The organism is Candidatus Roseilinea sp. NK_OTU-006 (assembly GCF_012931985.1).
Lineage (GTDB): Bacteria > Chloroflexota > Anaerolineae > J036 > Brachytrichaceae > JAAFGM01.
This window is the reverse complement of the sequence record NZ_JAAFGM010000007.1, coordinates 57,125-114,795: the sequence shown is the minus strand read 5'-3', so window position 1 is coordinate 114,795 and position 57,671 is coordinate 57,125. Positions and strand designations below refer to the sequence as shown.

Annotated in this window: 44 protein-coding genes and 1 tRNA gene (2 of these 45 running past the window's edge); 15 read left to right on the top strand and 30 right to left on the bottom strand. The window is 64.6% G+C overall.

Going from position 1 to position 57,671, the window contains the following annotated elements:
* From GXH28_RS06225 to GXH28_RS06210, 4 genes are all read left to right on the top strand, one after another.
* Window positions 1–266, top strand: partial view of a PQQ-binding-like beta-propeller repeat protein gene (locus GXH28_RS06225; protein ID WP_169238157.1) — the end only. It extends 880 nt beyond the left edge of the window; only the last 266 of its 1,146 coding nucleotides appear in the window; the start codon falls outside the window, past its left edge; its stop codon occupies window positions 264–266.
* A gap of 23 nt (window positions 267–289) precedes the next feature.
* Window positions 290–817, top strand: coding sequence for an NUDIX hydrolase (locus GXH28_RS06220; protein WP_169238156.1), 528 nt, complete (start codon window positions 290–292; stop codon window positions 815–817).
* A gap of 14 nt (window positions 818–831) precedes the next feature.
* Window positions 832–2,574, top strand: coding sequence for an ABC transporter permease (locus tag GXH28_RS06215; protein WP_169238155.1), 1,743 nt, complete (start codon window positions 832–834; stop codon window positions 2,572–2,574).
* Window positions 2,575–2,652: 78 nt separating this feature from the next.
* Entirely contained in the window at window positions 2,653–4,011 is a 1,359-nt protein-coding gene (locus GXH28_RS06210; protein WP_445082644.1) for an ABC transporter ATP-binding protein, read from the top strand.
* 598 nt (window positions 4,012–4,609) lie between these two features.
* On the opposite strand, the gene GXH28_RS06205 is transcribed toward GXH28_RS06210, so the two are convergent.
* From GXH28_RS06205 to GXH28_RS06140, 14 genes are all read right to left on the bottom strand, one after another.
* Window positions 4,610–4,683, bottom strand: a tRNA-Lys gene (locus GXH28_RS06205).
* Window positions 4,684–4,725: 42 nt separating this feature from the next.
* A complete protein-coding gene (gene hisIE, locus GXH28_RS06200) occupies window positions 4,726–5,388 on the bottom strand; it encodes a bifunctional phosphoribosyl-AMP cyclohydrolase/phosphoribosyl-ATP diphosphatase HisIE (protein WP_169238154.1) in 663 nt (220 codons plus the stop codon).
* Between the two features lie 208 nt (window positions 5,389–5,596).
* Window positions 5,597–5,881, bottom strand: a complete 285-nt coding sequence (locus GXH28_RS16810) for a helix-turn-helix domain-containing protein (protein WP_320447924.1) — start codon at window positions 5,879–5,881, stop codon at window positions 5,597–5,599.
* Window positions 5,882–6,189: 308 nt separating this feature from the next.
* A complete protein-coding gene (hisF, locus tag GXH28_RS06190; protein WP_169238153.1) occupies window positions 6,190–6,942 on the bottom strand; it encodes an imidazole glycerol phosphate synthase subunit HisF in 753 nt (250 codons plus the stop codon).
* A gap of 3 nt (window positions 6,943–6,945) precedes the next feature.
* Window positions 6,946–7,695 carry a 1-(5-phosphoribosyl)-5-[(5-phosphoribosylamino)methylideneamino]imidazole-4-carboxamide isomerase gene (hisA, locus tag GXH28_RS06185; RefSeq protein WP_169238152.1) on the bottom strand — a complete coding sequence of 250 codons (750 nt, stop codon included), beginning with the start codon at window positions 7,693–7,695 and terminating at the stop codon, window positions 6,946–6,948.
* On the bottom strand, window positions 7,670–8,380 hold the full coding sequence (hisH, locus tag GXH28_RS06180) for an imidazole glycerol phosphate synthase subunit HisH (RefSeq protein ID WP_169238151.1): 711 nt from the start codon (window positions 8,378–8,380) through the stop codon (window positions 7,670–7,672). Before hisH ends, hisA begins: the two co-directional genes overlap by 26 nt.
* A gap of 31 nt (window positions 8,381–8,411) precedes the next feature.
* Complete coding sequence (locus tag GXH28_RS06175) at window positions 8,412–9,215, bottom strand: 16S rRNA methyltransferase (protein ID WP_169238150.1); 804 nt, start codon at window positions 9,213–9,215, stop codon at window positions 8,412–8,414.
* A 4-nt stretch (window positions 9,216–9,219) separates the two neighbouring features.
* The gene (locus GXH28_RS06170) at window positions 9,220–10,380 is read right to left on the bottom strand and encodes a tRNA-ribosyltransferase family protein (RefSeq protein WP_169238149.1); all 1,161 of its coding nucleotides are present in this window, start codon (window positions 10,378–10,380) and stop codon (window positions 9,220–9,222) included.
* 11 nt (window positions 10,381–10,391) lie between these two features.
* Window positions 10,392–11,147 carry a 16S rRNA (cytidine(1402)-2'-O)-methyltransferase gene (gene rsmI / locus GXH28_RS06165; protein ID WP_169238148.1) on the bottom strand — a complete coding sequence of 252 codons (756 nt, stop codon included), beginning with the start codon at window positions 11,145–11,147 and terminating at the stop codon, window positions 10,392–10,394.
* A 10-nt stretch (window positions 11,148–11,157) separates the two neighbouring features.
* Window positions 11,158–11,745: an imidazoleglycerol-phosphate dehydratase HisB gene (gene hisB / locus GXH28_RS06160; RefSeq protein ID WP_169238147.1), complete on the bottom strand. Its 588-nt coding sequence runs from the start codon at window positions 11,743–11,745 to the stop codon at window positions 11,158–11,160.
* A gap of 2 nt (window positions 11,746–11,747) precedes the next feature.
* Window positions 11,748–12,974, bottom strand: coding sequence for an aminotransferase class I/II-fold pyridoxal phosphate-dependent enzyme (locus GXH28_RS06155; RefSeq protein WP_169238146.1), 1,227 nt, complete (start codon window positions 12,972–12,974; stop codon window positions 11,748–11,750).
* A gap of 73 nt (window positions 12,975–13,047) precedes the next feature.
* Window positions 13,048–14,064 carry an ATP phosphoribosyltransferase gene (hisG, locus tag GXH28_RS06150; protein ID WP_169238145.1) on the bottom strand — a complete coding sequence of 339 codons (1,017 nt, stop codon included), beginning with the start codon at window positions 14,062–14,064 and terminating at the stop codon, window positions 13,048–13,050.
* Window positions 14,065–14,114: 50 nt separating this feature from the next.
* Window positions 14,115–15,260 (bottom strand): ADP-forming succinate--CoA ligase subunit beta, encoded by a 1,146-nt coding sequence (sucC, locus tag GXH28_RS06145; protein ID WP_169238144.1) that lies wholly within the window; start codon window positions 15,258–15,260, stop codon window positions 14,115–14,117.
* 156 nt (window positions 15,261–15,416) lie between these two features.
* Window positions 15,417–16,265, bottom strand: coding sequence for a competence/damage-inducible protein A (locus GXH28_RS06140; protein ID WP_169238143.1), 849 nt, complete (start codon window positions 16,263–16,265; stop codon window positions 15,417–15,419).
* A gap of 141 nt (window positions 16,266–16,406) precedes the next feature.
* Here GXH28_RS06140 and GXH28_RS06135 point away from each other — a divergent pair, with 141 nt between their 5' ends.
* Window positions 16,407–17,540 carry a 5-(carboxyamino)imidazole ribonucleotide synthase gene (locus GXH28_RS06135; protein WP_169238142.1) on the top strand — a complete coding sequence of 378 codons (1,134 nt, stop codon included), beginning with the start codon at window positions 16,407–16,409 and terminating at the stop codon, window positions 17,538–17,540.
* A 77-nt stretch (window positions 17,541–17,617) separates the two neighbouring features.
* On the opposite strand, the gene GXH28_RS06130 is transcribed toward GXH28_RS06135, so the two are convergent.
* The 4 genes from GXH28_RS06130 to GXH28_RS06115 form a co-directional block, all read right to left on the bottom strand.
* Window positions 17,618–18,565, bottom strand: a complete 948-nt coding sequence (locus tag GXH28_RS06130; protein WP_169238141.1) for an SPFH domain-containing protein — start codon at window positions 18,563–18,565, stop codon at window positions 17,618–17,620.
* Window positions 18,562–19,242, bottom strand: a complete 681-nt coding sequence (locus GXH28_RS06125) for an NfeD family protein (protein WP_169238140.1) — start codon at window positions 19,240–19,242, stop codon at window positions 18,562–18,564. Before GXH28_RS06125 ends, GXH28_RS06130 begins: the two co-directional genes overlap by 4 nt.
* A gap of 110 nt (window positions 19,243–19,352) precedes the next feature.
* Window positions 19,353–20,219 (bottom strand): hypothetical protein, encoded by an 867-nt coding sequence (locus tag GXH28_RS06120; protein WP_169238139.1) that lies wholly within the window; start codon window positions 20,217–20,219, stop codon window positions 19,353–19,355.
* 65 nt (window positions 20,220–20,284) lie between these two features.
* Window positions 20,285–20,965, bottom strand: a complete 681-nt coding sequence (locus GXH28_RS06115; protein ID WP_169238138.1) for a PspA/IM30 family protein — start codon at window positions 20,963–20,965, stop codon at window positions 20,285–20,287.
* Window positions 20,966–21,278: 313 nt separating this feature from the next.
* Between GXH28_RS06115 and GXH28_RS06110 the strand changes: the two genes are divergently transcribed.
* The 3 genes from GXH28_RS06110 to ilvA are packed head-to-tail and all read left to right on the top strand — an operon-like array spanning window position 21,279 to window position 24,730.
* On the top strand, window positions 21,279–22,196 hold the full coding sequence (locus GXH28_RS06110; RefSeq protein WP_169238137.1) for a DUF4349 domain-containing protein: 918 nt from the start codon (window positions 21,279–21,281) through the stop codon (window positions 22,194–22,196).
* A gap of 30 nt (window positions 22,197–22,226) precedes the next feature.
* Complete coding sequence (locus GXH28_RS06105) at window positions 22,227–23,495, top strand: glycerate kinase type-2 family protein (RefSeq protein ID WP_169238136.1); 1,269 nt, start codon at window positions 22,227–22,229, stop codon at window positions 23,493–23,495.
* Window positions 23,492–24,730, top strand: a complete 1,239-nt coding sequence (ilvA, locus tag GXH28_RS06100) for a threonine ammonia-lyase (protein ID WP_169238135.1) — start codon at window positions 23,492–23,494, stop codon at window positions 24,728–24,730. The genes GXH28_RS06105 and ilvA overlap by 4 nt, the downstream gene beginning before the upstream one ends.
* A 378-nt stretch (window positions 24,731–25,108) precedes the next feature.
* Here ilvA and GXH28_RS06095 read toward each other — a convergent pair whose 3' ends face one another.
* Window positions 25,109–26,587, bottom strand: a complete 1,479-nt coding sequence (locus GXH28_RS06095; RefSeq protein WP_169238134.1) for a CoA-acylating methylmalonate-semialdehyde dehydrogenase — start codon at window positions 26,585–26,587, stop codon at window positions 25,109–25,111.
* A gap of 76 nt (window positions 26,588–26,663) precedes the next feature.
* Between GXH28_RS06095 and GXH28_RS06090 the strand changes: the two genes are divergently transcribed.
* Complete coding sequence (locus tag GXH28_RS06090; RefSeq protein ID WP_169238133.1) at window positions 26,664–27,023, top strand: nucleotidyltransferase family protein; 360 nt, start codon at window positions 26,664–26,666, stop codon at window positions 27,021–27,023.
* Window positions 26,995–27,387 (top strand): HEPN domain-containing protein, encoded by a 393-nt coding sequence (locus GXH28_RS06085; protein ID WP_240550221.1) that lies wholly within the window; start codon window positions 26,995–26,997, stop codon window positions 27,385–27,387. Before GXH28_RS06090 ends, GXH28_RS06085 begins: the two co-directional genes overlap by 29 nt.
* Window positions 27,388–27,658: 271 nt before the next feature.
* Here the strand turns inward: GXH28_RS06085 and GXH28_RS06080 are convergent, their stop codons facing one another.
* The 11 genes from GXH28_RS06080 to GXH28_RS06030 form a co-directional block, all read right to left on the bottom strand.
* Window positions 27,659–28,108 (bottom strand): arsenate-mycothiol transferase ArsC, encoded by a 450-nt coding sequence (locus GXH28_RS06080; protein ID WP_169238132.1) that lies wholly within the window; start codon window positions 28,106–28,108, stop codon window positions 27,659–27,661.
* Between the two features lie 3 nt (window positions 28,109–28,111).
* Window positions 28,112–28,849 (bottom strand): ribonuclease activity regulator RraA, encoded by a 738-nt coding sequence (locus GXH28_RS06075; RefSeq protein ID WP_169238131.1) that lies wholly within the window; start codon window positions 28,847–28,849, stop codon window positions 28,112–28,114.
* 47 nt (window positions 28,850–28,896) lie between these two features.
* On the bottom strand, window positions 28,897–29,460 hold the full coding sequence (locus tag GXH28_RS06070) for a Uma2 family endonuclease (protein WP_169238130.1): 564 nt from the start codon (window positions 29,458–29,460) through the stop codon (window positions 28,897–28,899).
* Window positions 29,461–29,511: 51 nt separating this feature from the next.
* Window positions 29,512–30,897 carry a dihydropyrimidinase gene (hydA, locus tag GXH28_RS06065; RefSeq protein WP_169238129.1) on the bottom strand — a complete coding sequence of 462 codons (1,386 nt, stop codon included), beginning with the start codon at window positions 30,895–30,897 and terminating at the stop codon, window positions 29,512–29,514.
* Window positions 30,898–30,948: 51 nt separating this feature from the next.
* Window positions 30,949–32,043, bottom strand: coding sequence for a TIGR03842 family LLM class F420-dependent oxidoreductase (locus GXH28_RS06060; protein ID WP_169238128.1), 1,095 nt, complete (start codon window positions 32,041–32,043; stop codon window positions 30,949–30,951).
* A gap of 97 nt (window positions 32,044–32,140) precedes the next feature.
* Entirely contained in the window at window positions 32,141–33,268 is a 1,128-nt protein-coding gene (locus GXH28_RS06055) for an ABC transporter substrate-binding protein (protein WP_169238127.1), read from the bottom strand.
* A gap of 28 nt (window positions 33,269–33,296) precedes the next feature.
* Window positions 33,297–34,076 carry an ABC transporter permease gene (locus tag GXH28_RS06050; protein ID WP_169238126.1) on the bottom strand — a complete coding sequence of 260 codons (780 nt, stop codon included), beginning with the start codon at window positions 34,074–34,076 and terminating at the stop codon, window positions 33,297–33,299.
* A complete protein-coding gene (locus tag GXH28_RS06045) occupies window positions 34,073–34,858 on the bottom strand; it encodes an ABC transporter ATP-binding protein (RefSeq protein WP_169238125.1) in 786 nt (261 codons plus the stop codon). The genes GXH28_RS06050 and GXH28_RS06045 overlap by 4 nt, the downstream gene beginning before the upstream one ends.
* 45 nt (window positions 34,859–34,903) lie before the next feature.
* The gene (locus GXH28_RS06040) at window positions 34,904–35,722 is read right to left on the bottom strand and encodes an ABC transporter permease (RefSeq protein ID WP_169238124.1); all 819 of its coding nucleotides are present in this window, start codon (window positions 35,720–35,722) and stop codon (window positions 34,904–34,906) included.
* 387 nt (window positions 35,723–36,109) lie between these two features.
* Window positions 36,110–39,112 carry a tetratricopeptide repeat protein gene (locus GXH28_RS06035; protein ID WP_169238123.1) on the bottom strand — a complete coding sequence of 1,001 codons (3,003 nt, stop codon included), beginning with the start codon at window positions 39,110–39,112 and terminating at the stop codon, window positions 36,110–36,112.
* A gap of 12 nt (window positions 39,113–39,124) precedes the next feature.
* A complete protein-coding gene (locus GXH28_RS06030; RefSeq protein WP_169238122.1) occupies window positions 39,125–39,499 on the bottom strand; it encodes a hypothetical protein in 375 nt (124 codons plus the stop codon).
* Between the two features lie 368 nt (window positions 39,500–39,867).
* Here GXH28_RS06030 and GXH28_RS06025 point away from each other — a divergent pair, with 368 nt between their 5' ends.
* The 5 genes from GXH28_RS06025 to GXH28_RS06005 all read left to right on the top strand — a co-directional run.
* Window positions 39,868–40,722, top strand: coding sequence for a hypothetical protein (locus GXH28_RS06025; protein WP_169238121.1), 855 nt, complete (start codon window positions 39,868–39,870; stop codon window positions 40,720–40,722).
* A 202-nt stretch (window positions 40,723–40,924) separates the two neighbouring features.
* A complete protein-coding gene (locus GXH28_RS06020) occupies window positions 40,925–42,367 on the top strand; it encodes a redoxin domain-containing protein (RefSeq protein WP_169238120.1) in 1,443 nt (480 codons plus the stop codon).
* Between the two features lie 776 nt (window positions 42,368–43,143).
* On the top strand, window positions 43,144–54,609 hold the full coding sequence (locus GXH28_RS06015) for a DUF7507 domain-containing protein (RefSeq protein WP_169238119.1): 11,466 nt from the start codon (window positions 43,144–43,146) through the stop codon (window positions 54,607–54,609).
* A 19-nt stretch (window positions 54,610–54,628) separates the two neighbouring features.
* Window positions 54,629–57,298 carry a C25 family cysteine peptidase gene (locus GXH28_RS06010; protein ID WP_240550228.1) on the top strand — a complete coding sequence of 890 codons (2,670 nt, stop codon included), beginning with the start codon at window positions 54,629–54,631 and terminating at the stop codon, window positions 57,296–57,298.
* Between the two features lie 13 nt (window positions 57,299–57,311).
* Window positions 57,312–57,671, top strand: the 5' portion of a protein-coding gene (locus tag GXH28_RS06005; RefSeq protein WP_169238117.1) for a DUF11 domain-containing protein. 339 nt of this gene lie beyond the right edge of the window; only the first 360 of its 699 coding nucleotides appear in the window; it begins with the start codon at window positions 57,312–57,314; the stop codon falls past the right edge of the window.

Here is a 57,671-nt window from a genome sequence, read left to right as displayed (position 1 = left end):
AGCCGGTCATCGTCGGCAACACGCTCTACGTGGTGTCGAGCGACACTTACTTGTATAGTTTTGATCGCCGGCTCAGCACGGACGCCATCCGCTCATCGCCAATGCGCGTACTGGAGAATGGCCTGGTGCGGCGGTTGCTCTCCACGCCGGCCTACGCCAATGGCGCGCTGCTTGTGCCGCTCTTCGACGGGGACATCAAGTTGACGGCAGTTGACCTGGAAAGCCGCCGAAAGAAATTTGATTTCCCCTTGGCGACTAAGCCGTAGCACCACAGCGGCGCCTCCATCTCATGCCCTACACCCCCATTATCGGCACCCTGGGCTATATCCTTTCGCCCGACCGCCAATTTGTGTTGATGATTCATCGCAACGCACGCCCCGACGATCAGGCCTTCGGCAAATACAACGGCCTGGGCGGCAAGGTGGAACGCGATGAAGATGTCGCAGCGTGCATGAAGCGCGAGATCCGCGAGGAGGCCGGCGTCGAGGTGGCCGCCATGCAATTGCGCGGCACTATCAGTTGGCCCGGCTTCGGCCCGAACGGTGAAGACTGGCTCGGCTTTGTCTTCTTGATCTATCAGTTTGTCGGTGAGCCGGTGATGCGCAACGACGAAGGCACACTGGAGTGGACGCCGCTCCAACGCCTGCTGGATGCATGTTCGACCGATCCACGGACGCGCGACCGCGCCGCGCTCCCCATGTGGCCGGGCGACCCCTACTTCTTGCCGCTCGTCTTCGATGACGATCCTCGTCCGTTCCACGGCGTGATGCCCTACGAGAACGGTCAGCCCGTGAGCTGGCGTTATACTCGCCTCTGATTTGGGTTGCTATCATGATCAGGTTGACCTTCCCCACGCGCGAGACGTTGCGCCGCCTGCCGTTCACCGCTGCCGACGTGGCGATCACCATTGGCGCGCTGGCGCTCATCGTCCTGATCGCCTACGTGGGCAGCACGGCACTGGTGCCCTTTCAGCCGCCGGACGTGCTGCCCGAGCCGATCAGCTTAGATATCGTCCATCTGCCGTATTACCTGGCGCGCAGCACGCTGCGCATGTTCATCGCGCTGTTCTTCTCGCTGCTGTTCACGTTCACCTACGGCTACGTGGCCGCGCACAGCCCGCGCGCCGAGCGCGTGCTCATCCCGCTGCTAGATGTTTTACAGAGCGTGCCGGTGTTGGGCTTTCTCTCGGTGACGATCGCGTTCTTCATCGCGCTGTTCCGCGGCAGCTTGCTGGGGCTGGAAGCAGCTTCGATCTTCGCCATCTTCACCAGCCAGGTGTGGAACATGACCTTCTCGTTCTACCACTCGCTGCGGACGATTCCGCGCGAGCAGCAGGAGATGGCGCGCATGTTCCGTCTGTCGCGCTGGCAATACTTCACCAAGGTCGAGGCGCCGAATTCGATGATCGGCCTGACGTGGAACACGATGATGAGCTTCGGCGGCGGCTGGTTCTTCGTCGCAGCCAGCGAAGCCATCAGCGTGCTCAACCAGGACTACCGTTTGCCCGGCATCGGCGCCTACGTGACTGAAGCGGTTGATCAGCAGAACGTCGGCGCGCTGATTGCGGCCATCGTTGCTATGGCGATCATGATCGTGTTGGTGGATCAATTGGTGTGGCGGCCGCTCATCGCCTGGTCGCAGAAGTTCCGCAACGAGCAGAGCGAAGCCGGCGAGACGCCGACGTCCTGGCTGTTGAACTTGTGGCGCGCGGCACGACTGCCGTCGCTCATTGGCGAAGCATTGCGCCCGGCGAGCGAATTCGTCAATCGCGCGCTGAGCGGCACACTGGCGCCCAAGCCAGCGCAGATGGCGAAACCACGCGCAGCAGCGCCGGCGTGGATGGATTGGATTTACAACGGCCTGTTGATCGCCCTGCTGGTCGCCGGCGCCGTTGTGCTGATCCGCTTTATCCTGAGCGAAGTGGGGCTGCCGGAGGTGGTCAACACCTTCGTGCTGGGGTTGATCACCATGGCGCGCGTAGCCGCGCTCACCGCCATCGGGACGCTGATTTGGGCGCCGATCGGCGTGGCCGTCGGCTTCAACCCGCGCTTGGCGCGCCTGATCCAACCCCTGGCGCAGTTCATGTCGGCCTTTCCGGCCAACTTCCTCTTCCCGTTCGTGACGGTCGCGTTGATCGCGACGGGCATCAGCCTCAATGTCGGCAGTATCTTGCTGATGTCACTGGGCGCACAGTGGTACATCCTGTTCAACGTCATTGCCGGCGCGCAGACCATCCCCAGCGACCTGCGTGAGATGGCGGCGAACATGGGGCTGTGCGGCTGGAAGCTGTGGCGCCGGCTGATCATCCCCGGCATCTTCTCGGCTTGGGTCACCGGCGGCATCACCGCCTCGGGCGGCGCGTGGAACGCCAGCATCGTGGCCGAGGTCGTGTCTTGGGGAGATACCACGTTGACGGCAACCGGCCTGGGCGCGTACATCGCAAATGCCACCGCGGTCGGCGATTGGCCGCGCATCGCGCTGGGCGTAGGCATGATGGCGCTGTTCGTTGTCGCACTGAACCGCCTGTTCTGGCGACGGCTCTACGTTCTGGCCGAAAGCAAATACGTCTTGTGAGTAGACATTCATCCTGAGGCGCAGCGTGTGGAAAGGCTGTGCGCTCTCGTGGTCGAGGAGCTAAAAAGGAGCATCGAAATGGCAACTGCACTCATGAACGATACAAAGACGCCCGCGATGGATCGCAACGGTGCGCTGATCCGCACCGTCAACGTATTCAAGAACTTCGAGCTGCCGGATGGCAACGGCATCTTCACCGTGCTCGAGAACATCAACCTCACCGTCAAGCCGGGCGAGATCGTGGCGCTACTCGGCCGCAGCGGCAGCGGCAAGAGCACCTTGCTGCGCATCTTGGCCGGGCTGATTCCGGCATCGAGCGGCGACGTGTTTTCGTCAGGCCGGCGCGTGACCGGCCCCAACCCCGACGTGACGATGGTGTTCCAGTCGTTTGCGTTGCTGCCGTGGTTGACCGTGCAGCAGAATGTCGAACTGGGTCTGGAAGCGCTCGGCGTGCCACTCAAAGAGCGGCAGGCGCGCGCGCTGAAGGCCATTGACATGGTTGGACTCGACGGCTTCGAGAGCGCCTATCCCAAAGAGCTATCGGGCGGTATGCGCCAGCGCGTCGGCTTCGCGCGCGCGTTCGTCAAGCAGCCGAAGGTGTTGTTCATGGACGAGCCGTTCAGCGCGCTGGACGTACTGACTGCCGAAAACCTGCGCGGCGAGATCAGCGACCTCTGGGAGAAGGGTGACTTCCCGGCACAGAGCGTGCTGATCGTCACGCACAACATCGAGGAAGCGGTGTATTTGGCCGACCGCGTCATTATCCTGGGCGCGAACCCGGGTCGGGTGCGCGGCGAAGTGACGATTGACCTGCCGCGCCCACGCGACCGGAGCGCGCGCCGGTTCAAGGAGCTGGTGGATGGCATCTACATCGCCATGACGAACCCGGACCGCGACGTGACCGCAGCCATGGCCGGCGTGCTGCCGCGCCGCGAGACACCCTACCCGCCGTTGCCCCATGCCACCGTCGGCGGGATCAGCGGCTTGCTCGAACTGCTCAACGAGCGGCCTGAACTCCGCGACTTGCCCGAGATCTCCAGCACGCTCCAACTGGCGACGGATGATCTGTTGCCGATCGTTGATGCAGCCGTGATGCTGGGTCTGGCCGAGGTGAGGCAGGGCGATATCACCCTTACCGATAACGGCCGGGCGTTCGCCACAGCCGACATCCAGACCAGCAAGGACATCTTCCGCGCGCAACTGTTGGAGCGCGTGCCGATGGTGAAGATGATCTACAACACGCTCCAGGCCAAGCCGAATGGTTCGATGCGTGCCGGGTTCTTCCTCGACATCTTGGACGAGCACTTCCCGCGCGAGGAAGCGCAGCACCAATTCGAGACGGCTGTGGACTGGGGACGCTATGCCGAGCTGTTCGAATACGATCGTGGCGAAGATCGGCTGTTGCTGCCTGTTGAGGCGAGCGAATTGACGGATTGAGTTCCGATCGCGGGCGCGACGGGCAGCCAGCCCTCTCGGTCATGGCATGGGTCTCACGCTCATGCTGCCAGATGCCAGCCGGCGCATGCAGCGAGCATGAGCGCGGCCATGGCAACGGAACTTGAGCCCTAGCGCGCCGAGTGTGGACGCATCGCCCACTTGGTCAACCCAGTTGTATCCTCCCCACTTGCCATTGCACAACCGGCCATAATCAGGCAGGACAGTGGGATCAGGCGCATAAGCAGTTTCATGTCGGCATCTCGATGATGCATCTGGTGCCGTTGCGCCAGTCCCTGTACGAGCAGCGCATGGATGCGCCGGTATTGGCGTTTTCGTTTGCTCAGGCCGAGCGATTCGCACGCGGATCGGCTGCACGCTCAAGGCCGAGCGCTTCGCACGCGGCGGGCAAACACGCGCTTTATCGCCGACTCGTCCCTGCGCATCTATCGCGCCGATCGTGGATGCACCAGGGCGCGTCGCACTTAGCCACGTCGGCGTGGATCAGGCCGACCGGCTGCCGGTGGAGCGCATCATCGCTGCGCTATCCGGCCACAATCTCTGATGCGCGATGCGCCGACCGGGGAGGGTTAAGGGTTGATGAGCCGTGCAGGATTCGAACCTGCGACACGAGGATTAAAAGTCCCCTGCTCTGCCAGGCTGAGCTAACGGCCCGATGCCTAATCATACCGCTACTTTCCAGGCTCTGGAAGCGCGTCATTGCTCCTGCGTCGCTCGCGTGTGCCGCTCGGCCAGCCGGGCCAATACTTCGCGCAGCGCTACGCCGCGCTCGTTCAACAGCACGATTAGGTGAAAGAGCAGATCGGCGCTCTCTTCGATTAGCCGATTGTCGTCTTGAGCAACGCCGGCCAGCGCCGCTTCCAGCCCTTCCTCGCCCACTTTTTGGGCGATCTTCAGGCGACCTTGCGCAAACAGCCGCGCGGTGTAGCTTTCGTCTGGCGCAGCGACGCGGCGCGACTGCACGATCTCGGCCAATTCGTCGAGGAAACTCGCTGCGGGTGGTTGGAGCGCGTCGCCCTTCACGTCCTGCCAGAAGCAACTCTCGCGGCCGGTGTGGCATGTCGGACCGGCTGGCTCGGCGCGGACGAGCAGGCAATCGGCGTCACAATCGGCGCGCACTTCGCGCACGCGCAGCACGTTGCCGCTGGTGTCGCCCTTGTGCCACAGCGTCTGTCGGCTGCGCGACCAGAACCACACCTCGCCGGTGCGCAGCGTGCGCCCCAGCGCCTCCTCGTTCATCCAGCCGAGCATGAGCACACGGCCGGTGAGGGCGTCCTGAATGATGGCGGGGATCAGGCCGAAGGCGTCGAACTTGAGTTGAAGCACGTTTCGCTGCGCTGCGGTCCAGGCCGACAGCATGGCAACCTCGTATGTGATTATAGCGGCGCGGTCATGCATCCTGTGCGGTATCGCCATCGCACGTGCCATTCTCGTCCTCGCTTTCATCGGCGCCTCCGCCGAACTCAGGCAGGATGAGCTGTGTGGGCTCGTCGTAATCCAACCAGGGCAGGGAACCCAGCGAATGGGGGAATGGGTCGCGCGGCGCGCAGATCCGTGTGGGGGATTCCTAGAGGTCGGCGCCGTAGCCGAAGCCGGCGCGTTCGGCTACGAGGGTGAGATGCTTGGACGTCGCGCGCGTGGGCGCATAGGCGCCGGTCTCCCACTCGCTGACCGTTTGTTGGCGCACGCCCAGCTCGCGCGCGAACTCGGCCAGGCTCATGTTCATGTGCTCGTGCAGCGCCTTGATCAGACCGGCGTTCCAGAGGAACGTGTCGCCGTCGCGTTCGACGCGGTAGCGGCTGGCCAGTTTGGTCGGAAGGGCGAATACGACTCGTCGGCGTTGCAGATCCACCGCTGCCACCTTGAAACCGGCGTCCAGCCAGGCCTTCGCCTGGGAGGCGGCGTGCCGGCGTTTGCTCCACCACCCGCGCTCAATGCGCGCGCCCTTGGGCAGGGTTTGCCCAGGATTTGCTCGATTTGCGCGAAGGTCAGGGTGATCTCATCCCGATCCCGTTCGCGCAGGTAAGTGCGCAGGGGGTAATACTTGCTGCCGGGCTTGCTCATGCCTCACTGATCGTCCGTTCTGCTGTGCTGCTACGTCGCCGAACGCGCTCTGCGTCTGCAGCGTCGAGATTAGATCAACCTGCCTCAAGGTCAAGCTCACAGTCGCACGGGCACGCCCCGACCGGCGAGGTAGCGCTTCACCTCGCCTACGCTGAAGGTTTTATAGTGGAAGACCGAAGCCGCCAGCACGGCGCTGGCGCCGGCCTGGATTGCTTCGTAGAAGTGCTCGAGCTTGCCGGCACCGCCGGAGGCGATGACCGGGAGGTTCACGGCGCTGCAGATCGCGCGCAACAACGGCAAGTCGTAGCCGTCCTGCGTGCCGTCGGTGTCCATGCTGGTGAGCAAGATTTCGCCGGCGCCGCGCCGTTCGGCCTCTTGCGCCCATGCGACGGCGTCCAGGTCGGTCGGTATGCGCCCGCCGTTCAGATATACCTTCCAGCCGTCGCCATCGCGTCGGGCGTCTATGGCCACCACCACACATTGCGACCCGAAGCGCCATGCCGCCTCGTTGATCAAATCGGGGTTGCGCACGGCAGCGCTGTTGATTGAGCATTTGTCGGCGCCGGCCAGCAACAGCGTGCGGAAGTCGTCGGCCGAGCGGATGCCGCCGCCGATGGTGAAGGGGATGAACACCGCGTCGGCCACGCGGCGCGCCATCTCGACGGTGGTGCCGCGGCCTTCGTGCGAGGCCAGGATGTCGAGGAAGACCAATTCGTCGGCGCGCTCGCCGTTGTAGATGCCGGCTTGCTCCACCGGGTCGCCGGCGTCGCGCAAGTTGACGAAGTTCACCCCTTTGACCACCCGTCCGTTGGCGACGTCGAAGCATGGGATGATGCGCTTGGCGAGCATACGTTACCCTTCTTGCGTGACGATCGTTTGCAATACTTCCCGGAGCGACAATGCGCCCTCATAGAGCGCGCGTCCGACGATCACGCCGGACACGCCGCGCGATGCATACTGCATCAACTCGTGGATGTCGTCCAGGTTGCGCACCCCGCCCGAGGCGATGACTTGCAGGCCGGTCAACTGCGCCAGGGCTGCCGTCAGCTCGGCGGCGACGCCGGCCATCATGCCGTCGCGCCCGACTTCCGTGTAGAGGGCGTGAACGACTCCCATCCCTCGCATGAGCGAACCCAGCTCAATCGCCGTCATCGGTGTGGCCTGCTGCCAGCCGCGCGTGACGATGATGCCATGGCGTGAGTCCAGGCCGACGACGACGCGCTCCGGCCCGAACCGGTCGAGCGCGTCGGCTACGAGTTGCGGATTCTCCACCGCGGCGGTTCCCAGCACCACGCGGTCGGCGCCGTCGTCGAACGCGGCCGTCACATCGTGGATGTCCCGCAGGCCGCCGCCGAGCTGGAGCTTCGCGCTCACGCGGCGCCGCACCTCTTGCAACGCGCGGCGATTGGCGCGCCCTGCGGCTGGGTCGCCGAGCGCGCCGTCCAGGTTGACCACGTGCAACCAGGTCGCCCCCTCGCTCACCCAGCGCGCCGCGACGGCCGACGGGTCGTCCGAATACGTGATCTGTTGCGATGGGTCGCCTTGCAACAGGCGCACGACGCGCCCGTTGCGCAGGTCAATGGCCGGATAGATCGTGAACACGCGTGCTCCTCCCATAGACGTTGCTGAGCGGTGCGTCGTTCGCCGGCCAGGTCACGAAATTTCTCAACAGGCGCAAGCCGACGTCCTGGCTCTTTTCCGGATGGAACTGGATGCCCCACAGGTTGCCTCGCGCAACCACCGACGGAAAGAAGTAGCCGTAGTCGGTGACCGCCAGCACGTGCGCTGGATCGGCGACCTGCGGGTGATAGGAGTGGACGAAGTAAGCATAGTCGCCATCGCGTATGCCGGCCAGCAGCGGATGATCAGGCTGTTTCAGCCACAACTGATTCCAGCCGATGTGTGGGATTTTGAGCCGGCGTTCGCTCTCGTCGTTGGCGGTGTTGTGTTGCATTGCGAAGTGGAAGCGGACGACGCGGCCGGGAATCAAGCCGAGTCCTTCCCACTCGCCCATCTCCTCGCCGACATCAAACAACAGTTGCATGCCGACGCAAATGCCGAGCAGCGGCTTGCCGGCCAGCGCCAGCGCGCGCAGCGGCTCAAACAGGCCGCGCGCCTTCAGGCCGTGTTGGCAATCGGCAAATGCGCCCACGCCGGGCAGCACCAACTTTTCGGCGCGCTCCAGTTCGCGCCGGTCGTCGGTCAACGTGAGTTCAGCGCCGACGTGTTCCAGCGCTTTGCACACATTGCGCAGGTTGCCTGCGCCGTAGTCAATCACTGCAATCATGGATGTCCTCGAATGCGCTGCGCCGCGCGCCCTATCGCGTTAGGCGGAAGGCCAGTTCGCCTACAAACTCGATGCGTTCGACGCGCCAGGGCCGGTCGGCGATCATCGCTGCGAAGCGCGCCGCGTAGTTCTCGCGCATGCCGACTTGCCGGCCGCCCACCGTCCGCGTAGGGAACGAGACGACGATGCAGCGCGCATTGATTGTATCCAGGATGGCTGCGCCGGCGGCTTTGTCGAGCTGTTCCAGGCAAGGGAGCGCCTTGAGCAACAGAGCGACGTCGGCTGCATCGGTAGGGCAGTCGGTGATCACATCGCGGGCTTCGGCCTTGCCCGCTACGCCGAGCGCCGCCAGGGCTGCCCGCAGAAAGCCTGCCAGGTCCTCGTAGATGTCCACGGCATGATATGTCGCGCCGGCGGCCAGCGGCATCCACGGTAGGCTCAGTGGGTTCAAGCCGCAGGCGAGGTCGAGCACCGAGCGCACTGGGCCAAGGTCGGCAAGCACGCGCGCGTAGAACGCATCCAGGATGGGGAGTCGCTCCCGCGTCGAGGTGTGATGGTTCATGATGGATCGCAACACGGCGCGCCGCGCGGTGTCGTCGGGCGCTTGGATGATCTGACGCAGCCATGCGTCGTAAGGCGGGTGTGCGTTGGCGAGATATAGGCCGGCGATTTGATGCAGCGTCTTCTTGGTCGCTTTGACGGCGTCTTGGAGCGTCGCGCGCTTGCACAGCTCCGCAGCGCCGATGCGCCGCACGAGCGCTTCGCTGATCGCGCTGTATTTGCGGCTGGCGCGCACTTGTTTGACCAGCTCCTCCAGCCGAGGATCGTCGTGCATCACGTCAGTCGTGGGCGATGATCTGCCGCAGACGCGCCATCAACTGCGTCATGAAACGCAGGTTGTGCAGCGTAGCCAATCGCCCGTATGCTGCATCTTTGACCTTGAAGAGGTGATGCAGGTAGCCGCGCGAGTAGCGCCGGCAGGTCGGGCAGTCGCAATATTCGCAGACCGGCGCGCTCGACTTGATGTGCTTCTCGTCGCCGATGTAGAGGTAGGACCACCATTGACCCTCGAAGCGCGTCTCATCAGGCGGCTGGTTGAAGATCATCAGCCGGCCCCGTCGGGCGTCGCGCGTGGGTAGGGTGCAGTCGAACAGGTCGTAGCCCATGCGCGCGCAGGCGACGACGCTATCGGGATGTCCGATGCCCAAGGCGTGCATGGGCAGCGCGCGCGGGACGAGCGCGCGCGTATAAGCGACGATGTCGCGCAGGAGCGCGCCGTCGCTATCCAACGGCCATCCGCCGTAGCCGAAGCCGTCGAAGCCAATCTCCAGCAACGCCTCGGCGCACGCCTTACGCAGCTCTTTGGACGCGCCGCCCTGAATCACGCCGAACAGCAGCGGTCGCCTGGTTACAGCGTCCGCCGGGGACGAATGAGCCGCTGCCGGTGGCGCGTCCGTGGATTTGTGCGAAGCGGGGGCGCCGCGGGGCACGGCCAGCCACCGCTCGAACTCGGCTTTGCAGCGCCTGGCCCAGGCGATCGTCCGCCGGACGCTCTCGCGCTGCTCGGCCTCGCTGTCATCCGGGTGGGTGCAGTCGTCCAGGCAAATGACGATGTCCGCGCCAAAGCTGAGTTGGAGCTGCGTGCTTTTCTCCGGCGTCAGCAACGCTTTGTCCTTGCCGTCGGGCCGGAAGACCAGCCCCCGGTCGGTGAGCGAGCCGAACCTCGGGTTCTGGCGGATGAGCGAGTAGGCCTGGAAGCCGCCGCTATCGGTTACGATAGGCCGCTGCCAACCGGTCATCGCGTGCAAGCCCCCCAGCGCCTTCACCGTGGTGGTGCCGGGGCGCTGCATCAGGTGGAAGATGCTCATCACGATCCCCTCGACGCCGACGTTCTCGAGATCGGCGCTGTCCACAGCGCGCACGACGCCGCGCGTGGCATCCGGCAGGAAGGTCGGCAGGGCCAGCGCGCCGTGCGGTAGATGGAGGATGTCGGGCGTCATAGGATGGAGCGTTAGGCGTCGCGCAAGTCGCTTCTGGCGGCCGAAGCGCTGCTGGTGACTTGCGACGCCTCATCTTCTTCCTCAGGTGGCCCTCCTTCGGCGCGCGCGGCGCCCTCGATCACCAGCACGTATTCGCCTTTGGGCGTTCGGCTTTGCACCTGCGCGAGCAACGCCGACAGCCGGCCGCGGTCCACGCGCTCGAACATCTTGGTCAGGTCGTTGGCCAGCGCCGCGCGTCGGTCGCCGTACACGGCGATTGCATCGGCGATCAGCGCGGCGACGCGGTGCGGGCTTTCGTAGAAGATCAGCGTATGGGGCGACTGCGCGTCCACCGCGAGGAAGCGCCGACGCATGGTCGGTTTGCGCGGCGGGAAGCCACGGAAGATGAACGCATGTGTCGGCAACCCGCTGAGCACCAATGCCATGACGAAGGCGGCCGGCCCGGGGATCATGGTCAGCGGCAGTCCCTCGTCTATACAGCGCCGCACCAACACAAACCCGGGGTCGCTAATGCCCGGCGTGCCGGCGTCGCTCACCAGCGCCACCGTGCGCCCCTCCCGAAGCAGCGCGATGATCTTTTCGGCGGCCTGCCGTTCGTTGTGTTCGTGAAACGAGATCTGCGGGCGGGAGATGCCAAAGTGCTTGAGCAGCCGGCCGGTGTAGCGCGTGTCCTCGCTGGCCACCACATCGGCATTGCGCAACACCTCCAAGGCGCGCTGGCTGATGTCGCCGAGGTTGCCGATGGGGGTCGCGACCACGTAGAGCATCGCAGCGAACCTACAGCACGCCCTTTGTCGAGGGGATGCCGCTTCGGCGCGGGTCAATGCGCGTGGCGGCGTCCAGCGCGCGGCCCAGCGCCTTGAACAACGCCTCGGCTTTGTGATGGTCATCGCGGCCATAGAGCACGCGCGCGTGAAGGTTCAGCCGGCCGTGGGTCGCGATGGACTCGAAGACATGCGGGATAAGCGTCGCGCTCAGGTTGCCGATCTTCGGCCCGTCGAGCGCGCCGCGAAAGATGGCATACGGCCGGCCGCTCAAATCCACGACGACGTGCGCCAGCGCTTCGTCCATCGTCACCCAGGCGTCGGCCATGCGCACGATGCCGGCGCGGTCGCCCAACGCCTCGTTCAGCGCCTGGCCGAGGGCAATGGCGACATCTTCGACGGTGTGATGCTCATCCACCTGCAGGTCGCCGACGGCGCGCACGGTGAGATCGAATAACCCGTGGTGCGCGACATGGTGCAGCATGTGGTCATAGAAGCCGACGCCGGTCTGAATCTCGGCGCGGCCGGCGCCGTCCAAATCCAGATACACGGAGACGTCGGTCTCGTTCGTCTTGCGTTGAATTCTGCCGATTCTTGCCATGGTTATTCGCCGAGTGCTTTGAGCGCGGCGATCAGTCGGTCGGTCTGGTCGGGCCGACCGACGCTGATGCGCACGCAGTCGCGCAGGCCCTCGCGGTCGAAGTAGCGCACCAGCACGCCCTGCTGCTCCAGAGCCTGCTTCAGGCGGCGCGCGGCCGGCGGGCGGGTCTCGCCGTGGTTCACCGGCGCGTCCTCGGCCACGCGGCACAATACGAAGTTGGCCTCGCTGGGGAAGACATGCAGCCAGTCGAACTGCCCGAGCAGCTCGCTCATGCGCTGACGCTCGGCCACCAGCCGCTGCACGTTCTCGCGCAGATACTCGCGGTCGCTCAGCGCGGCGATGGCGGCCACCGTCCCGGCCACGTTGGGCGTGTAGGGTTGCTTGATCTTCCACAGGTGCTGGATGATCGCGCGCGGGAAGACGCCGTAACCGACCCGCAGGCCGGCCATGCCGGCCAGCTTGCTGAACGTGCGCAGCACGATCAGGTTGTCGTACGCCAGCGCCCAGCTCACCCGGCTGGGGCGCGCGCTGAAATCCACATAGGCTTCGTCCAGCACCACCACGACCGGCAACGCCAGAAGCGCGCGCAGTTGTTCGTCGCAGATCGTTGAGCCATCGGGGTTGTTGGGGTCGGCGATGAAGAGCAGCTTTGGGATGAGGGAGTCGAGCGAAGTTGGGGGTTGGAGATTGGAGACTGGAGACTGGAGATTGGAGACTGGAGATTGGAGATTGGCGACCGGAGCATCTCCAATCTCCGATCTCCAATTCACTAATCTCTCTACTGCATGCACATCCACCGAAAAGTCTGCGCGGCGAGGCGCGGCGACGTAGTTCGCGTTCATCACGTCGGCGACCCAGCGGTACATGCCGAACGTGGGGGGCAGGTCAACGACGGCATCGCCTGGCCGGACGAAGGCGCGGGCGACCAGGTCAATCACCTCGTCTGCGCCGGCGCCGCATAGGATGTGCTCGGGCGGGATGCCGATGTGGTCGGCGATGGCCTTGCGCAAGGCCGTCTGGTCTGGGTCGGGGTAGATGTGCAATCCGTCGGCCCGGGCGAGCGCCTGCAGCGCGCGCGGCGATGGGCCGTAGGGGTTCTCGTTGGCGTCCAGCTTGACGATGTCTTCAGGGCGTCGGCCCAGACGTTGCGAGAGCACCTCGAACGGGACGATGGGCGTATAGGGTTGCATCGCCCGCAGGTGGGGGTTGATCAGCGATTCAACGTCCATACGGTCTGGTCGGTTCCCTGAACTTTACACACAAAGGTGGGCCGGGGAAGGTGAGGATCGGCGCAGCGGTGGCTCACCTCAGCGACTGGCGAAAGGCGCGCAGCGCTGCCACGCGGCTGGGTTGCTCCTCGAAGATGTAGGTCGCCGGGGTGACGACGACGCCGCTGCCGCCAATGGCGCGCAGTTGTTCGATCGCGTCGGTCAGCTCGTGGCGCCCGACGACGAGGTTCACGGCGAACCAGTGCGCGCCGGGATTCGCAGCGGCGCTGTGCGGATTGGGGTAGATCGGCGCGATCGTCGGCCCTTGTAACCCGCCAAGCGTCGTGCGCAGGGTGATGGTGCGCCCCACGTCCTCGAGCGACTGCCCGCGCACATTGGCCCAGATCATGAAGTAGCCTTCGGCGCGCTGGTGCGCCTCGAAATACTCCAGCATCTCGATCGCCACGTCCATCACCTCCGGCCGCTTGAGCGAGTTGCAATTGGCGACCAGGCTGGCCTGCGTATGGAGGATGATGCCGTCCTCGATCACGCGTAGCCGATTCTGTTGAAGCGTCGCGCCGGTCTCGGCGATATCCACGATGATGTCGGCGTAGCCGATCTCCGGCACCACCTCCAGTGATCCTTCGGCGTCAATCAAGGTGAACGGTGCGACGTTGTGCGTGCGCAGAAACTCGCGCGTAAGGTGAGGATATTTGGTCACCACACGCAACGGCTGCGCCATCGCGCGAACCTTGGCGGCCAGCTCAGCCATCGTTCGCACGTCCTCCCAGGATTCCGGCACGGCGATGACCACGCGGCACTTGCCGTAACCGAGCGCATCGTGCAGGACGTGCGCGGCCTCACCGGCGTTTGCGTCTGCAATCACGTCGTAGCCGGTGATGCCGAAGTCCACGCCGCCGCCGGCCACACTGACCACGATGTCGCGCGGGCGCTGGAAGAGCACGGTCACCTGCGGCAGCGCCGGGATATGGCCGATGTAGCTGCGCGTCGCCGATTGCTTCACGTCGAAGCCGCAGCGCGCCAGAAAATCCAACGTGGGCTGTTGCAGCCGGCCTTTCGACGGCAGTGCCAGCCGGATATCGTTACGCATGGAGGGTGAGCATGACGCGGATGTGCCGTGGCGCTTGCGGTCTCGTGACCTCAGTTCAGGCGAGCGAGTTCAACGGCCTTCTGCGCCGCTTCGGCGGCGCTCGTGGCGGTGATCAGGTTGGCGCTGGCCAGGATGCGGTCGCCTTCTTCCTGGTTCGTGCCGGTGATGCGCGCCACCATCGGCACTTTGGGCTTCACTTCTTCCATCGCTTGCACGATGCCGCGCGCCACCTCGTCGCAGCGCGTGATGCCGCCGAAGATGTTGAACATCACCACTTTGACTTTGGGATCGGAGAGCACGATGCGCAAGGCGGCAGCGACTTTATCGGCGCGCGCGCCGCCGGCCACGTCCAGGAAGTTGGCCGGCTTGCCGCCGAAGTGCTGGATGATGTCGAGCGTGGCCATCGCCAGGCCGGCGCCGTTGACCAGGCAGCCGATGTTGCCATCGAGCGAGACGAAGCTGAGGTCGGCGTTGCGCGCTTTGCGCTCGGCCTCGCTTTCCTCATCCGGGTCGCGCATGGCCGCCAGCTCGGGGTGTCGGAAGAGTGCGTTGTCGTCAATCACCATTTTGCCGTCCAGCGCCAGCAGCTTCGCGCCCCCGTCTGCGCTCACGATCGCGAGCGGATTAATCTCGGCCAGCGACGCATCGTTGGCGACGAAGGCCGCGGCAAGTCCCTTGGCGATCTTGACGAAGTCCCCCCAATGCTCGCGCGGCAGGCCGATGGCCACTGCTACGTCGCGCGCCAGATAATCCGGCAAGCCGATGAACGGATCAATCGGCGCGCGGACGATCTTTTCAGGCGTCGTCGCTGCGACTTCCTCGATGTCCACGCCTCCGGCAGCGCTGGCCATCAGCACGGCGCGGCGTCGCGCGCGGTCTATCACTACGCCCAGGTAGATTTCGCTTTGGATGTCGGCAGCGGGGTCAACCAACACCTTGCGCACGGGCAGGCCCTTAATGGTCAAGGCGAGGATGTGCTCGGCCTTCTCTTCAACTTCTTCGAGCGTGTGGGCGACCTTCACGCCGCCGGCTTTGCCGCGCCCGCCGACCAGCACCTGCGCCTTGATGACGACCGGCAGGCCGATCTCGCGGGCGGCGTTGCGCGCCTCGGTGGCATTCTCGGCCAGAATGCCCTGGGGCGTTGGGATGCCGAATCGGCCAAAGATCTGCTTGGATTGGTATTCGTGGAGTTTCATGATCCGTGCGTCCTATCAGGCTCAGAGCCTATCCGCCAACTCATCACACAACGTGCGTATTGAACAAGCGAAGCGTGGTTTGTGCTCGCCCAACGCGCATGTTCGGATGGCTCTCAACCTAAGAATTGTATCAGGCGCCGGCGCGGCGCGGTCGCGCTATGATTCCAACACGCGGACGACGCTGTAGCCCAGGTGCGTCAGCCCTGAAATGGTTTCTTCCTCCGTGCGCCGCACTTCCTCGCGCATGGCCGCCAGGTTGCTGCCGCCGATAGAAAGCACGACGGTGAGGTGTAAGCCGTCCTCAAACATCTGACCGCGTGACTTGACATACACCATCGGGTGATGGTCTTGCACCTCCTTAAGTAGCGCAGCGATGCGCGATTCATCGCCCTTATCCAGCACGATCGTGCGCTCGACATAGCCGCCAGCGCCGATAGTGTTTGCCAGCACCGGCCGCAGCGAGGTGGTGAAGATCGCCTTCATCTCGCCGGGCACGCCAGGCAGCGAGACGATCGTCGTCACGCCGTCGGGATGCTCCGAACGTGCGTCGAGCGCCATGGCCGGCGCTGCGCCGTCGGGGTTGAGGATCGGCGTTGCGCCCTCGGGGAACAGGGCCATCTTACGGCGCGCGTCGTTCAGCTCGGCGCTGAAGTTCGGGCGCAGCGTGGCCAGATAGGCGTAACGTCGGCGCACCATCTCCAGCGCTTCTGGATGTATGCGCATCGGCAGGTGGAGTGCGCGGGCGATGGCGCGCAGGGTCAGGTCGTCCTCGGTTGGGCCGAGGCCGCCGGTGGTCAGAATCAGCCGCGGGCCGCGTCGCAACGCGGCGCGGATCTCGTCGCCGATGTGGTCATAGTCGTCGCGGAGCATGGCGGCCCGCGTCACCCGCGCGCCCAGGCCGGTGACCATGCGGATGAGCCAGTGCGTGTTTGTGTCCAGCACTTGCCCAACGAGCAGCTCGTTGCCGATGGCGAAGATTTCTACAGTGCGCAGGTCGCTGAACATGGCAGGTTGCCGTTGACGAATATCAACAGCCTGAACTATACACCCCGCATTGCAATATTGGGGAGTTCAGCGCAACGGGCGCGCAGGGCACGGCGTGCTTGCGATGACGATTATCATTACCCTAGCCAGAGCACAGATCCCATGACCACCCTCGGCATCCTCGGCGGCGGGCAACTCGCGCGCATGCTGGCACAGGCCGCGCAGCGCATCGGGGTGAACGTCGCCATCCTCGACGAAGACGAGTTGAGTCCGGCGATGCAGGTGACCGCCTTCGGCGTGACCGGCTCGTGGCGCGACCTGGAGACGCTCGGCGCATTTGCCGATGCCGTGGACGCAATCACCGTCGAGAGCGAATTTGTGCCGGCTGAGCTCATCGCATTCATCGAGCAGCGCGGACGGCGCGTGCTGCCCGGCTCGCACACCTTAGCGTTGGTGCAAGACAAGTTCACTCAGAAGCAAACGCTGAATGCGGCCGGCTTGCCTACTACGGCGTATGCGGCTGTCGGCTCGCTCGACGCGGTCAAAGCCTTCGGCGCTCAACACGGCTATCCGCTCGTGCTCAAGACCCGCACGCTCGGCTACGATGGCTACGCGCAGATTGACCGCGAGGCCGATGTGCAGGCGGCTTGGGAGAGGCTGGCCGCAACCGGCCGCGCGTTGATGGTCGAGTCATGGGTCCGCTTCAAACGTGAGCTGGCGATCGTTGTCGCACGAGGGCAAGACGGCCAGATCGTCACTTACCCCGTGACTGAGACGCTGCGGCTCAACCACGTGTGCCACGTTGTGCGCGCGCATCGCAGTGGCTTCGACCATCCGGCCAAGGAGATCGGCCGGGCTGTGGTGGAGGCGGTGAACGGCGTCGGGGCGTTCGGCATCGAGATGTTCGAGCTGCCCGATGGCCAGGTGCTGGTCAACGAGGTTGTGCCGCGCGTGCACAACAGCGGCCACTACACCATCGAGGCTTGCCTGACATCGCAGTTCGAGAACCACGTCCGCGCCGTGTTAGGGCTGCCGCTGGGTTGGCCGGACATGGTGAAGCAAGCTGCGGTGATGGTGAACTGCCTGGGCACGAGCGAGCAGATGCCCAGGCCGCGCGACTTTGCGCGCGCGTTGTCCTATCGCGGCGCGCACCTGCACTGGTATGGCGAGCGCGCGTGCCGCAAGGGCCGCAAGATGGGTCATGTCACCGCCGTGCACGACTCGTTGTCCGAGGCCGAGCGCATCGCGCGCATGGCGGCCGGCGACCTGATGAGCGCGTCGGCGTGGTTTGTGTGAAAAGCGCACAGGCCGGCGTGGGCTGAGCCTGTCCCCCACGCCGGCTTTTTGTCCGGGCTGCGCGCTGCCGGCGGTCGTCATTCGCCGGACGGCTGGATACTGTCGCGCGTCCCCTTGCCGTTCGCCGCCATCATCTCCGCTAACGGCTTGACCAGATTGGTGAATTCCATGGGGAAGATGTATTTCGTCGCCGGGCTGGCGCCGATCGCCTTGAGCGCTTCCAGGTACTGGATCAACATGGTGTTGGCATCCACATGTCGCGCAGCTTCAAAGATTGCGTTCAACGCTGTGGCGAAGCCCTCGGCGCGCAGCGCCTGCGCCATCTTCTGGCCCTCGGCCTCGAGGATGGCTGATTGCTTCGAGCCTTCTGCGCGCAGGATGGCCGCGGTCTTCTCGCCATCGGCCAGGGTGACGGCGGCTTGGCGCTTGCCCTCGGCTTCGGTGACCAGCGCGCGGCGCGTGCGCTCGGCGCTCATCTGGCGGTTCATCGCCTCCTGCACTTCGCGCGGCGGCGTAATCTCGCGGATCTCAACTGCGGTGATCTTCACCCCCCAGCGTTCGGTCACTTCGTCGAGCTTGCTGCGCAGCGTCTGGTTGATGCGTTCGCGCTGGGCCAGCACATCGTCCAGCGTGATGTCGCCGATGACGGCGCGCAGCGTCGTCGTCGCGATGCCTTGCGATGCCGCCGCGAAGTTGCCCACCTGCAGCACGCTGCGCTCCGGATCGGATACCTTCCAGTAGGTGAGAAAGTCCACCGAGATCGGCGCGTTGTCCTTGGTGATTGCCGTCTGCTGCGGCACTTCCATGAACTGCTCGCGCAAATCCACTTTCGTGGCGGTGTCAATTAACGGGATCAGGATGATCAATCCAGGTCCTTTGGCGCCGATGGAGCGGCCCAGGCGGAAGACGACATACCGTTCGTATTCTCTGGCGATCAAGATGAAGGATCGCAGTAAGCCTCCCAGGATGAACAGCGCGATGACGACGATTAAACCGACCGCGATCAATGTGGCTAAACCGCTCATTTCTTATTTTTCTCCTCTGTGATTTGCGCTTCGCGTTCCGCCTGCTCCGGCGGATGTGCGAGCGCGCGCACAAACAATGTTAACCCTTCGACTTGTAAAACGACAATGGGGGCGCCTTCGCCGATCGGCTCGTCCGATTTGACCGTCCAGAGCTCGCCGGCGACTTGCGCGGTGCCGGTGAACTGCGACTCGGGGGTGAGGGGTGACTTGATCACGCCATGCGCGCCCAGGATGTTGTCGGGCGAGATGACCGGTCGCTGCTGCATGGCGTGCAGGGCGCGGTGCAACCCGAAGCCGAAGAAAATCGCCGAGCCGCCCGATGCCAGCATGATCAACCACCACGATACGGCGAAAGCCCGCTCGTCTGGTCGGAACAGGAAGAGCGAGCCGATGCCCAGGAGGATGGCCCCGCCGAGCGCGACTAACCCGCTCTGGATCTGAATATCGGCGATCAACAGTCCGATGCCGGCGAGGATGAGTAATAGGCCGGCGATGTTCACGGGCAGGCGAGACAAACCGAGCAGGGCCAGGAGCAGGCACAACCCGGCGCCGATCTCGAGCAGGCCGGTGCCCGGCACGGCAAAGGCCATCACCAGCGCGATCAAGCCTAGCATGAGCAACGCATACGCGATGTTTGGATTGGCGATGACGTCGAAAACTGCCTGTCCGATGTCCATGGTTCTCCCTGCGCGACCGCCGGAGCGCATCGTCTCGCTCGCCGAGCGGGTTGCTGTGGACGATATCGCTCATCGGTTAGAAAGATGCTGGTCAAAGGATGAGGCGCGGATTAACGCGCGCCGCCATCGCTCAGATTGGCGCGGCGGCGTTCAACTGGGTCGTGACTGCCGTCGTACACCTCCTCCATCGAAGCCAGGATGTCGTGCAGCGAATTGACTTGCTCGGTGATGCTTTCGCGCAAGCGCTGAGCTTTGTTGCCGTCCACGTCTCGTGCATCCAGCAGCAGCATCTGCGAATACACGGTGCCGAGCGCCGTGAGCGTGTTCTCCAACTGCAGCTCGGCGCGATCCATCGCGGTCTCCAGCTTAAGCAGGTTGTTGTATTGCGACTGCCGGCGGCTGATGGTCTCGTCCAGCTCGCGCCGGATGCGCTCATCCTGCTCTTGTAGCGCGCGCTGCTTGAGACGCTTGATGGACTCCGGCACGTCGTTCAAGTCTTTCTTGATGATCTCGTCGTTCTGGAAGGCATCCAGCCGGCTGGCCAGCGCATAGATGTTGCGCACCCATGCTTCCACCTGGTTGGCCACATCTTGCATGCGATGCTGCATCGCGGAGTCGGTAAAGCGTTCCACCGCCTTGTCAATCCGTTCGCGGTAGGCGATGGCCTGTTTGACGTTCATGCGCAGGCTGGGGTTGCGGATTCGGCTGAGGTCGAATGCTTCGCGCAACGCCTGGGACATGGCCCGCTCGCCGGCTTGCCGGCTGGCGACGCCCATGCCGATCACGCCCAACCACAGCGGCGCCAACCCGGCCAGCCACCATACCGGCGACACGTTGAACGGTGGATCGCCCAAGATCGGGATTGGCACGCCGAGCCCGACCAGGATGATCGCGGCTGCGATGATCAGTGCGCTGGGCAGGCTGAAGATCGCGTTCTGAATGAGCTTGCCGCGCGTGCGTTCTCTCAGGTCGTCCATTGGCTCGACCGATCGGTGGTTGATAGGTGCCGGCGATGACCTGCGCCCGCGTTGCTGTTTGTCGGCTACTGGCTAATCCCCAACCGCCGCTTGCGCTCCTCGAGTTGGGCGTCCAGTTCGCCGCGGCCGAGCACCTCGTCCATCTGCGCATCCAGGTTTTGGGCGGCCATCTCGGCGCGGGCCGAGGCCTGGTCGAGCCGCGCCCGAATGGCCTCGGCCATGCGGGCGACATCGGCGTCGCCCACGCCGGCCAGGTCGTCCAGCGACTTGATCGCCTTGTTGGTAATCTCCTTAGCCTTGGCCAAGTCGAGTAGGGCTACCATCTCCTCACGTTGCTGGCGGATGGTCGTGAGCTTCGCCTGTAGCTTCAGGCGCGCGTCGAGCAGCGCTTTGTACTCGCGCTGCTGGCGTTCCAACTGGCTGTTGTAGGTCTCGTATAGGCTGCGCACCGAGTTCAGCTTGGCCTGCGCGGCGCGCGCCAGGTCATCCTTCCCCTGGGTGAGGAAGAGGTCGATATTGCGATCCAACTCGTCTATCTGTTTTTTATACTCGGCAGTCTTGCGTTCTAGCGTCTTAACCTGGCCGCCTACGGTGGCTGCAGCGTCCTCCAAGGCATCGAGGTTGTTGTCCACGTCGCGGATGTACTGGTCAATGACCGCCATTGAGTTGGATTTCAGCGCGTTGTCCACCAACGCGTGCAGGTTCGCTTGAATCAGCGTGCTCACTTTGTCGAGAAGAGAAGCCATTCGTTTTCCTCCGGGATGTGCAAAACCGTCGCTGCTCCCCCAGCTCATCCGAATCGCCCTCCCGTGGAGATCGCGACCCCGATGAGGACGAATTCCAGACAGCCACGAAGGCAAGCAGATGATCGAAATTATAGCTACCAGGTCGCCTGGGCATGACATTTACCTGACGCAGCCGATGCATTTTCCACAGTGGCCCGGCGCTCGACGTCGCGCCAATGGGGTCGCTATGCGGCTCGACGTGGAACTCTGCAGCACATTTGACGTCTTCAAAGTGAAGTTGCACACTCATCCAAAGGTCGAAGGGAGGATGACCATGATGACCACACTTAAACGCTGCCTTGCACTCGTCGCGCTGTTTGGTTCAGTTGCACTATTGGTATCGGCCTGTGCCGCGCCGGCAGCGCCGCCGCCAAACCTCTCGGAGTTTACGGCTATGGCGGCGCCAACAGCGGCGCCGGCGATGCCTGAGAGCGCCGCACGTTCACCGATGCAACTCCCCGACGAGGCATCGGATCAGGCCGTCCAGCAGCGACTGATCATCCGAACGGCCGACGTGACCATCGTTGTGAAAGACACGCAGGCGCAAATGGACGCGCTGGCCAAGCTGGCCCAGGAATTCGGCGGTTTCGTCGTGTCGTCGAGCGCGTCGCGCGTCCGTGATAACGCCCTACAAGGCTACGTCATGCTGCGCGTAGATGCAGCGCGCTTCGACGAGGTGATGAACCGCATCCGCGCGCTGGCTGTCGAAGTGCGCAGCGAAAACGTGCGCGGCGAAGACGTGACTGCCGAGTACGTGGACCTTGACGCCCGGCTGAAGAACCTGGAGGCGACCGAAGCGCAGCTCCAGAAGATCCTTGAGCAGGCGACCACCACTGAGGACGTGCTGGCCGTGTACCGCGAACTCACCGAGATTCGCGGGCAAATCGAGCAGATCAAGGGACGCATGAAATATCTCTCCCAGTCGGCGGCGCTGGCCACCATCTCGGTCACGCTCATCCCCGACGCGCTGGCGCAGCCGCTTCAGTTGGGCGGCTGGCAGCCGGCGGGTGTGGTCAAAGAAGCGTTTGAGGCGCTGATTGCCACGTTGCAGGGGCTGGCCTCGCTGTTGATCTGGCTGGTCATCGTCGTCCTGCCCGTGTTGTTGATCTTGGCCATCCCGATCGTCTTGCTGGCGCTGCTCATCCGGCGCGCGCGCCGCCGCAGAAAGGCCGAGGCAGTGAAGACCGCGTGAGCATTGCGGGTTACCTCTACAATCGGCGGCATGAGCATCGAACTGCGCGCAGCGCTCGAGGCGATCATCGGCGCGGCCCTGCGCGCTGCTGACCCCGCTGAGGCGATTCGCCGTCACGTCCGTCGCGACGGCGAATCGCTCGTGATGGATGGCGTGACGTGCGACCTGCGCGCCTTCGATGACGCGCGCCTGATCGCTGTTGGCAAAGCGTCGGCGCCGATGGCCGCCGAGGTGGTTCGTTTGCTGGATGATCACTTGTCCTGCGCCGTCATCGTCACCAAGCATGAGCATCTGTCTCCTGACCTAAGGGCCAAGCTCACCCGTCGAGGCTTTACCCTGATCGAAGCCGGTCATCCGGTGCCGGACGAGCACAGCTTGCGCGCCGGCCGGGCAGTGCGCGCGGCGCTGCGCGGTTGCACGGCGCAGACGCTGGTCATCGTCTGTGTCAGCGGGGGAGCGTCGGCGCTGCTGGTCGCGCCCCACGCCGGCATCTCGCTGAACGCGATGCGCGCCATCAACGATGCGTTGCTGCGCAGCGGGGCCGACATTTACGAGATGAACGCCGTGCGCGCGCGGCTGGATCGCCTGAAGCGCGGCGGTCTGGTGCGACTGGCGCAGCCGGCGACGGTCATCGGCTTGATCCTCAGCGACGTGATCGGCGATCCGCTCGACGTGATCGCGGGCGGGTTGACGAACGACCCACAGGCGCACAACGTGCTGGTGGGCAACAATGCGCAGGCGTGCCAATCCGCAGCGCAAGCGGCGGAGCGGCTCGGCCTTGCCGCGCGCGTGGTCACCACCACGCTGCGCGGCAAGGCGCGCGAGGCCGGCGTGCAAATCGCCCGCGCATTGCTGGATGCCGATGCGCCGCCTACAGCGCACGGTGTGTGCCTGATCTATGGCGGCGAGACCACCGTGACCGTGCGTGGCAATGGCAAAGGCGGGCGCAACCAGGAGTTGGCGCTGGCGGCGGCTATGGAACTGGATGCGCAAGCGGACCCGCGGACGCGCCCCTGCGTCGGCATCGCGGCGCTGGGCACCGATGGCACCGACGGCCCGACCGATGCCGCCGGCGCGATGGCGTTCGCCGACACGGTGCGACGCGCGCGCGAGCGCGGCTTGGAAGCCCTTGACTATCTTGAGCGCAATGACAGCTATCATTTCTTCGCGCCGCTGGGCGAGTTGATCATGACCGGCCCGACCGGCACCAATGTCGCTGATGTCATCATCGCCCTGAGGCTAAGCGATGCAACCGCAACGCAAAGCACAATGCGCCATCGTTTGGAATCTCTCCCATGACAACGTCCATCACCCTCGCCGACATCTACGCCGCGCAGCAGGTGTTGCGCGATCAGCTCATCCTCACGCCGGTGCTGCCGGAGCTGCGCCTGACGCGCACCCTCGGCGCGCGCGTGTTTCTGAAAGCCGAATCGTTGCAGCGGGCCGGCTCGTTCAAGATTCGCGGCGCGTATAACAAGATCAGCCGGCTGGGCGAGGAGGAGCGCCAGCGCGGCGTGATTACAGCCAGCGCCGGCAATCACGCGCAGGGGGTGGCGCTGGCTGCGCGCCTCTTCGGCATCCCGGCGACGATCGTGATGCCGGAGCATGCCCCGCTGACCAAGGTGGTGAGCACGCGCGACTTGGGCGCGGAGGTGATCTTGCACGGCGCAACGTTTGATGATGCCGGCGCGTTCGCCCGCGAACAGCAGCAAGCGCGCGGCTTGACGTTCGTGCATGCCTTCGAAGACCCACTTGTCATCGCCGGGCAGGGCACGATTGGGTTGGAAATCCTGTCCGCGCTGCCCGAGCTGAACACGCTCCTCGTGCCCATCGGCGGTGGGGGCTTGATCAGCGGCATCGCCATCGCGGTGAAAGCGCTTAAGCCCGGCGTGCGCATCGTGGGCGTGCAATCAGCGGCTTGTGCGCCGGTGCGTGCGTCGTTGGCGGCCGGCCAAGTGGTCACGGCCCCCTCGGCTCATACCATCGCCGATGGCATCGCCGTCAAGCGCCCGGGCGAGCTGACGCTGCGCTACATCCGCGAACTGGTGGATGACGTGGTGGAGGTGAGCGACGACGAGATCGCGCGGGGCATTGCCCATTGCGCCCAGTATGCCCGGCTGGTGGTGGAAGGGGCCGGCGCGGCCGGCGTGGCTGCGCTGCTCGCGGGCAAAGTTGCGGTCGAGCCAGGCGATGTCGTCTGCGCTGTGCTATGCGGCGGCAACATTGATGGCAATCTGCTGGCGCGGGTCATCGAGCAAGTGATGGTGCAGCAGGGGCGCATCGTCGTGTTGCGCCTCACCGTGCTGGACCGCCCCGGCCAGCTTGCAGCGGTGATCAACCACGTGGCGGCATGTGGGGCCAACATCATTGACGTGATCCACCGACGGGCGGTGTGGTTGGCGCCGCTCACGCGCACCGGCCTGGAACTCGTGCTCGAGGTGCGTGACGAGGCTCATGGACAGGCCGTGATGCAGCGGCTGGCCGATGCCGGCTATCACGTCGAGCGCGTGCGGCTGGGCGAATGGCCAAGTTAAGCGCCGGACATGAGCCACAAAGCACGACGGCGCGCAGACTTGATTCATCAAACCCAAGTCGGAGCGCGCGCCATGCCCGGCCTGACTTGAGTTTGGTGCTACAAGCCCAATCGAAAGGAATCCCAAACTGACGCATCAAACGGTCAGACCGCTTCAAGCGGTCTGACCGTTTTGAGTTCACCCTGCCGTCGCATCCACCGGCGTCGGGGGCGCAGTGCTTTACGCCGCGGCGTCCGCCGTTCAGCATCCCGCCCAATCGGGCGCAATCCCACGCCCGCGGTGGTTCGGTGCGAAGCAGGGCGCGCCGGTCCTCCGCGTCGCCAGGGCGAACAGAGCGCTGGCGCCCAAGGCCGGTTGCGGTGAGGCCGGCCATTCGGACTAGAACTTCCGGCTCCACTCTTTCGGCCAGCGTTCGACGACGACTTTGGTCTCGGTGTAGAACTCGACGCCATGCATGCCCTGAGCGTGCAGGTCGCCGAAGAAGCTCTCGCGCCAGCCGCTGAAGGGGAAGAAGGCCATCGGCGCAGCTACGCCGACGTTGATGCCCACGTTGCCGGTGTTCACCTCGTAGCGGAACTGACGCGCTGCCGCGCCGCTGCTGGTGAAGATGCATGCCATGTTGCCGTAGCTGCGGTCGTTGACCAGCGCAATCGCTTCCTCGATGGTCTCGGCATGCATCAGGCTGAACACCGGGCCGAAGATTTCGGTGCGGGCGATCTCGCTCTTGGGCGGCACGTGGTCAAGGATGGTGGGGAAGACGAAGTTGCCGTCTTCGTAGCCCTTCACCTTCTTATTGCGCCCATCCACCAGCACCTGCGCGCCTTCCTGCTCGCCGAGCGCGATCAACTTCTCGATGCGCGCTTTGCTCTCTGCGGTGATCACCGGCCCCATCTCCACGCCTTCATCCAGCCCGTAGCCCACTTTGCGCGAGGCGGCTGCGTCGGCCAGTTGCTCCACGAAGATGTTGCGCGCTTCGCCCACGGTGATGCCGACCGAGGCGGCCAGGCAGCGCTGTCCGGCGCAGCCGAATGCCGAATCGGCCACGATGCGCGTGGTCATGTCCATGTCGGCGTCCGGCATGATGACGACCGGGTTCTTGGCGCCGCCTTGCGCCTGTACGCGCTTGCCGGCCCGCGCGGCGCGCTCGTAGATGTAGCGGGCCACCGGCGTGCTGCCCACAAAGCTCACCGCGCGAATGTCGGGATGATCGAGAATAGCGTCCACGGCTTCTTTTGCGCCGTTCACCACCTGAACCACGCCGGGCGGGAAGCCGGACTGCTCCAGCAATTGGAAAATGCGCTGCATCGTCATCGGCACCTTCTCGCTGGGCTTGAGGATGAAGCAGTTGCCGGTGGCGACGGCGTAGGGCAGGAACCACAGCGGCACCATGCCGGGAAAGTTGAACGGCGTGATGGCGGCGACGACGCCGAGTGGCTGGCGGAAGCAATGCTCGTCAATGCCGCGCGCGATGTCTTCGTTGTTGAAGCCTTGCATCAGGCTGGGGATACCGCAGGCCACCTCGACGTTCTCGATGGCGCGCTGCATCTCGGCCTGACTCTCGGCGTAGGTCTTGCCGCACTCGTTGGTGATCAGGCGCGAAAGCTCATCGCGGTGCTCTTCTAGCAAGCGCTTGAATTTGTAGAGATGTTGCACCCGCTCGACGGCCGGCACGCGCCGCCAATGCTTGAATGCCTTGACGCCGGCTTCGGCGGCCAGGTGCACCTCTTCGGCCGGCGAGAGCGGCACTTGGGCCATCACTTGGGCGGTGGCGGGGTTCTTCACGTCGAGGAACGCGCCGGCGCCGGATTCCATCCATTGACCGTTGATGTAGTTGAGCAGGCGACCGTTGGTTGACATGTCCTTTTCTCCCTGAAGTACGAGCTTCTTGGCTGTGCAGCGATTATAAGTTCAATCGCCAATATAATCCCACTGGGTGTCGAATATCTTGCTGGAGGAACTGCAAGCCGCGCTGAAACCGATCTTCGACAAGTATGGCGTGGCGCGCGCGTTCGTGTTCGGCTCGGTCGCGCGGGGTGAGGCGACGCGCCGCAGTGACGTAGACCTGGTCGTCATCCAGGAGACCGACAAACCGTTCCTCGACCGCTACGAGGGCATCCTGGCCGAAATCCACACGGCGCTGCGCCGCAGCGTGGATTTGTTGATTTACACGCCGCGCGAGTTCGAGGCGATGCCGCGGACGGCGTTCGTTCGCCGCATGCTGAGGGATAGCAAGGTGATCTATGAGCGTGAGCGGGAATCGCCAGATGGCGATGCGCTGGATCGAGACGGCTGAGGAAGACCTACATACAGCGCGTCTGCTGTGCAGCGCGAATGTTCACGCGCCGGCCTGTTTCTACGCCCAACAGGCGGCCGAAAAGGCGATGAAAGCGTTGTGGTACGCACTCGACCAGGAGCCTTGGGGCCATTCCGTCGTGGCGTTAGTCGAAAATTTCGTCGAGCGCGATGCGTTGCCTGATTGGAGACAGTGGAGTGACTATGCGGCCCAGCTTGACCAGTTTTACATTCCAACGCGTTATCCTGATGCGTTACCGACCTCCACGCCGGGCCGAGTGTATCGCGCAAGCGATTCTGAGCGCGCGCTGGCTTGTGCAGAACCGATCGTGAACGGTTGTCGCGAATGGCTGGCCGCGCATTGACCTCGATCCGCGTGCGCGTGGGAGCTGCCACACCTGCTCGTAAGGCGCGATGATCTGCTCGGCGGCGGTCGCCGCGAAGCCGTGTTGCGTGAGCAACGCAGTGAATGCGTCACCCAGTCCGCTGCGCGCCGAGCAGGCGTCGGTGACGATCAGGGCATGGCGCGCGCGCCGATCTGGCGCAACTGCGCCGGCAGCTTGCGGCTTGCGCCGGCACCAAAGCGTATTGTGCGCGGAATGTTGAACGTGATCGCCGTCGCGGTCAACGAGGGTATTAGGGCTGCGCCGGCGTGGTGGCCGTCAGCTCGCGCACCAGCGCGTCCACGTTGTGCTCGATCAGCGCGAATGCCTCAGCGGTTGGCATGAGATGGAGATCGTGCACGCGCCAGTAGGTGATGTGGTTGCGCCAGGCAGGGAAGTAGTGCTCGACATAGCTGCGATGTTCATCTTCGTCCAGTGCGATGATGCGCTGCGCCGAGTGAAGGTCGGCTTCGGTCAATCGGCGCGGGTGGGGTGGGTCGGCAGGCAAGGGGAGCCCACGCTCCTGCGCGCGGTGGATCACGCTAACGGCGAGCGGACCGGGGTTGAACGGGCTGGGGGCGAAGCCGCGCGAGGTAGCGCGCCAGCCCAGATGGGCCGGCGCGGTTGCGTTGAAATACAGCTCGGCGTAGCGGCTGCGATAGTAGTTGCCGGTGCAGATGAACAACACCGTGTGGTCCGACATGCTTCACCGGCCTTGTGAACGGCGCCAGGCTTCGTATTCCTCACGGGCGTCTTCGCGCAGCGGATAGTATTTGCGCAGGTCGCCGCCCTCGGCCAGCTTCATGCGGGTGAAGTCCTCCCATTCGGCGTGCTCGCTGGCTTTCTTCAGCAGCTCCGGCGCCAGCTTGATGGGCACCACGACCACGCCGTCGTCGTCGGCGATGATGATGTCGCCGGGCATGACCAACACGTTGTTCATGGCGATCGGCACGTTGACGGCGAAGGGCATCAGGTTGGTCTGCGTGTGAAAGTTAGGCGTGACGCCGCGCAACCACATGGGCAAATCCAGGTTTTTGACATGGGGGTAATCGCGGATGCAGCCGTCAATCACTACGCCGGCGCCGCCGCGACCCTTGAAGTAGGTCAGCATCATCTCGCCGAAGATGCCGCTGCCCATGTCGCCGCGCGCGTCCACCACGACGATGTCGCCGGGCTGGGTGTGATACAGCACGTGACGGTGGAGTTGCGCCTCGACGTTGCTGTATTCGCTCTCGCCATAGAGGTCTTCGCGCTTGGGCATCATTTGGAGCGTAAGGGCCGGGCCGACCACGTGCTTGCCCTTGTTCCACGAGACCGGGCCGCGGATGTGCGCGTCGCGGATGCCTAGCCGATACAGCTCGCCGACGGCCGTGGCGCAGCCGATGTGGCGCAGTCCTTCGATGAGTTCTTTGGGGGGACGAACGATATCCGGTGTCTGAATCATGCTCGGCACTATAGCGCCGTTTGGGGAGCGGGCAAGCGCGGCGGTGGCTACAGGCCGAACACTTGCTCGACCTTGATCTGCAAGCCGGGGATGACCTGTGCAGTCAGCGTGTCATCCCATTCGTGGATGCGCACGTTCTGGTAGCGCGATTTGCCGGGCAGCGTGTATTGCTCGATCACCTGGTTGGTGACGTCTATCAGCCAGGCTTCGGGGATGCCAGCGCTCGCGTAGCGCGGAATCTTCTCCTTGCGGTCGTAGTCCGCCGAGGCGTCGGCCACCTCGATGACGATGAGCGTGTCCTCTGCAGTGGGGATGCCCTGGCGGTAGAAGTCATCGCGCCTCTTGAGAACAGCGAGGTCTGGTTGCGGTTCCGATAAATCGTCAAGTTGTATGGGATCTTGGACGCTGACGATAGCCGATTGCGCCAACAAGAGTAGAAGAAGCTCGTTGAGCTTCTTGACGATTGCTGCGTGTAGTGGGCCGATGGGACTCATCCGGCGTATCTCCCCAGCAATGAGTTCGACGCGGTCGTCCTCGGCGAGGATGCCGGCTTCGCGCATGCGCGCGTATTCGCTCACGCTGATCGGACGCAAGGTGACGTGCACGGCCATACGCGAATGATATAACCGGGGGAGGCGATGGCATTGCATCGCCTCCCTCGATCAGAAGTGCGTCGGTTCGCGCTTCAGGAATTGCCCGCGCCCAATCGTGCCGACGAATTCGCCGTCGCGCACGGCCACCTCGCCGCGCACGGTGACCACGCTGGGCCGGCCCTTGATCTCCCACCCCTCGAATGCGCTGTAGTCCAAGTTGATGTGGTGCGTCTTGGCCGAGATCACGCCGCGGTAGTTCGGGTCGTAGACCACCAGGTCGGCGTCACTGCCGACGGCAATCGTGCCTTTGCGGGGGAAGAGGCCGAATAGCTTAGCCGCCTGTGTGCTGGCGCAGTCCACGAATGTGTTCAAATCCAGGCGGCCGGTCGTCACGCCATAGGTGTAGAGCAGGTTGACGCGGTCTTCCAGCGAGGGGATGCCGTTGGGGATTTTGGTGAAGTCGTCGCGCCCCATCTCCTTCTGTCCTTTGAAGTCGAATGGCGCATGGTCGGTGGCAACCGTCGAGACGAAGCGTTGCTTGAGCGCGTTCCAGAACACGTCCTGATTTTTCTTGTCGCGCAGCGGCGGCGACATGACGTATTTGGCACCCTCGAAGTTTGGCAACTCGGCGTAGCTCTTGTCCAGCACCAGATACTGGATCAACGTCTCTACCCAAACGTTCAAGCCGCGGTCCTTGCCGGCCATCGCCTCGCGCAGCGCCTCTTCGCAACTGGTGTGCACGATGTAGGTGTGCGCGCCGGTCATCTCCGCGAACGACAGCAGGTGATGTACCCCCTCGGCTTCTACGCGCGGCGGGCGGCTCCAGTAGTGATACTCCGGGCCGGTTTTGCCCTCGTTGAGTAGTTGCTTCTGCAGCTCCAGCACTAGGTCGGCGTTTTCGCAGTGCGCCGTCACGATCACGCCGAGCTTTTTGGCCAGCCGGAGCGTGTGATACAGCTCCTCGTCGGTGATGCCGAAGGCGCCTTTGTAGGCCAGGAAGACCTTGAAGCTGGCGACGCCGGCTTTCACGATCTCGGTCAGCTCGGCTTCGACCTGTGCATCGTAGCGCGTCACCGATTGATGGAAGGTGAAGTCGCACGCGCTTTTGCCGGCGGCCTGGCTCATCCAAAATTCGAAACCGTCGGCCAGCGGCCGGCCGTTGCGCGCTTGGCAGACCATCTCGATCAGGGTGGTGGTGCCGCCGATCAGTGCGGCCTTACTGGCGCTGATGTAGTCGTCCTTGGCGAATGTGCCCATGAAGGGCAGGTAGACGTGCACGTGCGGGTCAATGAAGCCGGGGAAGACGTATTTGCCGGTCGCGTCAATCACCGTCGTGTCCGGCGGGGCGTCGAGGTGCTTCCCGATGCGGCTGATCTGCTCGCCTTCGCAGTAGATGTCGGCCTGCATCTGTTCGCCGGCCGTGACGATGGTGCCATTCTTGATCAATAGAGCCATGCTTCTCTCCTCGGTGCGCTAAATGGCCGACTTGCGTTTGGTGTGTGGCGATCAACGCTTTTTGGGCGCAGCCTTGGTTTTGGCCGGGGGCTTGCGCGTTTTGCCGTTGGTCGCAGCTTTGGCAGCCACAACCGTGCGCCGCTTCCCGTTGAAGTGTGGGATGACGCTGCGCCCGTAGGCGGCGACCTGTTTCTCCTCATCGCCGCACATCAGGTAGATGTTGAACTGGTGCACGCCTAGCGACTGCAGCTCCTCGATCTTAGCGATGTGGTCTTTGATCGAGCCGACGATGCAGTAGCGGTCGGTGATCTCGTCGCTGACGAACCGGGCGTTGCTGCTGCCCACCTCGGCGTGATGCAGGTAGTCGTAACCGGGGCGATCCTCGACGTAGGCGTAAAGCTCCTTGGGCAACTCTTCCTTGGGATAGCGCTTGAGCAAGTCCACCACGTGATTGGACACGAGGGCGGGGAACCAGCGCACGCGCTCGCGCGCCACGGCCAGGTCGCTCGAAATCCACACCGGCGCGCAGGCCATGATCTTGATCTGGGAATAATCGCGCCCGGCCTCTTCCGCGCCTTCCTTCACGAACTGCAAGCACCACTTGATGAGATAGGGGTCGGCGAACTGAAGGATGACGCCGTCGGCGATGCGCCCGGCCGAGCGCAGGGCGATCGGCCCGTAGCCCGCCACCCAGACCGGCGGCACGCCGCCGTCGGCCCAACTCAGATACGTATCTACGCCGTCGTAGTCAATGTGCTCGCCGGCGGTGAGTTTGCGGAACTGGTCCACGAACTCTTCGAGGTTGGCCATCGTCGTCGGCTTCTTGCCCAGCCGGCGGCGCGAGCTATCGCCGCGCCCGATGCCCATCTCCATGCGTCCCTTGCTGATGCGCTGCAACGTGGCGAAGTCGCTGGCGCACACCGTCACGTCGCGCACCACGGGGTTGGTGACCAGCGTGCCGATGTGCACTTTCTTGGTGTTCCACGCCCATAGGGCAAAGCGCGGGAAGACCGACTGCCACAGCACGTGGCTGTCGAAGCTCCACACATAGCCGAAGCCGGCGGCCTCGGCCTGCATGGCGATCTTGACCTCGCGGCGAACGTCGAGGTCGCTTTTGAAGGTGATGCCGAAATCCATCTTAGCCATAACGTCTGGTGTCAAATTTCAGGTGATGAGGGGAGGGCGTCGCAACGGCGGCCTGCTCCCCTGCATCCCTGGTCTTCAACAGATGAAAGATGAACCGCTAATTGCCGCCTTCCTTCAGCTCGACCGTGATCTTGGTGAAGCCTTCGCCCTTGACGTCGCCTTCCAGCCCTTCCAGCGCTTTCTGGGCCAGGTCGGTGCGATAGGCGTTGGGATCGGGGTCTTGCTTCAGGATGCCGTAGGTCTTGGCGATCTCCACCGTCTGCTTGTACAGCGCTTCGTCCATCTGGCCGATGCCTTTGGGCGAGGGCCAAATCAGCGCGTTGATCTCGTTGAGCTGCCAGCGCATGTGGCTCTCGCCCAGCGCCGTGCCGTTGTTCAACACGATCTGCACGCACTCGTCGAAGTTATCGCGGCAGAACATCCAGCCCTTGAACGTGGCGCGCAGGAACTTGACGGCGATGTCCTCGTTGCCCGGCTGCTTCAGCCACGACTCGCGCGCCATGATGCCGTCTTGCAACATGGCGGTGCCCACGTCGTTGAAGTTGATCACGTTGAGATCCTCGGGCTTGTAGAGTTCGCCAGTGGCCGGGTTCTTGGTCTCCAGCACCTGGGCATACTCGTTGTAGATCATCGCCTGGGCCACGTCCACTTCGCCGTTGAGCAGTTGGCTCATGTCGAAGTTCTGCTTGATGATCTTCGCGTCCTTGTCCGGGTCGAGGCCAGCCTTGCGCATCGCGGCGAACAACTCCGGCTCGTTGCCCAACAACCACGAGCCGACATTCTTGCCGCGGAAATCTTCGACCTTGGTGATGTTCTTCTCCTTGAAGGAGACCATCAGGGTGCCGCTGCGTTGGAAGATCTGGGCGATGTTGACCAGGTCGGCGCCGGCCTCGCGCGCGGCGAGCATGCGGCCGGGCAGCCAGGCCACGCCGAATTCCGCGCCATCGGACGCGACGACTTGCGCCGGCGCGATGTCCGGCCCGCCGGGGATGATGGTCACGTCCAAGCCCTCCGCGGCATAGAACCCTTTGTCCTTGGCCGCGTAGTAGCCGGCGAACTGCGACTGCGGCACCCACTGCAAGACGACGCGCACGGGCGTGAGCGCCGCCGGCGCGGCGGGCGCTTTGGTAGCGGCCGGGGCAGCGGGGGCAGCCGGCGCGGCACAAGCTGCTAACATGAGCGTGGCGAGCGTCGCAAATGAGAAAGCTTTGAGCGTCGGTTTCATATGTCCTTTTCTCCTCTGTGAATGAAATTCATCGCTTCTCGACTGAGACATGCCAGGGAATCGCGACCCTTTCAGCGGCAAGGATGATGAGGTAGAACGCGATGCCCAGTAGGGCACTGATGATAATCGCCGCCCATGCATTGTCAAAACGGAACAACTGCGCTTCCTGAAGGATATATACCCCCAGGGATTCGCGCGGGCCGCCGAAGTATTCGCCCACGATGGCGCCGATCAGCGCCAGCGTGCTGCATACCTTTAGCGCGTTGAACAAGTAGGGCAGCGAGTTCGGGATACGCACCTTTGTCAATACCTCGAACGGCGCAGTGGCATACGAGTGCATCAGCTCGAGCTTGGCCGGCTCAACCAGCGTCAATCCGCGCACCATGTTGATCATCATGGGGAAGAAGGTGATGATCGCCACGATCATGATCTTGGACATCGGGTTGGTGCTGCCGAACCAGTTGTTCATGATTGGTGCGAAGGCGATGATCGGCACCGAGTTCAGCGCGATGGCGAACGGCATCAACCCCTCGCGTATCGTCGTCCAGCGCGCCGTGGCCAGCGCGACGAGGATGCCGGTACCCGCACCGATCAGGAAGCCGATCACGGCGCTGCGAATCGTGTAGGCTGCGCTGCTCATGATGGTCGAGAATGTGCGGAAGAACGCCTCCAGGATCACGCTCGGCGCCGGCAGCAGGAAGCGTTGTATGTTCAGCAGGTCCACCAGCACCTCCCACAGCACGATGACGGCGAAGAAAACGATGAGGGGAGGCGCGTAGCGCTGGAATCGCAAAGCCCCGGTTATCATGTCTCCCGCATCTCCTCGCCTTTGCGCAGCGCCTCGCGCACAGTGGTGACCAGCTCGAAGAAGTGCGGGTGTTCGCGCGTCTCGACGTTGCGCGGGTAGGGTAGGTCAATCGGGATAATGTCGCTGATGCGTCCGGGACGGGCGCTCATCACCACGACTCGGGTGGATAGGAAGACCGCTTCGGGGATCGAGTGGGTGACGAACACCACCGTCGTCTGCGTCTCCTGCCAGATGCGCAGCAATTCGGCGTTCATGCGCTCGCGGGTGATCTCGTCCAGTGCGCCGAACGGCTCATCCATCAGCAGCAGCTCCGGCCGAAAAGCGAGTGCGCGGGCAATGGCCACGCGCTGCTGCATGCCCCCGGACAACTGCCAAGGGTAGTGGCGTTCAAAGTTCTGTAGCTCGACCAGCTTGAGCATCGCCCGCGCGCGCTGCGTCCGCTCAGTTTTGGGCACCCCCATAATCTCCAACGGGAGCTCGACGTTCTTCAGCACAGTGCGCCACTCGAACAACACCGGCGCCTGAAAGACCATGCCATATTCACGATTGATGCGCGCCTGGCGCGCTGGCTTGCCGTTGACCAGGAGTTCGCCGCTCGTGACTTCGATCAGGTCGCCGATCGTACGCAGCAAGGTGGACTTGCCGCAGCCGGAAGGGCCGATGAGCGAGATGAACTCGCGGGGGCCGATCTCCAGGTTGATGTCTTTGAGCGCGACGGTGGTCGGCCGGCCGGCCGATCCGAAGCTCTTGTTGACGTTCTTGAGCAAGACGACCGATTGCATTGCCGTAGTGACCTGTTACCGATTGACCAGTTTACCCACCCGGCGCTAAGCGCCGCGCACGATGTTTCTCAACACGATGCGCTCGATGGCCGACACGGCCACGAACAACAGGATGCCGACGAGGGCGGCCATGAAGATCGCTGCCCACAGGCGCTCCGGGCCGGTGATGTAATACTGGTTGAAATTCAAGATTGCGCCGCCCAGCCCCTGCTGGACGCCCGAAGGCAGCTCGGCGATGATCGCGCCCACCACGCTGGCCGTCGCGGCGATCTTGAGCGCAGTGAAGATCGCCGGCAGTGCCGATGGAAAGCGCAATTTCCACAACGTCTGCCAGGTCGAGGCGGCATACGAGCCCATCAGTTCGACGGCGCGCGGGTCGGGCGAGCGCATGCCGCGTAGGGTGTTGATCGTGACCGGGAAGAAAGTCAGATACGCGGCGATGACCGGCACCGACCACCACGACCCGCGCAGCCAGATCACCACCATCGGGGCGATAGCCAGGATGGGCACAGTCTGCGATGCGACGACGTAAGGCACCAGGCTGCGTTCGAGCAACGGCAAATGCGCGAAGAGCGTGCCGAGCACGAAGCCCAGCGCCGCACCGATGAAGAACCCCAGCAGCGCGCCGCGCAAGGTATAGAGCGCTGCCTCGATCAGCACACTGATCAGCGGCGGCCCGTTGCGACGCGAAGGCTGCCCGAACGCCTCGGCGATTTCCCATAAATGCGGCAGCGTGCGCTTGTCGAGATTGAACATCAGCTTGATCAACTCCCAAGCAACGACAAGCGTCAGGATGATCAGGATGACGGCGAGGGCAGGTGCGACGCGGCGGGCCGACCGTACAGGCGAAAGTGCGATATCCACCAACCCACAAGTTTAGCGAAAAGGTGCGCTGTGGTCAAATGCTTTAAGCGTGAAGTGTGACAGCGGTGCTGCTATACTGAGTCTCACTGGGACGCCTGCCTGAGACAGTCTGACCTGAACGCTCAACGCACGAAACGCGAAAGGAGTATCGCTTGACACAGGAGTTCTCGCAGCAGGCTGCCTCTCCAGATGATGCAGGGCGGGGGAGGTCTTTTCGCAAGCTTTGGAGGAACTTCCTACCCAAAACTGAATGCGGTATTGAAAAGGATGCGGCAGAGACAGGACGCCAAATATCGAATCAGCGCAAATCGGGTTTGTCTCAGCTCGCCAGCAAACATCCGTCGCCAACGACGGGGCAAACTCAGGATAAAGACGGATAGCCGCCGTTCATCCGATTGCGAGCTGGCTCAACAGATCATCCACGGCCGCTCTGCCTTCCTCGAAGTTAATCTGGGTCCACAGCGACTTGGCATCCATGAGCAGTTCCCGGGCGATGTCGCTATCTTGATCCAGCACGCTCAGCGCGTAGTAGAACTTGCACCGGGCGAGGCTGTACAAATCGTGTATGCTGGCGTATAGCCGAATGGCCTTGTCGAAGTGGGCGCGTTTGCCGCTGATGCGACCGAGGGACGCATAGGCGTTGGCCTGCCCGAGCGTGGATCCCGCCAGGGTGAAGAGCGTGAGCGCTTGCTCATATAGCTTGAGCGCCTGGGCCTCTTGCCCACATGCCGCTTGCACGTCCCCGATTGCATGCAAGGTGTGCGCCTGTCCCAGTTGGGAGTTGGTCGCGATATACAACTCCAACGCTTGCTCGTATGAATGCAGCGCAGCGTCACTTTCTCCGCGCTGGGCATAGGCATCCCCAATGACCTTGAGCGTGTTCGCCTGACCCAGCCGATCGCCGATCTTGTTGGACAGCTCGAGCGCGCGTTGATACCATGACAGCGCGGCCTCGCTCTCATTGTGATCGTGATGAAGCGCGGCAATGTCCCCGAGCGCCCTGAGCGTGTTGGCCTGGCCAAGCTTCGAATCTGCAACGGTAAACAGTTCGAGCGCGCGCTGATATGCTTGCCGAGCTGCGTCTAGCTGGTCTTGGAAGGCGCGCACATCGCCGATGGCTTTGAGCACGCCGGCTTGCCCCAGCGATGAGCCTGCCGCAGAGAACAGCTCTAGCGCGCGATCGTATGCCTGCATGGCGGCGTTGCTCTCCTTGCGGAAGGCGTGCACGTCGCCGATGGCCTTGAGCGTGTTGGCTTGGCCCAACCGGTCGCCGATGGCCGTGAACAAGTCGAGCGCGCGCGCGTAGGAATCCAGCGCTGCGTCATGCTGGTCGCGTGAAGCGCTGAGATCCCCGATGGCTTTGAGCGAATTGGCCTGGCCCATCCGGTCGCCGGTGGCGATGAACAGGCCGAGCGCCTGCGTGTAGGAGCGCAGCGCCGCATCGTGCTGGTCGCAGAATGTCTGCACGTCGCCGATGGCCTTGAGCGTGTTGGCTTGGCCCTGCCGGTCGCCGATGGCCGTGAACCCATCGAGCGCTTGCTGATAGGACTGCAACGCGGGCTCGTTCTCCTTACGAAACGCCTGCACGTCGCCGATGGCCTTGAGCGTGTTGGCCTGGCCCAACCGGTCGCCGATGGCCATGAACCCATCGAGCGCTTGCTGATAGGACTGCAACGCGGGCTCGTGCTCCTTGCGAAATGCCTGCACGTCGCCGATGGCCTTGAGCGTGTTGGCTTGGCCTAACCGGTCATCCAGCGCGGTGAACAGGTCGAGCGCCTGTTGGTAAGATTGCAACGCAGCGTCGTGTTGGTCGCAGAATGTCTGCGCGTCGCCGGCCGCCTGCAGCAGATTGGCGAGATGATTTCGCTGTTGCGTTTGTTCCGCCAGACGGCAGGCCCGGTTGATCCACCGCAGGCGCTGTTGGGGAGGGAGGTGACGCTGACGCCAGTAGAGCGCCAGGCAATCCGTGATCTCTACAGCCAGCTCCGGCGCCGGGAAGTTGAACGAAAGCGCGCGCTCCTGAGCGAGCTGGACGTTAGCCAACTCGGCATCGATCTGGGTAAGCGCAGGGAGTGGGTCCTGCTCGCTGTTGAGCGCCTGTTGATAGCGGTTGCCGATCTCCAAGCCAAAGTACGCTGCGTGTCGTGTGATCAGCGCATCGCGCTCGAAAGGAAGGGTGTGCGCCCAATCCCTGAGTAGCGGATGTAGCTGCGCGTGCCGGCCGTTGAACTCGGCCAGCGAGAGCATGGCCAACGCTCGCAGCATGTCGCACGCGACAGGCTCGGTGATGTCGCACATGCGCGCGATGCCTTGAACGGACGCGCCGGAAGGCGCGCAGAGGCTTAACGCGTGGAAGGCCGTTCGCAGTGGCTCATCGAGGAGCTCATACGAGAGAGCGAATGTTGCGGCGAGGCTGTCATCGGGTGTATTACTGAGGGGAAGCCTGAGCGCGTCTATCGGAGTGGCGCTCTTGTCTAGCTCTCGCAAGCTGTCGGCGCACGATTGCGTCGGCTGAATGATGCGCATGCGCCGCGCCATGATGGCGATGGCAAGCGCCAGATTGCCGAGTCGCCTGACCAGACTGAGCGCGTCGTCATATTGGTCTGCGATAGAGATGCCTTTGGCTTCCAGCAGTTTCAGCGCGTCGCTGTCGCTCAGCGCATCCACACGTAGGTCGTCCGTGTCTATGATGATGCGGCTGGTGATGATGGTCTTCGCCGGCACCGAAGGACACAGGGCGAGCACGTGCTGTCGGTGACGCCGCACGACGTTCTCGGCGTTATCCAGGATCAACAAGGTGCGCTTATCTGCCAACCGTCCGCGGGCGATTTCGGCCAGAGCAAGCGTGTCTTGACCTAGTTCCTCGGTGTGCGGTACGCCTAGCGCGCTCAGCAGTCCGCGCAGCGCCTCCACCCAGTCATTGCCTCGCAGGTCTACCCAGTAGCAGCCGTCGGGAAAGAGCGCGCCGAACCGATAAGCCGCTTCCAGCGCAAGCGCGCTCTTGCCAACCCCGGCTGTGCCGGTGAGGCAGATGACGTTCGCCCCATCGGTGCTTTTCAGACGTTCTTCCAAGCGCGCGAGCAAATCTTCTCGTCCCACGAATTGCCGGCGGGGTGGCAGCGTGACTCGATTGACTGCAGTGGCGGAAGGCATCTGCCATGCGGGAAATACGTTTCTCACCGCGATCTCGGTGTAGTCGCCGGCCACGTTGCGGATGTGTGAACCGAGGATGTCTTCCGCGCTGAACTGAGACGCGCTGGCCTGCGCAGGACTCGGTGGCGAAGGCGCAGTGGGGCCGGCGCGCGCCTTTCTCTTATACAGAGCAGACGCTCCCCCCAGCAAGGGGACGATTAAGCGGCTGATGAGCCTAGAAGATTGCTGCGGCTGCATGTGTTGCTTATCTCATGTACCACTCTTGTGGTCGTTCGTTTGTTTTGCGCTGTGCGGATGTCTGGCCTTGCCGGTCGTGTTGATGATGGTTGAATGTGTGACATCGTTGGCTCGCATCTCGGCGCGGCCGCCCGCTCCCTCGTTGATCACTTGCGAGCGGTGGATGTTTCCCACCGAAAGACTGGCCACGGGCTGTGCATCATGTGAAATGTTTTCGTCGCGTCGTTGACCCGCCGACGGCTCGTTCGTGCGTTCGGTGTCAAGATTGATTTTGATCGGCCCCAGGCCGACTGATGTCTTCACTTTAGGATTGCGCCAAACGACGTAGCCGATGAGTGCTACGACGAGAATGATAGCGACAATTAAGATTACGCTTGTGGTATCCATGATAATAATCCTCTGTATCTGCATTATACAACTTTGTTGAAAGTTTGTAAAGTCGGGTAAATCAGCTATAAGCCTATGATTCAAAATCTTTCTTAAATGTATCGGTGATAAGAAAGTAAGTCCTACTGATTCAGTTTATAGCTGCTGTGAACTTGGACAATTATTCCTGGATCAATTGACTAAAATCATTGAACGGACTTTATAATCTCATGGCGGTTTGGACTCTCGACGAAACAAGAGTGAGTGATTAAAGAAGACAGTTTTCGGTTGAGACGCATGTTCCCGCGCGCATGCGCGCCTCGCCTGTAGCACGTTTGCACGATGGCAGATGCTACACGCCGACGCCTATATAATGTTCACGGTTTAAGTTGCCGAACGCTCGCGCGTATGGCGTGGCCGATGCCGTCGCCTACGGGCGCTCTGGCGCAAGGCTTGAGAAGGGCAGGGCGGTGAACAACACGCACGAAGCTAACGCGATTCAGCGGCTTGCCGAGATGTGTGGCGCGCAGGCCGGCGAATTTCGCGGGGATGATCACCTACGCGATGAACGACCCTGTTTGGAGCTTCTCCGACTGGCCCTCGTCGAGCGTAATCAGGAAGCCTGGGCTGCCATCTACAAAATCTATTATCCGCAAGTCCTGCGATGGGTGCACGCTCATCCTCACTTTCGCATCACCGGCGAGGATGCGGATTACTTCGCCAATCAGGCCTTTTCGCGCCTATGGCAATACGGCGAGCGCCATGCCTGCGCAGGGCGTTTCGGCGCCGTTGCGGATTACATGCAGTACTTGAAACGCTGCACGTGGTCCGCCATCGAAGATGAGTTGCGTCGAGGCCGGAAAGATGCGTTATGGCATTTGGCAGAGATGGGTGATTCGACAGACGACGACGAATCCGAGAGGATGATGGATGAGCGCGTTTTGGAGATGCACGATCACATCGCTGTCGAGGCAATCGTCGAAAACACCGCAATCTTGAACCACTTGTGGGAATTACTCGATCAGATTATCGAGGGTGAGCGCGAACGCATCGTGGCCAAGGAGATGTGGGAAGATGGGCTGGAGCCTCGTCAAATCCGCGCGCGTCATCCCGATTGTTTCGTGGACGAGAACGAGGTGAGTCAAATCCGGCGCAACATTGTTCGACGGTTGAATCGCAAGCTGGTCAACGACGCGCGGGCGGGTCTGTTGCGTCAGGAGTTGGAGCATCTCTTTCGCGTATGAACTGCGCGCACGCGCAAGGGCGCTGAAGGGTCAAAATGGCGTAGCAATGCACGGCAGCACAGGATTTCGCTTGGAGCGTGCGCGAGACGTCGGGTGTGTGGCGCTTGTGCTCATGCTTGCTGGGTGCGCAGCGCCGGCGACTGCGCCGCGAACGGGTTGGCGTCCTCCGCCTGCTGCACCTACCTCAACCGCCCAAATCATCGTGGCAGAAGTGGATGGCGAAGTAGTCACCCGCGAGGAATGGCAGCGGGCGCTGGCGCTCGACCGCGCCATGAGCGCGCTAGCCGGCCAATCCGCGCCGACGCCCGAGGCATCGCTCCAGCGCCTGGTCAACGAGCGACTCGTCTTGCGTGAAGCGCGGGCGGCCGGCCTCGCGGCCACGCCGGATCAGGCTACCGCGCGCCTGCGCGCGTTGCTGCGCCGCTGGAATAAGGATGAGGCATCGTTTGACGCTGCCTTGGCGCGGGAGGGGGTGCCGCAGAGCGATGCCCTCGATGCGATCCGCCGCTTGCTCGTCGTCGAGGCCTATCTGGCGCGGTTGGGTTCGGAAGCCGACGCTCAGCAGTGGATGGCCGAACGGCGCCGGCGCGCCAAAGTTGGGCTTTACGCCAGCTTTAGCGCTCCGCCCACGCCTTCAGTCCTGGCGGCTGCGCTGCCAACGCCGCCGGCTACGCCGTTGGTGCTCGCTTCCGCAGGTCAAGCAACTGCCAGCCCAACACCGGCGCTTGCGCCGCAACCGGTGGTGGATGAGCGCACCCCCCCTCCGGCACCTATGGCGCCTCCAGAAAATCCAGCCCCAGACTTCACCCTGCTCGACTTGGACGGTCAGCCTGTCCGCCTGAGCCAATTTCGCGGCCAAGTGGTCGTGCTGAATTTTTGGGCATCGTGGTGTCCAGCTTGCCGCGCCGAGGCGCGCGACTTTGGCGACTTCGCGCAGCGCTATCGCGGACGCGGCTTAGTCGTCGTTGGGGTGAACCTGCGCGAAGATGCAGCCACTGCGCGCGCCTTCGCCGAGGCCAACGGCATGGACTATCCGCTGCTGCGCGACGCCGACGGCGCCGTCAGCCGCATGTATGGCGTGGTTGGCATCCCCACGACGATCTTCATAGATGCAACCGGAGGCATGCGCGCGCGGCACGTTGGCGTGCTCAACGCCGATCAGCTTGCCGACTATATCGCGCCGCTCTTAGCCGACTTGCTGCCCACCGAACAGCCAGCGCCCGATTTCACCCTGCCGCGCGAGGATGGCCGCATGGTGTCGCTGCGCGACTATCGCGGGCGCCAGCCGGTCGTGCTGCTGTTCTATCGCAGCGCCGGCTGCGGGTCATGTCAGCAACAACTCCGTGCCATGCAGACGGAGTACGATCGCTTCCGCGCGCGCGGTGCTGAAGTGTTGGCCATCGCCGTTCAGGGCGTCACACAGGCAAGCGTGGTGCGGCAACTCGGCCAGCTTGAGTTCCCGGTTCTCGCCGACGAGTCGCATGCTGTGAGCGAGGCGTTCGGCGTGTTCAACCGCCTGGGCGACAATCTGGCGGCGCCGGCAGTGTTTATCATAGACGCAAAGGGACGAATCATCTGGTCTCACATCGGTAGAGACGCAAACGACTATCCCGCACCATCAGATATTTTGAGCCGCGTGCCTTGATGCGTGGCGCGACGAAGATGGTGCTGTTGCTCATCGCGCCGATTGAGGGAGCACCCCAAAAGCACCAAATTATCGTCTTGCAGCCGCTCTGCACCACACCACTGCCAATCGGCAACCCTTGCGCGCGGAACTCGCATAACGCATCCGCTAAGCATTGAGCCCGCCAGCTCCGCCGCCTCAGCCTAAGTCAGTCCCCGCGTCGCTTCCGCGATTGTTCAGCATCTCCAACCCTCGGCCCATCAACGCCTGTCGCATGGCTTCGATCTCAGCGAGCATGGCATCCGGGAGCTGGTCATCCCACGTCTCGAATTCTTCTTAGGCCTTGGCGGCCAAGACCAGGAACCGTTCGCGCTGCTGCGCGTAGCTGGGAGCGGTTGATGTCTTCATGCCCCCTATTTTGCCCCCCGCGGCAGAAAAACTCGCCGCATTCCTGCGCTATATTCCCCACCGAAGGCAATGGCTAGGGTATCTCGGAATGATGCAATTGTGCGTGTGTGTCACGGACGCGTCCGGTATGCGCGCCCGTGACACGAACGGACTTTTCGAGTGGCTTTGCTGGCGTTATATTTAGCTACAAGCCTGGCCTCCGTATTTAACTCTGCACAAGGGAGCACGTCCCACTGTGCTGCGGCGAGACATGGAGCGATGAATTAATGAATGCGTTACGACTGTTCGTCCTCATTGTGCTTGTTGTTCCTCTCCCGCAATCGTTCATGGCTGCCGCTCCGTCACACGCGGCTGGACGCCGCGCTGAAGTGGCCACACTTCGCTCAGATGTGCTTCAAGCCTTGCCGGCCTGGTTTGCCTCGCCGGACGCCGCCGATGAGGCGGACGTATTGCCGGATTGGTTTGCGCTGCCGGGCGACTTAGGTCCGTCGCCTGCGCCCTCTGCGTTGCCGGATTGGTTTCCCCCCTTGACGTCGGTCCGCGCATCCTCCACCCAAAGCCCACCCACGCAAGCCAACGGCCCGCCGTTCGGCAGCCAGACCATCTATGCCAACCAGGTCACCGTCACCCTCACCCCGCAGACGATCAACCTGTGCGATCCGCTCACGGTGACCATCGTGGCGGCCAACAATGCCGTGACGACCACCGGCGTGGCGATCACAGCCGCGCTGCCGGGCGGCTTCAACGCTAACCTCGCCACGTTCAACGTGGGCACGGTGGCGCCCAACGCCGTGATCACGCAACAAGCGGTCTTCACCAGCACGTGCGGGGCGGTCTCCGGCCAAGTGGTGGTGACGCTGACGCAAGATGCGCATCCGCCCATCGTCAAGCTGGCCGAGTATGTGGTGAACCCCGGCGCGATCACCGTGCGCAAAGAGCCGGCGGTGGCCCCGGCCGCCATCGGCGACGTGGTGACCTGGACGGTGTTTGTGGACAGCACCGGCTACGGCACGGTGTACAACGTGCGCGTCACCGACACGCTCGGCCCAGGCTTGCAACTTGTGAGCGGCATCACCTCGGCCACATTTGTCTCCATCCCGGTCGGCCAGAGCGTTTCGTTCACCGTGGCGGCGCAGGTGGTGGCGTGCAGCGGGCTGGAGAACAGCGTGGCCGCCACGTGGGGATGCAATGGTGGGGCGTGCCTGGCGCCGCAAACGGCCAAGGCCTCGATTGACCTGCAACCACGCTTCCCCGACCTCGACTACGCCCTGCCGCCGTTCAACGTCAACTATTGTGGCGGCGGCACCGTCTTCACGATTCCGATCACCAACACCGGCGACGGCACAGCCTACTCGGTGACGCTGCCGGTCAACCTGAGTCCGTTCAGCGTGACGGTGAGCGCGCCGGCCACCTACACGGCCGGCGCCTTCCAGTTGCCGCCCATCCCGCCCGGCCAGACTTTCAACCTGGTCTTCACGCTCACCACGCCGGCCAACGTATGCGCCGCGCCGCTCAGCGGCAGCTTTGATTTCGACGTCACCTATCGCGACGCCTGCAACTTCTTCTACACCGAAGCGCCGCAGGCCGGGGCGTGGCAGTTGACCAACACGCCCGGCCAGCTCAGCCTGAGCAAGAGCGCGCCGGGCGAGGTCTATCGCGGCCAGCTCATCACCACCCCGATCACCGTCAACGCCGGCGGCGTCTCCGGCACGGTGATCGTCACCGATCAGGTGCCGGCCGGCTTTGCCATCGTCAGCACCGGCGGCGGCGTCAGCTTCACGCTGGGCGGCGTCACCTACATCACCTGGGCCGTGACCGGCAGCACCACGCTGACCCCGGTTTTTGTGGTGAGCAACACCGCCGGCACGTGCGCTTTGTGCGGCCAGGCGCTGACCAACGTGGTGACGGCCACCCTGCAGGACTGCCGCGCCTGTCAGCAGACTGCCACCGCCCAGAGCGTGACCTACCTGCAATGCGATGACGGCGTGCAGAGCCAAAAGCTGGTCTCGGCGCCGGCGGCCGTGTGCAGCACGCCGGCGTTCACTTACACGAACATTTACACCTTTGCGCCGAGCTTCGCCGTCACGCCGACGTGGAGCAGCCTGATCTTTACCGAGGCGTTGACCAACCAGAGCTACGTGACCGGCTCGGCGCAGGTGTGGGTGGGCAACGGGCCGATCTCGTGCACGGCGACATTCTCACAGGCGATCATCGGCGGGCAGTTGGTGATCACCAACATCACCCCGCCGTGCAATCCAAACGTAGCCGGCGCCACGCTGGTGATCACCTACACCACTGCCGCCGGCGAGACGAACTCGTGCAGCAATGCGTCATGGTACGACTGGTCGTACCTCAACCTGGGCGTCAGCGGCAACAGCGTGTGCAGCGGCGGGGATGTGATCGCCGAGGGCGTGTTTGTGGAGACGCTCGCCCCGCAGATGACCCTGAGCGCCAGCGGGCTGCCGCCCAACGTGGCTGCGTGCGGCGTGTACACCGTCACGCTCACCGCGCAACGCACATCAAGCGTGGGCGCATATGACGCGGTGATCGTGGTGCCCACCGGCACCTATGCCGTGCTGGATGTGCTGGGCTTCGGCGGCGCAACGCCGGTCTTCACCCAGACCGACAGCACGGGTTACCGTTGGTTTTACTCCGATACGTTCACCGCAGCCACCACGGCGACGGTGCAATTGCGCGTGCAATTGAGGTGCGGCGGTCCGCCGGCGCCGTTGCAGGGGACGATCCACTATGAGAGCCTGTGCAGCAACAACGACACCTACTATGAGCGCTGCAACGCCGGCGGGACGTTGGCCGCTCCGCTGCGCCTGGCGCCCTTGCCCTTGCTCACCAAATTCCCGGAGCGCATCTACGCCACCGGCGACGTTGTGACCTGGACGTTGATCGCCAAGAACACCGGCGCCGGCCCGGCCTACAGCTTGGTGCTTACCGACGCCCTGGGTAGCGGGCTGCGCTTCGCCACCGCCAGCATCACCTCGTCGTTGGGGTCGGTGGCCGGCATCACCCTCATCACCTCCACAAATCTGGTCACTTGGGAAGTGCCGGTCATTCAGCCCAAAGAGGCGCTCACCATCAAATACGCAGCCGAGATCATCGGGTGCACCGACCTGACCAACCGCTTCTCAGGCGTGCAGGGCTGCTTGGGTCAAGTCTGTTTGGGGGGCGGGCCGGTCACGTCGGTGGTCGAGCTGCCGCCCACGGTGCTGCTGAACACCAATCAGACGTTCTCGCCGCTGGACACCTGCTATACCCGCACGGTCACCGCGACCGTGCGCAACGCCGGCCTGCTGAGCGTGTACTCCGCCACGGTGACCGAGACGCTGCCGGCCGGCCTGTTCTACGTGGCCGGCACCACCGAGGTGAGCACCGACACCCTGAGTTGGCAACCCGGCCCGGAGCCTGCGATCAGCGGCTCAACGCTCAGTTGGGGGCCAAGCAGCGGCGCGCCGCTGGACGCCTGGCTGGCGCGGGTGCGGCCCGGCGAGACGGTTTACGTGCGCTTTGTGGTGCGCGCCAGTTGTGGCTTTCAGGGTGGCCAACTGCGCATACAAACCGGCTATCGCGATACCTGTGGCAATCCCTACCTTACCGACAGCTCCAGCTTCTTACTGGCGGCGCGCCAAGCCGAGCTTTCGCTGAGCAAGGTGGGGCAAAACCTCAGCCGCACGTCGCCCTCGGACGTGTACCTTTACGGCGAGCCGGGCGATGTGGTGGTCTTCACCGTCACCGTGTCGAACGCCGGCGGCGCTGCGCCGGCCCAGTTGTTGGTGATCAGCGACGCCCTGCCCAGCAACCTGGTGTTCGTCAGCGCCACGCCGGGCTACAGCGGCCCCGTGCCCGGCCCGCTGGGCGGGACGATCACCTGGTCGCTGCCGCTGCTCAACCCCGGCAGCAGCGTCGTGTTCACCGTGACGGCGGTGGTGAGCCAGCCCAACGGTTGCACCCTCACCGACACCTTCAACACCGCCGCAGTGAGCTGGGGATGCCCGGATGGGTGTCGCTTGTACTCGCCGGCCCAGCAAGTGCGCATCCGCACCCGGCCGGTCTTCGACGCGCCGGGCATCGCTGCCGAAATCGCGCCGAACGCGCTGAACGTGTGCGGCGGCGCGGTCACGCTCACGCTGCGCAACGACGGCCCGCCGGCTTACAACGTCGTGCTGACCAACGCGCTTCCCGGCGGCTACGTGTTTAGCGACACGCTGCTTGCCAGCACCCTGCCTTCGGGCACGCTCGACCTGGGCGGCAGCGTGGTTTACACCTGGGGCGTGCTGCCCAGCGGCTTCACCACCATCACGCTGCGCGTCCGCAATGCCAACAGCAATGGCACATGCGCATTGGCCGGCGGGCCGTTCACCGCGACGCTGCTTTACGACGACGATGCGCCCGATTGCCCGGACAGCGGCCCGTACACCGCCACGGCCAGCGTCGCCCTGACCGCCCAGGCCCCGGCGCTCGCAGTGAGCAAATCGCCGAACTTCCAGTTCGCTACCGCCGGCCAGACCGTCACCTGGACGGTGCGCGTGACCAACACCGGCAGCGGGACGGCGTCAAACGTGGTGATCACCGACGTGGCCGGCAGCGCTTTCACCAACATCACCGCCACCAACGGCGCGGCGGTCTCCGGCAACACGCTCACCTGGACGCTGGCCACGCTTCCGCCGGCTGCGACCTTCAGCGCCATCGTCACCGCGGTGGTGACCGAGACCGGCGTGAACCGCAACGTGGTCACTGCGACGGCGCAATGCGACGGCGGCTGCCTCGCCGCCCAGGGCACGACCGTCGCCTACGTGACGTTGAACGATGCGTTCGACAAAGGGCCGGCCGTGCAAACCGGCACCATCGGCAGCCTCGTGGTTTTCACATTCACCGGCGCCACCAACGACACGGACAACATCTTTGACCAGGCGCGCTTGACCGACACTTTGCCCATTGGGCTGGGCTATGTGGCCGCCACGCTGGCCTACACCGTGGATGTGGATGGCAGCCAGGGCGGGCCAACCGCCACCTTCAACGTTGCACCGACTGTCGCGCCGGCGCCCTATGCCAGCGGCAACATTGCCTGGAATCTGGGCGCGCTGACCGGCGCCGTGCAATTCAACGGCGTGGTGACTGCTGTGATCCAGGACATCCCCCAGTCCAACCACGGGGCCGTGCTCACCAACACGTTGCTGCTCACCTTCGTGGACGATGGACAATTTCGGGCGCTGACCGACACGGCCCAGGCGCGCACGGTGGAGCCGCTGCTCCACTTAGGCAAGCGCTACCTCACGCCCTACGGTTGCAGCAGCACGCTGCTGGAGGACGACTTCAACCGCCCCAACGCCACGCCGCCCACCGGCTGGTCGAATGTGGCCGGCGCGTGGTCCAACGAAGCCGGCGTTGTGGTGCGCACAGGCGGCAGCGCAACAGACGCGATCCTCGTGCGCAGCGGGTTCACGGCTGCCGAGTACAGCTACAGCGCGATCGTCTCGACTACCGATGACACCGCCAGCGCGGGGCTGATCTTCCACCACACGGCCGGCGGACATTACCGGCTGCGCCTGCGCCTGAGCGATGGCGGCACCAACCTCCAACTCCAAGAAATCAGCGGGACTGCGACCACCAACCTGGCCACCACTACCTTTACGCCGACAGTGCGCCGGTGGTATCACCTGGAGGCGCAAGTAGAAGAGACGCCCGGCGGTCTGCGCATCCGCGGCTATGTGGACGGTCAACTGCTGATCAACGTCGTTGATCCCACGCCGCGCACGCCGGGATCGGTGGGGTTCTATAGCAATAACTGCTTGACGCGCCAGTGCGCTTTTGACGACGCGCTGGTGACGCGGCTGAACCGAGCCGGATGTTTCGTCGGCGCCGGCGACGCGATCACCTACACACTGACCGTCTCTAACCAGGGCGTGCTGCCCGGCTACGACCTGCTGATCACCGACGTGATCCCCTATGGCACGAGCCTGCTCACCTACACCCTGAGCACCAACGACAGCAGCGGGCCGGCCCTGCTGGCTGCGCCATCGCCCGGCGCCACCGGCGCGCTCACCTGGCGGGTCAGCCACCTGACGCCCACGCTGCCGTTCACTTCACTGCAACACACTGCCCTCACGCTTACAGTTGTGTTGTCGGTCGCGCCGTCGATCACCGCCAACGTTACGCTCAGCAACCACGCCTTCTTGCGCTATGACGCTTGGCTGACCGACACCCAGCCGATCAGCAGCCTTGCGCGCGGCTACAGCGGCGGCTCGCACGCGGCTGCGGTGCAGACGGCCGACGCCGGCATCGCTAAGTCGGTCCAGTTTGCGCCGCCGCCGACGGCGACGCTGGGCACACTGGTGACCTACACGCTGTTTGTGCCGGCGACGCCGATCACCGCCGTGCTCTACAACGCGCTGGTGACCGACACGCTCGACCCACGCCTGTTCATCCTAGCGGTGACGTTCACCGGTGGGCTGACGGGCAGCGTGGGCGTGGCCGGCCAGCAAGTCACCGCGACGTTCGGCGCGATCCCCGCCAGCGCGCAGGCGCTCATCACCGTCACGGCGCGTCTCTCGCACGAATTCCCCGGCCCGGCCACCGACCCGAACGCCGGCGACGTGATCACCAACCTGGCGCGCCTGAGCCACAGCACTGCGCCGGTGACCCCCAGCAACGTGGTGAGCACCACCGTTGGTGAGCCAAACTTACTGTTGAGCAAGCACGTCGAAAGCAGCAGCGGCGTGACCGTTGGCTTGGACGGCCTGGCCTATCTCACTTACACCCTGCGCCTAACCAACACCGGCAGCAGTCCGGCCTATGCCATCTATGTGACCGATGCGTTGCCGGGCGGCATCAGCGTCACTGCGCTGTTCGGCGGCGACGCGCAGGGCGCGCCGGCGGCCGGCCCAGGCGTCATCACCTGGTTCGTCAGCACGCTGAGCAACGTGGCGCCGGCCAACGTGATTGTGCTTTCCTACACGGCGCGCATCTCGCAGGCGCTGCTCGGCGCAGCGCTCACCAACACCGTGGCGGCGCTGTATCACTCGCTGACCGACACCGTCCCCGGCGTTCGGCCCTACACCACCACGGCCACCGCGACGGTGAGCGCCGGCGGGCCGGGCATCGCCAAACAGGTCGAACCCAGCGTCATCCGCGTCGGCGACCTCATCACCTACCGCGTCGTCTTCACCATTCCCGCCGGCGCGGCTTGGGGCGGCGCGTCGGGCGATGTGCTGTTGGATGCCTTGCCGCCCGGCGTGTGGTACATCACCGACAGCGAGACGCTCGCCCACACGCCGGCCGCGGTGAACGTCACCCTGACCCAGCGCATCTCCAACACCACCGAGCAGCCCGGCCAGCAAGTCATCCGCTGGTTCTTCGCGCCCATCACCAGCGCGCAAGACGCGCCGACGGTGGTGACGCTGACCTTCCAGGCGCAGGCCGTGGGCCTGCGCATAGACACGCTGGCGCCGGTGTGGATCACGCAGACCGACCTGTTCTATCCCACCAACTACGCCCAGCTCGAATATCCGTGGCCGAATCACGTCAGCGCCACAGCCACCAGCGCGGTGATCCAACCCCGCCTGGCGCTGGACAAAGACAGCACGCCGCCGCCGGGCAGCGTGGTCGGCGCCGGCGACCTCATCACCTACCGCCTGACCATCACCAACGACGGCCACGGGCCGGCCTACGACATCGTGATCAGCGATGTGTTGCCGGCCGGCCTGGCGCTGGTGACGGCCACGCTGAGCGCAAACGCGCCGCCCACGGCCGCCTTCTTGGCGCAACCGCCGGTGAGCGCGACCGGCACACTGACTTGGCAGGTGAGCGCACTGTGGGGCCTGGCTTGGAACAGCGGCCAGCCCGGCGTGGCGGTGATTACGGTGGTGGCCCAGGTCAGCGCCGCCATCGGCGCCAATCTGACGCTGACGAACACGGCGACGCTGCCTGGCTACGACTCGCAACCGGGCGACGGCCCCGGCCCCTACGCGCCGGATGAGCGCTCGTACAGCGATGGCAGCGACGCAGTCTCCCACCGCACGGCGGACGCGACGCTGCTCAAGTCGGTCACACCACCCACGGCGACGCTGGGCAGCGTGGTGACCTACGTCTTGGTCGTGCCGGAGCCGCCGATCACCAGCGCGCTCTATGCCGTGACGGTGACCGACCAGCTCGACGCGCGCGTGCAACTCCACAGCGTCAACGCGCCGGGCGGCAGCGCGGTGGTCGTTGGCAGTGCCTTCACCGTGACCTTTGCCAGCATCCCCGCCGGCGAACAGCGCCTGATCACCGTGACGGCGGTGGTCTCCTCGCCGCTGGGCGCGAATGCGGGCGACGTTTTGACCAACGTCGCCACGCTGCGCCATCAGGACGGCGGGCCGACGCTCTCCAACCAGACGCAGGTGACGGTGACCGAGCCGGCGCTCGCGCTGCTCAAGGCCAGCCAGCCGCCCAGCGGCAGCGTCGTCGGGGCCGGCCAGCTTGTGACCTACACCGTGCGCCTCACCAACGCGAACGGGGTGACGGTCTCGGCGGCCTACGACCTGGTCTTCAGCGACACCTTGCCGCTGCACATGCGCGCCGCACCGCCCGTGTTGATTGGGCTGACCCTGGATGGCGCTGCGTTGGGATCGGGCGACTATCTGACCAGTTACGAGGCGCTCAGCGGTCACTTCGCCATCACCTTTGGCCTGGGCATTTCGCTGCCGCCCGGCAGCGCCCTGGTGATTACCTACACCGCGCAGGTGGACGCCGACGCGCCGCCCGGCGCGGTCGAGGACAACCTGGCGGCGGCCGGCTGGTCATCGCTGCCCGGCCCTACGCCCGGCGAGCGCGACTACGGCCCGATTACCGACACCACGCGCGTTCAACTGGGCCAATCGGCGCTCGACCTGAGCAAGTCTGCGCCGTTCATCGTGCAAGCGGGCGAGCTGCTGACCTACACGCTGACGGTGACCAACAGCGGTTTAGTCTCGGCCACCGGCGTGGTGATCACCGACCTGGTGCCGGCCAATACCGGCTACGTGAGCTGCGGCCCCGCGCCGTGCGGCGAGTCCGGCGGCGTGGTGAGCTGGACGTTGGGCGCGCTCGATGTCGGCGCGTCGCGCGTGGTGACGCTGGTGGTGCAGGTGACCAGCCCCTTGCCCAATGGCACGCCGATCGTCAACACGGCGCATGTCACCAGCAGCCACGGCGTCACCGACACCGACACCGCGACCACCACGGTGGGCAGCGCGCCGGTGTTGCTGCTCAGCAAGCAAAGCGTAGATGCCAACGGCGCCCCGTTGCAACCCGGCGATGTGTTGAGCTACGTCATCGTGGTGCAAAACGCGGGCAACGCCGTGGCCAACGCCGTCACGGTGAGCGACAGCCTGCCGGCCCACACCGGCTATGTGCCCGGCTCGATTGCCGGCGGCGACGCCAACAGCGACGCCGCGCTGCCGTTGCTGAGCTGGACGATCAACACGCTGCCGCCGGGCGCGCCGGTGACGTTGAGCTTTGCGGTGACGGTCCATCTGCCGCTCACGAACGGGTTGGTGCTCTCCAACACAGCGTCGGTCACCAGCACCGAGGTAACAACGCCGACGAGCGCGACGGTGACGGACACCGTGGTCTCATCGTTGGCGTTGCAGGTGACCAAATCGGCCGAGCCGGAGCCGGCCACGGCGGGCGGTCTGCTCACCTACACGCTGCGCTACACGCTCACGGGCGACGCGCCGGCGTTGGGCGTAGCGCTGAGCGACACCACGCCGGCCCACACCACATTCTTCACGGCCATACCGCCGCCCACCAGCCACCCCGGCCTTGGCAACAGCGGCCCGGTGGTGTGGCAACTGGGCGACCTGTTGCCGCCTGGCAGCGGCGTGACCCAGGCCGTCGGCATGGTGACGCTGGTGGTGCAGATCAGCAGCCCATTGCCCAACGGCACGCAGATCGTCAACACCGCGCTGTTGAGTGAGACCGGCGGATTGACCAGCACCGACACCACCACCAGCACGGTGACCAGCAGCCACGCGCTGAGCGTGACCAAAGTCGCTACGCCGCCGGTGGCTACGGCGGGCGGCGTGTTGACCTACACGTTGCACTACACCGTCGGCGGCAATGCGCCGGCGCCGGCGGTCGTCGTGACCGACACGCTGCCGCCCAGCGTCACCGTCCAGAGCTGCGCGCCGGCCTGCGGCGTCGGCGGCAATGTGGTCACCTGGTCGCTGGGGACGCTGAACCCGCCGGCCAACGGTGCGCTGACCGTCGTGGTGAGCGTGGCCAGCGATGTGCCGACGGGCACGCTGCTCACCAATGTCGTCGTCATCGCTGACGGCAGCGGCTTGACCGATACGGACTCGATAGACACGCCGACGCAAGCCCTGGCCGAGCTGATGCTGCACAAGACGGCCACGCCAACCGTGGTTGAGGCCGGCGCCGTGCTGACCTACGCGCTGGTGGTGACGAACGCCGGCCCCAGCGATGCCCAAAACGTCGTGGTGACCGACACATTGCCGCCGGAGGTGAGCCTGCTCGCGACGACGCCGCCGGCCAGCGGCGTGAGCGGCAAGGTGATCACCTGGGCCTTGGGCGCGCTGCCGGCCGGCCAGAGCGCGATCTTGACCGTGACCGTCCTGGTCAGCCCGGCCCTGCCCAGCGGCGCGCTGATCACGAACACGGCGACGGCGAGCACTTCCACCGCCGGCGACGATCCGGCCAATAACACCGACGTGATCTCCACGCCGGTTCAGGCGCGCGCCGAGGTGGCGCTGCATAAGCACAGCGACACCTCGATCACCGTGCCCGGCGCGACGGTGACCTTCACCTTGCATATCACCAACTTCGGCCCCAGCGTTGCGCAAAACGTGATCGTCACCGACACGCTGGATTCCCAAATGGTCTACCTGAGCGCAACGCCTGCGCCCAACAGCGTGAGCGGCTCGATCCTCACCTGGCTGCTGGGCGATTTGAGCGTTGGCCAGCACGTCGTGATCACGGTGGTGGTGCGCATCTCGCCTTTAGCAACCTATGGCGTGCTGCTGATCAACAATGCAGTGGTGACCACCGACACCCCTGGCGACGACCCGGCCAACAATATCAGTGACTGGTACGTCACTCCCGTGCAACCCACGGTGGCGATCCAGAAACAACTGGTGGGCTATGACACCGACCTGATCGCGCCGAACTTCATCACCTTCACCATTCGCGTCACCAACACCGGCCCAAGCGCAATCACCACGCTGCGGGTGGTTGACCAATTCGACGATGGCGTGCTCAGCTACACCCACGCGACGCCGGCGCCGAACGTCATAGACCCCGGTGAGTTGCGATGGGACGACCTGACCGCTGCCGGCCCGCACGGCTTCGGCGCGCCGCTGTTGCCGGGCCAGAGCTATGTCATCACCGTCACCTTCCGCGTGATCACCGACATCGTGAGCACGACGAACTATGCCGTCATCGGCGAAGGCACGCGCGATGCGCACGACAATCCGACCAATGAGCCGAGCGATCAGGTTGAGGTGATCGGCGTGCCGACCGCAGTGACGCTGCGGGCGTTCTACGTGAGCGCCGTGAGCGGCCGGCAGGTGACGCTGGCCTGGGAGACCGAGACTGAACAAGACAACTTCGCCTTCCGGTTGTACCGCGCGCCGGCCAACGACTTCGGCCAGGCGGTGCTGATCGCCAGCGTGCCGGCTGCCATGGGCGGGACGAGCGGGGCGAGCTATGCCTACGTGGATACCGCGCCCGACGACGGCGTGTGGTGGTACTGGCTGGCCGACGTGGACACCGCCGGCCGCGAGACGGTGCATCGCCCGCCGGTGCAGGCGCGCGTCGGTCTGTCGGCCTACCGGCTGTGGTTGCCGGTGGTGATGCGCGCGGAGTGAGGCGACCGCTGTGAAGATCATGGCCGTGGTGGTGAGCCTGGGGATGGGCGCGCTGCTTGGCCTCGCGCCTATGCCTCCCTTGCGCGCGGGTGCTGCGCCGGCGCTGCGCGTCTGGACGGAGCCGGGGGCATTGCACCTGGAGGTCGCGCTCGATTCGGCTGCCCTCGACGACGCCTTGCCCTTGCGTTGGCCGCTGGCGGATGGGCGCGCGTTGCCGTTTGCAGCTTGGCTGGTGGCTGTGCCGGATGCCCAAACGCTGCCGGCCGTGACGGTGCAGGCGCTGGACGCCGCGACGGTGAGCGACCTGCCCTTGCCGGCGGCAGCGCAGGACGCCCTGGCCCCGGCATTGCCGGACGCTTGGCCGCTGCGCGTCGAGCCGGTCGGGGTGATGCGCGGCGTGGCGCTGGCGCGTGTGCAGTTCTTGCCTGCGCGGCCAACTGCTGCGGGTTGGGAAGTGGTGCGCGCCTTGCGGGCGACCGTGCGCTGGCCGGCGCCCACCGGCCCCAGGCCGGGCGCGGCGACGCACGACGATGACCCGCTGCTGCGCGTCGTTCGCGGGCAGGTGGTCAATCCGCAGGAAGTCGCGCCGCCGCCTGCCGTCAAGGCGCGTGCGGAGCGACAGTCGGCCGGCGGGGTAATCGCATGGATAGACGTGGCGACCCCGGGGCTGGTGGCGATCACCCCTGCGGCTTTGGCTGCCGCGGGGGCGGCGGTCGGCTCGCCGCATGGCTTGCGGCTGCGCCGGGGCGGGGAAGAGGTATTGATGCTTTGGGAGGGCGATGGCGATGATGTCTTCGAGGCAGGCGAGCGGTTGTTGTTCTACGCCGATCCGCGCTTCAGCCGCTACGCCGACCACGACGCCTGGGCGCTCGAAGATGTCGGCGCGCCGGTGGCCCGCCTGAGCACGCGCGACGCCGCGCCGGGCGCGCTGTCCGCCGGCAGCTTGAACGCCACGCTGACCTTTGAGCACAACGCGCTATACACGCCGGACTGCGGTTGTCGCCCGCCGGCGCATCGCGACGGCGACCGCTGGGCCTGGGCCAACTTGCAGGCCGGCCAGAGCTGGACGCACGCCTTCACGCTGCCGCTGGCCGCCCCGCAGCCGGTCACGCTCACCGTGTGGCTGATCGGCTACACCGATCCGCCCCAAGCGCCCGACCACCGCGCGCAGGTCTGGCTGAACGGGGCGCTGCTCGGCGAGGTCACCTGGGATGGCCGGCAGGCGATCACTGCCGCGCTGGGCGGAATCGCCGGCGCCCACAACGCGCTCTCGGTGACCTTGCCCGGCCTGAGCGGGGTGGCGGTGGAAGGGAGCTGGGTGGATGCGTTCGCGGCGACCTTCGTCAGCGACGGGCAGAGCGTGGCCGGCCTGCCGTTGGGCGGCGACGACGCGCAGCGCGCTTACACACTTGGCGCGTCGCCGGCCTACCTGCTGGACGTGACCACGCCGACGCAGCCGGTGCGCCTGGCCAATGCCGCGCCGGTCGCCGGCGGTGTGCGTTTTGCCGATCCGCCTGCTGGCTTGCCGCGCCGCTATGTTTGGGCTGCGCAGCCCGTCGCGCCGCTGCGGGTGCGCCCGCCGGCGGCGCTCAACCCCGCGCAGGGGGCGCTGCACATCGTCGCTCCGTCGGCATGGCTGCCCGAGCTGGGCCGGTTGGTTGCGCGCCGGCAGGCGCAAGGCTTGAGCGTGGTGACGCAAACCTTGGAGGCGATTTACGATCACTACGGCGAGGGCCGCCCAGACCCAGCGGCCATTCGCGCCTACCTAGCCGCGCGCTATCAGGCCGATGCTGTTCGTCCGGCCTATGTGCTGCTCGTTGGGGATGGCACGCTTGACCCGAAACGTTATCGTCCCACCACGCCGCCCAGCGCCCTCCCCCCCTGGCTGGCCGAGGTAGATCCCTTCTTGGGCGAGACGGCGGCCGACAATCGCTTTGTGACGGTGGACGGGGACGACGCCCTGCCCGACATCGCGCTGGGGCGCTGGCCAGTGAACACGCTGACCGAGACGCGACAGCTTGTGAGCAAGACGCTGGCCTACGAGGATGCGCTGTTGACGCCGGCCGATCGGCGCGTGGTGATCGCAGCAGATGACGCCGATCTGGCCGGCGACTTCCCGGCCAAGGCCAATGCGCTGGCCGCGCACGTCGCCGCGCCGTATGTGGCTGTGACGGCGACGCTCACCGGCAGCGTATCGTTCACCGCAACGCGCGCCGCATTGCTGAGCCAATGGAACCTGGCCCGTTTGCTGCTTTACTCTGGCCATGCGTCGCCGCGCCAGTGGGCCGCCGAGCGCTTGTTCCACCGCGACGATGTGGCGACGCTGCCGCGCCGCGCTGCGCTGCCGGTTGTAGTTGGCCTGACCTGTTACACTGCCCGCTTCCACGAATTGCAAGATGCGCTGGATGAGACGTTGCTGCGCGCCGATGGGCGCGGCGCGGTGGCCACCTGGGGCGCGACCGGCCTCACCCTCAGCGCCGGTCACGACGTGCTGGGGCGGAATCTGACCGACGCCTGGCTGGCCGGCAGCCGGCTGGGCGATGCAACCCTGGCCGGCAAGCTGGCGCTGGCGGGCGGCGGCTTGTACCTCGATTTACTCGACACCTACACCTTGCTCGGCGACCCTGCGCTGGCGCCCGGCTTGCGTTGGGCCGCTCAGGCGCTGTATCTACCCCTCACAAGACAGTGATGAAGGTGAACGCATGATGAAACGTCCTCTCGCTTCGCTCGCTCTGGGATTGATCCTGTTGGCGGTGATGGCGGTGATGAGCGTGCTGGTCGCACCGCAAACGCCGACTGTGCCGCAGGCGCCGGCCGGCTTTACCGAAACCCCCACGCCAACCGACACGCCTACGCCGACGCCAACCAATACACCCACCCCGACGCCGACCGAGACCCCCACCCCTACGCCCACGCCGACCCATACGCCAACGCCAACGGCGACGCCGCCCACGAGCCAGCCGCCGCCGGCTGCGCCCACCGCGACGCCGCTGCCGGCGCTGTTTGATCCGTACATCATCAAGCAGGTCAACCTGGAACAGGCGCGGCCAGGCGATATTGTG

Coding starts and splice junctions, on each gene's coding strand:
- GXH28_RS06220 (WP_169238156.1), top strand. CDS start 290: ATGCCCTACACCCCCATTATCGGCACCCTGGGCTATATCCTTTCGCCC.
- GXH28_RS06215 (WP_169238155.1), top strand. CDS start 832: ATGATCAGGTTGACCTTCCCCACGCGCGAGACGTTGCGCCGCCTGCCG.
- GXH28_RS06210 (WP_445082644.1), top strand. CDS start 2,653: ATGGCAACTGCACTCATGAACGATACAAAGACGCCCGCGATGGATCGC.
- hisIE (WP_169238154.1), bottom strand. CDS start 5,388: ATGCTGTCGGCCTGGACCGCAGCGCAGCGAAACGTGCTTCAACTCAAG.
- hisF (WP_169238153.1), bottom strand. CDS start 6,942: ATGCTCGCCAAGCGCATCATCCCATGCTTCGACGTCGCCAACGGACGG.
- hisH (WP_169238151.1), bottom strand. CDS start 8,380: ATGATTGCAGTGATTGACTACGGCGCAGGCAACCTGCGCAATGTGTGC.
- GXH28_RS06175 (WP_169238150.1), bottom strand. CDS start 9,215: ATGCACGACGATCCTCGGCTGGAGGAGCTGGTCAAACAAGTGCGCGCC.
- GXH28_RS06170 (WP_169238149.1), bottom strand. CDS start 10,380: ATGACGCCCGACATCCTCCATCTACCGCACGGCGCGCTGGCCCTGCCG.
- rsmI (WP_169238148.1), bottom strand. CDS start 11,147: ATGCTCTACGTGGTCGCGACCCCCATCGGCAACCTCGGCGACATCAGC.
- hisB (WP_169238147.1), bottom strand. CDS start 11,745: ATGGCAAGAATCGGCAGAATTCAACGCAAGACGAACGAGACCGACGTC.
- GXH28_RS06155 (WP_169238146.1), bottom strand. CDS start 12,974: ATGGACGTTGAATCGCTGATCAACCCCCACCTGCGGGCGATGCAACCC.
- hisG (WP_169238145.1), bottom strand. CDS start 14,064: ATGCGTAACGATATCCGGCTGGCACTGCCGTCGAAAGGCCGGCTGCAA.
- sucC (WP_169238144.1), bottom strand. CDS start 15,260: ATGAAACTCCACGAATACCAATCCAAGCAGATCTTTGGCCGATTCGGC.
- GXH28_RS06140 (WP_169238143.1), bottom strand. CDS start 16,265: ATGTTCAGCGACCTGCGCACTGTAGAAATCTTCGCCATCGGCAACGAG.
- GXH28_RS06135 (WP_169238142.1), top strand. CDS start 16,407: ATGACCACCCTCGGCATCCTCGGCGGCGGGCAACTCGCGCGCATGCTG.
- GXH28_RS06130 (WP_169238141.1), bottom strand. CDS start 18,565: ATGAGCGGTTTAGCCACATTGATCGCGGTCGGTTTAATCGTCGTCATC.
- GXH28_RS06125 (WP_169238140.1), bottom strand. CDS start 19,242: ATGGACATCGGACAGGCAGTTTTCGACGTCATCGCCAATCCAAACATC.
- GXH28_RS06120 (WP_169238139.1), bottom strand. CDS start 20,219: ATGGACGACCTGAGAGAACGCACGCGCGGCAAGCTCATTCAGAACGCG.
- GXH28_RS06115 (WP_169238138.1), bottom strand. CDS start 20,965: ATGGCTTCTCTTCTCGACAAAGTGAGCACGCTGATTCAAGCGAACCTG.
- GXH28_RS06110 (WP_169238137.1), top strand. CDS start 21,279: ATGATGACCACACTTAAACGCTGCCTTGCACTCGTCGCGCTGTTTGGT.
- GXH28_RS06105 (WP_169238136.1), top strand. CDS start 22,227: ATGAGCATCGAACTGCGCGCAGCGCTCGAGGCGATCATCGGCGCGGCC.
- ilvA (WP_169238135.1), top strand. CDS start 23,492: ATGACAACGTCCATCACCCTCGCCGACATCTACGCCGCGCAGCAGGTG.
- GXH28_RS06095 (WP_169238134.1), bottom strand. CDS start 26,587: ATGTCAACCAACGGTCGCCTGCTCAACTACATCAACGGTCAATGGATG.
- GXH28_RS06085 (WP_240550221.1), top strand. CDS start 26,995: ATGGCGATGCGCTGGATCGAGACGGCTGAGGAAGACCTACATACAGCG.
- GXH28_RS06080 (WP_169238132.1), bottom strand. CDS start 28,108: ATGTCGGACCACACGGTGTTGTTCATCTGCACCGGCAACTACTATCGC.
- GXH28_RS06075 (WP_169238131.1), bottom strand. CDS start 28,849: ATGATTCAGACACCGGATATCGTTCGTCCCCCCAAAGAACTCATCGAA.
- GXH28_RS06070 (WP_169238130.1), bottom strand. CDS start 29,460: ATGGCCGTGCACGTCACCTTGCGTCCGATCAGCGTGAGCGAATACGCG.
- hydA (WP_169238129.1), bottom strand. CDS start 30,897: ATGGCTCTATTGATCAAGAATGGCACCATCGTCACGGCCGGCGAACAG.
- GXH28_RS06060 (WP_169238128.1), bottom strand. CDS start 32,043: ATGGCTAAGATGGATTTCGGCATCACCTTCAAAAGCGACCTCGACGTT.
- GXH28_RS06055 (WP_169238127.1), bottom strand. CDS start 33,268: ATGAAACCGACGCTCAAAGCTTTCTCATTTGCGACGCTCGCCACGCTC.
- GXH28_RS06050 (WP_169238126.1), bottom strand. CDS start 34,076: ATGATAACCGGGGCTTTGCGATTCCAGCGCTACGCGCCTCCCCTCATC.
- GXH28_RS06045 (WP_169238125.1), bottom strand. CDS start 34,858: ATGCAATCGGTCGTCTTGCTCAAGAACGTCAACAAGAGCTTCGGATCG.
- GXH28_RS06035 (WP_169238123.1), bottom strand. CDS start 39,112: ATGCAGCCGCAGCAATCTTCTAGGCTCATCAGCCGCTTAATCGTCCCC.
- GXH28_RS06030 (WP_169238122.1), bottom strand. CDS start 39,499: ATGGATACCACAAGCGTAATCTTAATTGTCGCTATCATTCTCGTCGTA.
- GXH28_RS06010 (WP_240550228.1), top strand. CDS start 54,629: ATGGCCGTGGTGGTGAGCCTGGGGATGGGCGCGCTGCTTGGCCTCGCG.